This window comes from Solirubrobacter deserti (assembly GCF_027587175.1).
Lineage (GTDB): Bacteria > Actinomycetota > Thermoleophilia > Solirubrobacterales > Solirubrobacteraceae > Solirubrobacter > Solirubrobacter deserti.
Window position 1 is genome coordinate 56,384 of the sequence record NZ_JAPCID010000013.1, and the last position, 57,671, is coordinate 114,054.

The window sequence follows — 57,671 nt, forward strand, 5'->3', positions numbered from 1 at the left end:
GGAGCGCGTCGAGTCGGCGTCGCTGAAGACGAAGGTGCAGGGCCGCGCCAGCCGCCTGATGCCCGACAGCGCGAAGGCGGCGATGCACCGCCAGATGGCCGAGCCGGGCTCGGGCAGAGAGTGACGCTGCCGCCAGGGCCGGACCCGCCTGCCCTGGCGCAGGCCGTCGCGTACCACCGCGACCCGCTCGGCGTGCTGCTGCGCGCGCGGGCGCGCTACGGCCCGCGCTTCACGCTGCGGGTGACCAAGCCGATCGTGCTCGTGTCCGACCCAGCAGTGATGGCGGACGCGAACGCCGGCGCCGCGAGGAGGGCCGTGCTCCCGCTCGCCTCGCCGCGCTCGCTGTTCGGTGCCGACGGCGCCGAGCACACCGCCGAGCGGGCGCGCTGGGAGAACCGCTTCCACCAGATCTCCGACGACGCGATCGCCGAGATCGCCGAGCGCCACATCGCGGCGTGGCCGCGCGGGCGCCCGTTCCGGCTGCTCGAACGGATGCGCGACATCGCCTCCGACGTCTTCGGCCGGCTGATCCTGCGCGCCGACGACCCCGACGCGTACGTCGCCGCGGTGCGCCGGATGCTGCGCACACCGGGCAACCCGCCGCTGCCCGTCCCGGCGGCGCTGGACCCGGTCTTCCAGTGGCGCGCGGCGCCGTTGCGCGCGCTACTCGGCGAGGGCGCCGACCGCATGATCGTCGTCTGCGCCGCCGGGCAGGAGCCGCCCGCGATCGCGCTGGCCAACGTCGGCTACGAGTGGGCGCGGCGCGGGGGAGAGCTCACGCCGCGCTTCGTCGACGAGACGCTGCGGCTGCGGCCTTCCGCCTCCGCGGCGCTGCGCGAGATCGACGGCGAGACGCGTGCGCTCTCCTCCTTGCTCGCGCACCACGACCCGAAGGCCTTCCCCGACCCGCACGTCTTCCGCACCGACCGCGACTACGACCACCCGCTGTACATGCCGTTCGGCGGCGGCGTCCGGCGCTGCGTCGGCGAGCCGCTCGCCCGCGCCCAGCTGCGCGCGATCCCGCCGCTGCTCCCGCGCTTGAAGGCCGTCCACCCGCGTCCGGAGCGCATGGTCGTCCGCGGCACGGTCCTCGTCCCGCACCGTTCCGCGCTCGTCACCGCAACTTAAAGAAACATTAACGGGTCTGACCCCTTTAGGTTCGTTGAGGGACCTTGAGGGTTGCGCGCGGGCGGGCGTTGTTGACGTAGCCCTTCGGGTTCCAGAGGCTCGCTTCGTCCTCTGGCTGGGTCGCGGCGGAGGAGTCCCAGGCGCGGACGACGAGCTCGTGCTCGCCGGGCCCGAGCGAGAGCGGGGCGCGCCAGTGGCGCCAGGCCCACGGGCCGAGGTCCTCGAGCAGCTCCGCCTGCCGCCAGCTCGCGCCGCCGTCGGACGACACGTCCACGCGGGTGATGAAGCGCTCGCCGCCCGCGAACGCGTAGCCGCGCACCTCGGTGGGCGTGACGGACAGGATGTCGGCGTTGAGCGCGACGAGCCCGAGCGGCATCCCGGCGCCCGGCGCGGGCGTGCCGTCCTCCGGCAGCAGGCGGTACACGACCTCCTGGAAGTAGCCGCGCCACGGCGTCGTGCGCAGCTCGATCCGCTCCAGCCACTTCACGCTGCGCGCGCCGATGTAGCCCGGCACGACCACCCGCAGCGGCGCGCCGTGGACCGGCTCCAGCGGCTCGCCGTTCATCGCCCAGGCGAGCAGCACCTCCGGTCGGCACGCCTTGTCGAGCGGGATCGACCCGCCGAAGCGCTGCGGCGGCTTGGCCTCGGGGGAGAGGTCGGCGCCCTCGAACCCGACGTGGCGCGCTTCGGCGCGCGGGCGGGCGAGCGCGAGCACGTCCGCGAGCCGCGCGCCGGTCCACGTGGCGGTGCCGGTCGCGCCCGGGCCCCACGGCGCCTCGCCCGGGATGTCGCGGATCGCGATCAGCCCGGCCCGCCGGTTGCCCGCGCACTGCAGCGTCGCGGCGACCTGATGTTGGGGCAGCGCCTCGCGGAGCGTTGCGAGCGAGAGGTCCAGCGGGCGCTCGACCGCGCCGCCGACCCGCAACCGCCAGTCGCCTGCCTCCGGCACCGCGCCGTGGTTGCGCACGTAGAAGACGTCGGTGGACGTGACTGGGCTCGCGGCGAGCGCCTCCGGCTTGGTCTCCGCGTTGAACGGGTCGGTCCCGTGGACGATCACGTCGCGCTTGCCGAACATCACATCCGCAGCTCCACCTCGACGTCGTCGCCGGCGACGATACCCTCGCGGCGGCGCACCTCGCCCTTGATCGGGAGCAGGAACGAGGCGCGCCGCGTGTCCGCATAGAGCGACGTCGACCACCTCGTGGCGCCGATCCTCGCCTCTACGCGGGCCATCCCGAACGGGCTCGGCGCGGCCGCGACACGCGCGCGGACCTCGTCCGCCACGTCCTCCGGCAGCGTGACGAAGTGCCACCCCGCTTCGCCCGGGTGCAGCCACACCTCCGCGCGGATCGTGTGCGTCATCAGCGCAGACCGTATCGTTGCGCCGTGCTCGTCCGCATCGTGACCGCCTTGGCGCTGCCGCTCGCGCTGATCGTGCTGCTGCGCGCGGCGCCCGGGCTGGACGCGCGCTGGGAGGACCAGCCCGCGCACTTCTGGATCGTGCTGATCGCCGGCGTGCTCAACGCGGGCCTGGCCCTGGCCGTCAGCGAGGCCGGCCGGCGACGAAGGGACGCGCGCCTGCTGCTGATCGGGCTCGCGTTCCTGGCCAGCGCCGGATTCCTCGGCCTGCACGCGCTGGCGACGCCGGGCGTGCTGCTGGAGCGCGGGAACGCGGGGTTCGTGCTGGCGACGCCGGTCGGGCTCGTCGTGGCCGGCCTGCTCGCGGCGGCGTCGGCGGTCGAGTATCCGCTGCGGACGGCGCTGGCGATCGTGCGCCACGCCCGCGCGCTGGTGGCGGCCGTCCTCGCGCTGCTCTTCGCCTGGGCGGTGCTCTCCCTCGCCGAGCTGCCGCCGCTGCGCGCCACCGTGGCGCCCGCGGACGCGGAGGCGACGCTCGGCGTGTTCGCGCTGCTCGGCGTCGCCGCGTACGGGTTCGCCGCGGTCCAGTACTTCCGGATCGCCGCTCGCCGCGACTCCAAGCTGGCCTTCGCGATCGCCTTCGCCTTCGCGCTGCTGGCCGAGTCGCTGATCATCGTCCTCGCTTCGCTGTCCACCAGCTGGCAGCTGAGCTGGTGGGAGTGGCACATCCTGATGGCGGTCAGCTTCTTCGCCATCGCCGCCGCCGCCCAGCGTGAGTGGTTCGAGGAGCGCTTCAGCGCGCTCTACCTCGACGAGACGCTCGCGGGGCGGCGCGAGGTGACGGTCCTGTTCGCGGACCTGTCCGGCTTCACCCCGTTCAGCGAGGCCAACGGACCCGAGGCCGTGCACGCGATGCTCACGGCCTACTTCGGCGAGCTCGCGCCGATGATCGTCGACGAGTTCGACGGCGAGGTGCAGGACTTCGTGGGCGACCAGATCTTCGCCATCTTCAACAAGCGCGGCGATCAGCCCGACCACGCGCTGCGCGGCGCGCGCGCCGCCCTCGAGCTGCAACGCCGATCGGCGGCGATCCGGCAACCGGACTGGCCGATCTTCCGCTGCGGCGTCAACACGGGGCCGGTGCTCGCGGGCGTCGTGGGCGACCGCGGGCACCGCATCCACGGCGTCTTCGGCGACACCGTCAACCTCGGCTCGCGCCTGGAGGGTCAGGCGCCGCCGGGCGCGATCGTGATCGCCGGGACCACCCGCGACCACCTGCCCGACGCGGCCGACGTCGAGCCACTCCCGCCGCTCACGGTCAAGGGCAAGGCCGCGCCGGTCGAGGCGTTCATCCTCCGCGGGCTCTAGCCGTCTGCCGGTCGTTGTGGCGCTTGAGCGCGTCGACCAACTCGTCCTTGCTCATCTTCGAGCGGCCCGGGATGTCCGCCTCGCGCGCGTCCCGCTCGAGCTCCGCCTTCGTCTTGTTGGCGTTCACCCCGCCGGCGGTCTCGCGCGGCGCGTCGCGTGCCGCCTTGCCGCCGCGCGCCGCCTGCGGGTCCGACGGGCCCTTCTCGTCCTTGAGCTCCCAGTGGTCGCCCTGCTTCTCGGCGATGTGCTTGACGGCCGACCACGCCGTGCGATGCGCGCGCTCCTCGTTGCCGTCGTAGGTCTCTTCGGCGCTGTCGAGCGTTTCGCTGTACGCCCGCTGCACCTTCTCCGGCGAGCGCTGAAGCGTGCTCGGAAGGTCGTCTTTCTTGAGCGGCATGGTTCGTTCCTACCCGCACTGGGGAGCGCGAATGGATGCGAGCTGTCGTCTTTCACGCCGTGGGGGACATCCGTGTCGAGGATGTGCCGGACCCGCGGATCCAGGAGCCCGAGGACGCGATCGTCCGCCTCACGGCGAGCGCGATCTGCGGCACCGACCTGCACTTCGTCCGCGGCACGATGGCGGGGATGAAGCCGGGCACGATCCTCGGTCACGAGGGTGTCGGGGTGGTGGAGGAGGTCGGCCCGCTCGTGCGCAACTTCGCGCCGGGCGACCGGGTCGTGGTCTGCTCAACGATCGGGTGCGGCAACTGCTCGTACTGCCGCGCGGGCTACTTCGCGCAGTGCGACCGCGCCAACCCGAACGGCCCGCAGGCCGGCACCGCGTTCTTCGGCGGACCGGAGAACACCGGCCCGTTCGACGGCCTGCAAGCCGAGAAGGCCCGAATCCCGTTCGCGCACACGACGCTCGTCAAGCTGCCCGACGCGGTGACCGACGAGCAGGCGATCCTGATCTCCGACATCTTCCCGACCGGCTATTTCGGCGCCGAACTGGCCGAGGTCGGCGACGGCGACACGGTCGTCGTGTACGGCGCCGGGCCGGTCGGCGTCTTCGCCGTGCTGAGCGCGAAGCTGCACGGGGCCGGGCGCGTGATCGCCGTCGACCAGCATCCCGACCGGCTCGCGATGGCGCGCCGCGCGGGCGCCGAGACGGTCGACTTCTCGGTCGAGGACCCGATCGACACGATCCGCGACCTGACCGCCGGCATCGGCCCGGACCGGGTGATCGATGCCGTCGGCGTGGAGGCCGAGTTCCCGCACGAGGGCCCCGCCACCGGCCGCAGCGAGACCTCGCCCGAGAAGTTCGCGCAGGAGACACAAAAGGTCGCGCCCGAGCAGGACGACGAGTTCGCGCCCGGCGGCGCCCCGTCGATGGCGCTGCGCTGGGCCGTCCGCTCGGTCGCCAAGGCCGGCACCATCGGGATCATCGGCGTCTACCCGCCGCAGGCGCAGCACTTCCCGATCGGCGAAGCCATGAACAAGAACCTCACGATCAAGATGGGCAACTGCAACCACCGTCGCTACGTGCCCGATCTCGTCGACCTCGTCCAGTCCGGCGCCGTGGATCCCACCGAGGCGATCACCCAGCTCGAAGGCGTCGGCGGCGCCATCGACGCCTACAAGGCGTTCGACGACCGCCGTCCCGGCTGGCTCAAGGTCGAGCTGGAGCCGACGGCGTAACCGGCCTGACGGCGGACCCGTACCCGGCGCGGCGCGCGGGCAGGGCTCGAGCATGGACGTGAACCCCATCGAGCTCCAGAAGCACCTCAAGGGCGTGGACTATCCCGCCAGCAAGGACGACGTCGTCTCCACGGCCGAGTCCAACGGCGCGCCGGACGACATCCTCGACGCGCTGCGCTCCATGAACAAGGACTCCTTCGACGGCCCGACGGCCGTCACCGAAGCGCTCAGCTAGGTCCGGTTCCGCCGGGGCGGCTCGCGCCCCGGCGGCTGCGCCGGCGTCGGATGAATCGGCGCGTCGGGGATCTTCAGTTCGAGCCGGTCGCGCACCGTGACGCGCTCGCCGTGGTGGACGAGCTCCAGCGGCTCGCCCTCGAGCAGCTCGTAGGCCGCCGTCTCGGCGATGCGCACGCGGATTAGCCGCCCGCGGTGCTGGACGCGGAAGCTGATGCCCGTCAGGCGGGAAGGGCGGCGCGGCGCGAACGTCAGCTCGTCGCCGTGGTCGCGCAGGCCGCCGAAGCCGGCGACCACGACCAGCCACGCGCCCGCCAGCGCGGCCAGGTGCACGCCCTCGCCGGTGTTGCCCGAATGGTCCTCGAGGTCGATCAGCGCGCACTCCTGCAGATAGGCGTACGCGAGGTCCAGGTGGCCGACCTCCGCCGCGACGATCCCCTGGATCGGCGCCGAGAGCGACGAGTCGCGGACGTTGATGCGCTCGTAGTACTCGAAGTCGCGCGCCTTCTGCTCGGGGCTGAAGTGGTCGCCGCAGACGTACAGCGCGTGCACGAGATCGGCCTGCTTGAGCACCTGCGCGCCGTACAGGCGCACGTAGTGGTTGTGGTGCATGAGCGTGCGGTCGTGCTCGTCGAACGTCCACGGGCGCAGGTGCGTGAAGCCCTCGCTCTGCTGCGTGATCTGCAGCTCGGCGTCGTAGGGCACGCGCATCGCCTCTGCCGCCTTGCGCCAGCCGGCGAGCTCGTCGTCGTCGACGCCGAGCGCGGCGGCGCGCGGGCGGTGCCGCACGGCGGCGTCGGCGGCCGCGCGCAGGTTCCGGGCCGCCATCAGGTTCGTGTAGGTGTTGTTCTCGACCAGCGCCGTGTACTCGTCGGGCCCGGTCACGTTGCCGATGCGGAAGCTCCCGTCGCGGTCGTAGCGGCCGAGCGAGTGCCACAGCCGGGCCGTGCCGACGAGCAGGTCCAGCCCGGCCTCGCGCTCGAACGCCTCGTCGCCGGTGGCGGCGACGTAGCGGCGGACGGCGTCGGCCACGTCCGCGTTGATGTGGAACGCCGCCGTCCCCGCGGGCCAGTAGCCCGAGCACTCGTCGCCGGCGATCGTGCGCCACGGGAACGAGACGCCGTCCAGGTCGAGCTCTGCCGCCCGCTCGCGCGCGTGGTCGAGCGTGCTGTGGCGCCACAGCAGCGCGTCACGCGCGGTCTCGGGCGCGATCCGCGTGAGCACGGGCAGCGTGTAGCTGTCCATGTCCCACATCGTGTGGCCCGAGTAGCCGCCGGTGCCGGTCAGGCCCTTGGCCGGGATCGGCCGCCGCTCGGCCCGCGCACTCGCCTGGATGATGTGGAAGGCGGCGAAGCGCAGCGCCTGCTGGAGCTCGGGGTCGCCGTCGAGCTCGACGTCGGCGAGCTCCCACGCGCGGTCCAGGAACGCGCGCTGCGCGGCGGCGAGCTCGTCGAAGCGCGCCTGCGTGAGCGCCGCCTCGACCTGGTCGCGCAGCGCGCTCGGGCTGCGGGTGGCGGACCACCCGTAGGCGAGGTGCTTGTCGATGCGCAGCTGCTCGTTCGGCTGCAGGCGGGCGCTGAAGGTCACGCGGGCGAGGTCGGGCTCGGCGTCCGTGGCGACGTCCGCCTTGCCGTCGACCGTGTGGTGCATCGCCGCGGCCAGGCACACGCCGCTGCAGCGGGTGCGGTGCACCAGCAGCGCGCGGACGCCCTCTGCGCGGTGGATCTCGCCCTGCAGCGCCGGATCGCCGGTGGCGAGCTCGGACTGGACGACGATCCGCGCCGGCCCGTCGATGGGCTCGACCTCGTAGCGGATCGCCGCGATCGCGCGCTGGGTGAGCGACACGAGCCGCGTCGAGCGCACCCGCACCGTCCGGCCCGCGGGCGAGCGCCACTCGACTTCGCGCCGCAGAACCCCGTCCCCGCAGGTCCAGCACGCGCTCGTGCCGCAGCACGGTGCCGTCGCGCACGTCGAACGGCTCGTCGTCGACCAGGAGCCGGATGAGCTTGCCGTCGGTGGCGTCCACCAGCCGCTGATCGGCCTCGGGATAGCCGTAGGTGGGCTCGGCATAGTCGTGCTCTTCGGCCTCGAAGCAGCCGTTGAGGTAGCCGCCGGACGTGCCGCACGGCTCGCCCTCGTCGAGGTTGCCGCGCAGCCCCATGTGGCCGTTGGAGAGGGCGAAGACGGACTCCGCATGGGCGAGCGCATCCGGCTGCAGCGCGCGCTCGGGGACGGACCAGGGATCGACGTCGAAGCTCACCGTCCAGGTCTTCCCTCGTCGCCCATGCGCCCCGCGCTACCCCATCACCTCCACCTGCAACGCTGTACCGACGCATGCCTGACCGGATCACGTTCTCGCCCAAGGTCTTCATCCCGCTCACGCAGCTCTGCCGCGACGGGTGTTGGTACTGCACGTTCGCGCAGCCGCCGAAGAACCTGGCGGCGCCGTACATGTCGCCCGAGCAGGTGGTCGAAGTGGCGCTGCGCGGCGCGCAGGCAGGGTGCCACGAGGCGCTGTTCACGCTCGGGGAGGCGCCGGAGGCCCAGTACGCGGTCGCGCGCGAGTGGCTGGAGGGGAACGGCTACGCGAGCACGGTCGAGTATCTGGCGGCGATGTGCCGGCTCGTCGTGGAGGAGACCGGGCTGCTGCCCCACGCCAACGCGGGCGCGATCTCCCGCGAGGAGCTGGAGCTGCTGCAGGGCGTGAGCGTCTCGCAGGGGATGATGCTCGAGTCCTTGCGCGAGGACCTGCCGTGCCACCGCGGCGCGCCGGACAAGCACCCCGCGCGCCGGCTCGCGACGCTCGAGTGGGCGGGCGAGCTGAAAATCCCGTTCACCACGGGCATCCTCGTCGGGATCGGCGAGAACCGAGACGACCGCATCGATGCCCTGCAGGCCATTGCGGCCAGCCACGCGCGCCACGGCCACGTGCAGGAGGTGATCGTCCAGAACTTCCTGCCCAAGCCGGGGACCGCGATGCGCGATCACCCGCCGTGCCCGGAGGCCGACCACCTGGACGCGATCCGGCTCGCGCGCGAGATCCTCCCGCTCGACGTGCACGTGCAGGCCCCACCGAACCTGGCTTCGGACCTGGGCGCGCTGCTGGACGCGGGCATCGACGACTGGGGCGGCGTGTCCCCGGTTACCCAGGACTTCGTCAACCCGGAGCGCCCGTGGCCGTCGCTCACCCGTCTGCGTGAGGCCACCGAAGCCGCGGGCAAGCAGCTCGCTCCGCGGCTCGCCGTCTATCCCGAGTTCATCGACTGGGTGCACCCCGACCTGCGGTTCGCGACGATCGACCGCGCCGACGCCGAGGGCCTCGGCCGCGACGACCCCGGCGCCGTGCTCCCGCAGCGCTTCGAGGACGTCGCGAACGTCGCCGACGGCGCCGAGGTCCAGCTCACCGGCCGCCGCTCGACCGCCTGGTACAGCGGCGCCGACGCCCAGCCGCGCGAGCTGCCGCTCACCGGCGAGCCGCGCGGCGCGATCCGCGAGGTGCTCGACGGCGCGCGCATGGGGCACGAGCTCGGCGTCGAGGAGATCGCGACGCTGTTCAGCGCGCGCGGGACCGACGTCGGCGCGGTGGCGCAGTACGCCGACGAGCTGCGGCGCGACGCCGTGGGGGACACCGTCACGTTCGTCCGCACCCGCAACATCAACTACACGAACCTCTGCACCTTCAAGTGCAAGTTCTGCGCGTTCGCCAAGGGCCCGCTGTCGCTGAACCTGCGCGGCAAGCCGTACCTGCTGACGATGGAGGAGATCGCCGGCCGCGCGCGCGAGGCGTGGGACGCGGGCGCCACCGAGGTCTGCCTGCAGGGCGGCATCCACCCGACCTTCGACGGCGACTACTACTGGCAGGTCGCGCGCGCTGTCCGCGCCGAGGTGCCCGAGATCCACGTGCACGGCTTCACCGCGCTGGAGGTCACCGAGGGCGCCCGCCGGCTGCGCGAGCCGCTCGAGGACTATCTGCGCCGGATGAAGGACGCGGGCCTGGCCTCGCTGCCCGGCACCGCCGCGGAGATCCTCGACGACCCGATCCGCGAGATCCTGTGCCCGGACAAGATCGACACCGGCGAGTGGCTCGAAGCGCACCGCATCGCCCACTCCGTGGGCCTGCGCTCGAACGTCACGATCATGTTCGGCGCCGTCGAGTCACCTGTGAGCTGGGCCCGCCACATCGTCCGCACGCGCGAGCTGCAGAAGGAGACGGGCGGCTTCACGGAGTTCGTCCCGCTGCCGTTCGTGCACATGGCGTCGCCGATCTACCTCAAGCGCAACGCCCGCCGCGGCCCGACGTTCCGCGAGACGCTGCTCATGCACGCCGTCGGCCGCATCGCCTATCACGGCTGGATCGACAACATCCAGGCGTCGTGGGTGAAGATCGGCATGGGCGGCCTGCGGCAGCTGCTCCAGGCGGGCGTCAACGACGCGGGCGGGACGCTCATGAACGAGAACATCTCGCGCGCGGCGGGCGCTTCGCACGGCCAGTCGCTGGACGAGCTCGCGTTGGCGGAGCTGACCGGCGCGCTCGGCCGCCCGCTCGAGCAGCGGACGACGCTGTACGGCCGTGTGGAGGTCGCCGTCCAAACGGGGTAGCGGTCCTCCATGCGCATCAAGAATGCGTTCCGGGTGGCGGACGTGACCGCGGCGCGCGAGATCGTCCGCGCGCACGCGCTCGGGACGTTCGTCACCCCCGACCTGCAGATCACGCGCATGCCGTGCCTGCTGGAGGAGGAGCTCACGATCGTGAGCCACGTCGCGCACGCCGACCCGTTCTGCGCGGCGCTCGGCGGTCCCCTGCTCGCGATCTTCAGCGGCCCGCAGGGCTACATCTCCGCGAGCTGGTACGAGCAGGACACGATCCCGACCTGGAACAACGTGACGGTCTATGTGCGCGGCACGGCGGAATGCTTCGACGACGCGCTGCCCACCCTCCGGCGCACGGTCGACCACTTCGAGGCCGCGGTGCAGCGGCCGTGGTCGCTCGATCGGCTGGAGGACGGCGGGCGCGCGATGGCGGACAAGGTGACCGCGTTCCGGCTGCGGCCCGAGGCGTGGTGGGCGGAGGCTAAGCTCTCGCAGGACAAGCCGGCCGACGAGCGGGCGCGGCTGATCGCGGCGCTCCAGGCGCCCGGCCCGTATCAGGACGCGGCGCTGGCCGAAGCGATGCGTCAGGCCTGAAGCGGCCGCCCGCGGGTCTCCGCGCCGAACGACGCGACGGCCGCGGCGAGCAGGAACGCCGTGCCGAAGATCGCCAGCGCGCCGCCGAGTGAGCCCGCGATGATCGTCGCGCCCAGCAGCGTGACCGCGGTCGCCGCGATCCGGGCCATCGCGCTCGCCCAGCCCATGCCGGTCGTGCGCACCAGCGTCGGGTAGGACTCGGGCGTGAACGCGTACAGCGCGGCCCACGCGCCGAGCGCGAAGAAGCTCATCAGGCACGCAGCGGCCACGATCGCGAAGGTCGAGTCGACGACCGCGAACAGCAGCGTGAAGACGCCGCTTGCGGCCAGGAACACGACCAGCGTCGGTCGCCGGCCCCAGCGCTCCACCAGCCAGGCGGCGGTCAGGTAGCCCGGGACCTGGGCCAGCGCGAGGATCACGGAGTACTCGTAGGAGCGCACGAAGGAGAAGCCGCGCTCGACGAAGATCGTCGGCAGGTAGACGAACAGCCCGTAGTAGGCGAGGCCGATCAGCAGCCAGCAGCCCCAGTGCACGAAGGTGGCGCGGCGCAGCGCGGGCACGAACAGCGCGCTCACGCCCACCGAAGCCGTCGGCGCCGGCGCCTCCAGCGGCGGCACCTCGAACGCCACACCGTTCTCGCGCGCGACCCGCGCCAGCACGTCCCGCGCCTCCTCCGGCCGCCCGGCCGCGACCAGGTAGCGCGGCGACTCGGGCACGCGCGAGCGGATCCACAGCACGAGGAAGGCGGCGATCCCGGAGAGCGCGAGCAGCGGCCGCCAGCCGTGGTCAGGCACGAGCAGGTAGGCGGCGATCGCGACCGCCAGCGTGCCGATCGCCCAGAAGCTCTCGAGCAGCACGAGGTAGCGCCCGCGGTTGCGTCGCGGCAGGAACTCGCTCATCAGCGAGAAGTCGAGCGGGAGTGCGCCGCCGAGCCCGAATCCGGCCGCCAGCCGTGCCGCGATCAGCCACTCCGCCGAAGGCGCGAACGCCGACGCCGTCCCGAACACCGCGAACACCAGCACGGTGAGCTGGAAGCCGCGGCGGCGGCCGATCCGGTCCGCGATCGTCCCCCAGAACGTCGCGCCCAGCAGCATCCCGACGAACGCGGCAGCGGCGACGTAGCCCGCCTCGGTCGCGTCGAGCCCGAAGTCCTCGCGGACGCCGGGCAGCGCGAAGCCGATCGCGAGCAGCTCCGCGGCGTCCGCCGCCCACGTCACCCCGCACGCGAGCAGCAGACGGCGCTGGAAGCGGCCGAAGCCGATCCGGTCCACGACCTCTTCGACTCCGGCCGACCCCAAGGGCGGCGAACTACAGCAGACCGGTCAAGAGCAGGTCGGCGGCATGAGCGGTCTTCTAAACGCAGCACGGGCCTTGCCTCCCAAGGCGAGATGTTCGGAGGGTGGACATGCGTACTGAGCCGTTCTCACCCCCGAAACCGGCGTGAACCGTTGCGCAGATATCGTCATCGGGCCCCGATGGACGAGTCCTCGCCGCCCTCAGAGCTCCAGCTCGGAGATTCCTTCGCCCGCATCCTCACGGAGACGACCCAGTCGCTGGTCTGCGTGATGGACCGCGAGGGCCGGATCCTGCTCTTCAACGAGGCGTGCGAGCGCGCCACGGGCTACTCCCGTAACGAGGTGCTGGGCCGTCTCGCGCAGGACTTCGTGATCCCGTCCGAGGAGCGCGAGGCGTTCAGCGACTTCCTCGCCTTCGTCTGGCGCACGGGGACGTCGAGCCCGCAGGTCGGCCACTGGCGGACCAAGGACGGCGGCCGGCGGCTGATCGCGTGGTCGAACCAGGTGATGGACGGCACGGGCCTGATCACCACCGGCATCGATCTCACCGACCGCGAGTCCAACCGCGACAGCGCGCTCGAGGGCGACCCGGAGGCCAAGCTGATCGAGGTCAGCCGCGTCGCCAACGAGCACAAGGCGCTGCGCCGCGTGGCCACGCTGGTCGCGTCCGAGGCCACGCCGGAGCGGATCTTCGTCAGCGTGAGCGCGGAGGTCGCGCGCGTGCTGCAGGTCAACGCCACCGCGGTCGTGCGCTACGTCGGCGACGGCACGGCCGAGATGGTCGGCCGTCACAACCGCGACAGCGCGGACGTGCTGCCGCTCGGCACCAAGCTCCCGCTCGACGACGGTTCCGCGCTCGCGCAGGTCGCGCGCACGTCCGCGCCCGCGCGCATCGACGATTGGGGCGGCAGCAGCGCCGCGGAGCGTTTCCGCTACGGCTACCGCTCGACGGCCGCGGCCCCGATCGTCGTGAGCGGTGTGCTGTGGGGCGCCGTCGCGATCGCCAGCGAGCAGGTGCTCCCGCCCGACACCGAGAACCGCCTCGGCGACTTCGCCGAGCTCGTCTCGCTCGCCGTCGCGTCCGCCCAGGCGCGCAGCGACCTGATCGCCTCCCGCGCCCGCCTGGTCAAGGCCGGCGACGACCAGCGGCGCAAGCTGGAGCGCAACCTGCACGACGGTGCGCAGTCGCGGCTGGTGAGCGTCGCCCTCCAGCTGCGCACGGCGCGCGCGGTGCTGGAGCGGCGTCCCGAGATGGTGCCCGGCCTGCTCGAGGAGGCCGCGAAGGAGCTCGACGCCGGCCTGGCCGAGCTGCGCGAGATCGCCCGCGGCCTGCACCCGGCCCTGCTCGTCGATCACGGCCTCGCCCGCGCGCTCGAGGCGCTCGTCGAGCGGTTGGAGCTGCCCGTCACGCTCGACGTCCCGGACGAGCGCCTGCCCGAGACGATCGAAGCCACCGCGTACTACATCGCGTCCGAGGCGCTGACCAACGTCGCCAAGCACGCGCACGCGTCCACCGCCTCCGTCACGATCGTCCAGGACGGCGGCGTCGTCCGCTGCTCGATCTCCGACGACGGGCGCGGCGGCGCCGACCCCGCCGGTGGCACCGGACTGCTCGGCCTGCGCGACCGCGCGGAGGCGCTCGGCGGCACGCTGAGCTTCGTCAGCCCGCCGGGACGAGGCACGACGATCGTGGCGGCCTTGCCGCTATCGTCGGCCACCCTGTGACCTCGGCCATGGAGGAGCTGAAGGTGGCGACCGCCGCGCACCACGAGCGGCTCGAGCGCCGCGTGGACGTTGCGCGCCACCTGCGGTCGCGCACGGCCTACCGCGCTTTGCTGGAGCGCTTCTACGGCTTCCACCGGCCGATCGAGGAGACGCTGGCGCCGTTCGCCGGCCCGTTCACGCCGCGCCATCCGCTGCTCGCGCGCGACATCGCCGCGCTCGGCGGCGATGTCGCGAAGCTGCCAACTGCGACCCGGCTGCCGCGCGTCGGCTCGCTGCACGACGCGCTCGGCGTGCTCTATGTGCTCGAGGGCTCCGCGCTCGGCGGCGCCGTGATCGGCCGCATGGTCGACCAGCGGCTCGGGCTGCGCAGCGCGTTCTTCGCCCGCCGCGGGATCGCGCCGCGCTGGCGCGCGTTCGGCGCGCATGTCGAGCGCCACGCGCCGGTCCCACCCACGGCCGCGATCGCGACCTTCGAGGACATGGAGGCCTGGTTGTGTCGGTGACCGACCAGCACGTGCTGCTCGAGCCCGGGACGCCGGTCAACCTCGAGAACTGTCACCGGGAGCCCATCCGCACGCCGGGCGGCATCCAGAGCCACGGCGCACTGCTCGCGGCCGACGAACACACCCTGGAAGTCGTGCAGGCCTCCAGCAACGCCGCCCAGCACTTCGGGCGCCCCGTGCTCGGCGCCTTGCTCGCCGACCTGCTCGGAGCCGACGTCATCGAGCCGCTGCGCGCCCGCGCCGAGGAGGCGACCCCGAACCTGCGCCCGCTGCGCGTCCGCGGGCTCGACGTGTACGCCTACCGCGCCGCCGACAACGTGCTCGTGGTCGAGATCGAACCCGTCGGGCCGGGAGCCGCGAGCCTCACGCGCTACCAGGAAGACGTCGCGCGGGCGCTCACGCTCCTGCAGCACGCGCCCGCGGTCGACGAGCTGCTGTGGAGCGCCGCCCGGATCGTGCGTGACCTGACGGGCTCGGACCGCGTCTGGGTCTACCGCTTCGAGGCCGACGACCACGGCGTGATCGTGGCCGAGGAGAAGCGCGAGGGGCTCGACGCGTTCCTGCACCTGCACTATCCCGCCGGCGACATCCCGCCGCAGGCGCGCGCGCTGTTCCTGCAGAACCGGCTGCGCTTCATCCACGACGTGCAGACGCCGGCCACGCCGCTCGAGCCGCTGGTGAACCCCCTCACGGGCGAGTGGCTGGACCTGTCCGGCGGCGTGCTGCGCGCGGTCTCGCCGATCCACATCCGTTATCTGAAGAACATGGGCGCGACGGCGTCGATGTCGATCGCGCTGTCGGTCGGCGGGCGCCTGTGGGGTCTGATCTCCGGCCACCACTACAGCGGCCCGCTGTTCGTCCCGCACGAGGTGCGCGCGACCTGCGAGCTGATCGGGATCGTGTGCTCGATGCAGCTGGACGCGCTCGAGCAGCTGGAGGTCAGCCGCCGCCAGACCGCGCTCGGCACGCACCGCTCGGCCGTGCTTGACCGCGTGGCGGCGTCCTCGAGCATCCTCGACGGGCTCGAGCAGGCGGGCGAGGAGCTGCTGGCGGTGTGCGACGCCGAAGGCGCCGCGATCCGCATCGACGGCGACCTGCGGCTCGTGGGCGAGACGCCGGAGGACGTGGCCGGGATCCTGGACGGGCTGGAAGGCGCCGACGTGTTCGCCACCGACAGCTTCGAGGGCCCGATGCCCGGCGTGCTCGCCGCGCCGCTGGCCGTCGCGCGCGGCAACCACGTCGTCTGGTTCCGCAGCGAGTACGTCCACGAGATCGAGTGGGCGCACGCGCCCAAGAGCCTCGCGGTCAAGGATCCGGACCGGCTGAACCCCGACGGCTCGTTCCGCACCTGGGCCGAGTCCGTCGAGGGCCGGAGCCGGCCGTGGACGACGGCCGAGATCGAGTCGGTCGCCGAGCTGCGCAGCGCGCTCGGCACCTTCCTGATCACGCGCGCCGAGCAGCTGGCCGCGCTGAACGCCGAGCTCGCGCGCTCCAACGAGGAGCTCGACGCGTTCGCGTACGTCGCCGCGCACGACCTCAAGGAGCCGCTGCGCGGGATCTCGAACTTCACGACGTTCCTGGTCGAGGACTACGAGGACGCGCTCGACGCGGAGGCGCGCGAGCGGCTCGCGACCATCCATCGCCTGTCGCAGCGGATGGCCTCGCTGCTGGATTCCCTGCTCGAGTACTCGCGGATCGGCCGCGCCGACCTCGACGTGACCGACTTCACGGTCGGCGACGTGCTCGAGGACGCGCTCGACCTGCTCGCGACCAAGCCCGCGATCACGGTGAGCGGCGCAGACATGCCGCTGCGCGGAGACCGCATCCGCGTGCGCCAGGCGCTCGTGAACCTGCTCGGCAACGCGGTCAAGTACAGCCCGGATGAGCCGCGGATCAGCGTCACCGCGCGGGACGGCGTCGTGTGCGTGAGCGACAACGGGATCGGCATCGCGCCCGAGCACCACGACTCGATCTTCCACGTCTTCCGCCGCCTGCACGCGCGTGACGCCTACGGCGGCGGCACCGGCGCGGGGCTGACGATCGCCCGCCGGATCGCCGAGCGCCACGGCGGCCGGCTGTGGCTCGAGCGCTCGGTTCCGGGGGAGGGCTCGAGCTTCTGCTTTACCCTCGAGGGAGACTGATGGAAGCCCGCGCCCTGCAACCGCTCGCCGTCATCGAGGACAGCGACGAGGACTTCGAGGCGCTCTCCCGCGTGCTGCGCGAGACGACCGCGTACGACGGCGTCAAGCGCTACGTCAGCGGTGAGGAAGCGCTCGCCGGCCTGCTCGAAGGGCGGGACCGCCGCCCGGCGCTGATTCTCCTCGACCTCAATCTGCCCGGCATCCGCGGTATCGACGTGCTGGCCGCGCTCAAGCGCGACCGGCGCGTGCGCGCGGTGCCCGTGATCGTGCTGTCCGGGTCCTCGCGCGAGGAGGACGTCGACGCCGCCTACGACGCCGGCGCGAACGCGTACCTGAGCAAGCCGCTGGACTACACGGAGCTGCGCCGGATCGTGCTCAGCCTGCACGAGTTCTGGCGCGTCGCCTCATTGCCAGGGCAAGGGGAATGACGCCGGCGCCGGCAACGGTGCTCGTCGTCGACGACAGCCCCGAGAACCGCTACGCGATCCGCCGCTACCTCGCTCGCCCCGAGTTCGACGTGTGGGAGGCCGAGACCGGCACGCAGGGCCTCGAGCTGGCCGCGCGCGACCCGGACCTGATCGTGCTCGACGTCCACCTGCCCGACATCAACGGCTTCGACGTCTGCCGCCGGCTCAAGGAGGACGAGAGCACCCGCCACATCCCGGTGCTGCAGCGCTCGCAGTCGCACGTGGACGACGCCGCGCGCGTGTACGGGCTCGAGAGCGGCGCCGACGCCTACCTGACCGAGCCGGTCGACCCGTCCGTGCTGGTCGCCACCGCCCGCGCGCTGCTGCGCGTGCGCCGGGCGGAGAACCGGCTGCGGCTGCTCAGCGAGATCGGCGTCGCGCTCTCGCAGGCGCTCACCCGCGTCGAGGTCGTGCGGGCCGTCGCCGACGCGTTGCGCGCGCACCTCGGCGCGCGCGACGCGACGCTGTGGCTCTGGGACGAGAGCCGGCGCTGGTTGCAGCTCGCGCACACGACGCTGCCGCAGGTGGAGCCGCGGCTGGCGGCGCTGCCGTTCGACGCCGAGATGCCGATCGCGCACGCCGCGCGCACCGGGGAGGCGTCCTTCGGCGACGAGCAGGCGTTGGCGCGGACGAACCCCGAGCTGGTCGAGGTCTTCCGCGGCAACGGCGGGGGCAGCTGGGCGGCGGTGCCGCTCGTCGCCTACGGCAACCGCCTGGGCGCGCTGGCCGTCGCCTTCGGCGGCGAGGAGCCGCTGCCGGACGCGGACCGCAACCTGCTCGCGGCGCTGGCCCAGCAGTGCGCGCAGGCGCTCGAGCGCGCCGGCCTGTACGAGCACCAGCACCACATCGCGACCACGCTGCAGGACGGGCTGCTGCCGCGTTCGCTGCCCGAGATCCCGGGCGCGGAGCTCGCGGCGCGCTACAACGCCGGCGCGCGCGCGATGGACGTCGGCGGCGACTTCTACGACGTCTTCCCGCGCGGCGAGGACTGGCTGATGGTGATCGGCGACGTCTGCGGCCGCGGCGCCGAGGCCGCCGCGCTGACGGGGCTCGCCCGGCACACCATCCGCGCGCAGGCCCAGCACCGCGAGAGCCCTTCGGACATCCTGTTCGCCCTGCACGACGCGATCGTCGCCGAGGTCGGGCGGGAGGCGTCGCGCTTCGTCACCGCGGGCTGCGTGCTGCTGCGCCCGGACGGCACCGTCACGGCCGCGTTCGCCGGGCACCCGCCGGGCCTGATCGCGCGCGCCTCGGGGGAGGTGGACGAGCTGCCGACCACGGGGCCGCTGCTCGGCCTGCTCGAGCACCTGCGGATCACCGACGTCGAGGCGCAGCTGCACCCCGGTGACGCGCTGGTGCTCTACACCGACGGCGTGACCGAGGCCCGTCGCGGTCGCGACCTGTTCGGCGAGGAGCGCCTGGCGGCGCTGCTGGCCGAAGCCGGGCCGCGCGGACTGAGCGCGGGGGAGATCGCCGACTCGATCGGCGCCGCGGCCACCGCGCACGCCGGCACCACCGAGGACGACACCGCGATCCTCGTCCTGCGCCACCAGTAGACTCGCCGCCGCTGTGGCGACCGTCGAGGAGCTCCGGACCCGGCTGCGCGTCTACCGGTGGGGGCAGGGCCGCGCCGCCAAGGCGCTCGCCACCCGCTTCGCGCTGCAGCCGATCGACGCCGTGACGAGCGGGCTGTGGCGCGGCCGCGGCTGGCTCGCGGCGGCCTCTCCCGCAGGGTTGGAGCTGCTGCGGCGCCCATGGGTGATGGGCCGCGCGCGCGACGTGCGCTTCCCGTGGCGAGAGCTGACGGCCGTCGAGACGGGTGGTTCGGGCATGTCGCTGCGGCTCACGTTCGGCGAGCGCGAGGTGCGCCTGGCGGCGCTCGGCCCGCCGGACGAGTACGCGCGCTTCGTCGACGCCGCGCGCCGCCACCTGCCCGGGCACGAGGCACCGTCCATGGCCGCCGAGGACGTGCGCGCGGCCGCGCGGGCCGCACTCGGCCGCTGGCGCACGCTCGAGCTCGACGCGAGCATCGTCGCGCTGCCCGAGCAGCTCGAGCCGGACGAGAAGGTAGAGCTGATCGCGTCGGCCGTGCGCGACTTCAGCGGCCTGCTGGTCCTCACCGACCGCCGCCTGCTGCTGCTGAACCGTGAGCCGCGCCGGCCGCCGCGCGAGTGGTCGGCGCACCGCTCGTGGATCAAGGCCGTGCACGTCGTCGAGGGCGGGCTCGAGCTGGATCTCGGGGTCGAGACGGTGGCGCTGACCGTTGTGCGGCCCGACGAGCGGATCGAGGAGCTGGCCGAGCGGCTGCAGCGGACCGCTCCATGAGCATTGAGTGTACGGTGGGATCCGCATGCACGTCACGGCCGGACACATTCAGGACTGGATCCAGACGCACGACGCGCTCGTGTGCACGCTTCCATGGTTTCCGGCTGTACAGGACTGGTCGGCGATCGACCACGTGCGTGTTCATCTCGACGACGCCGACCTGTGGGACCACCTGGCCCGCACGCCGGTCGGCACCCACGAGCACGCGTTCTTCGCCTGGGCGGCCGGCGAGCCGGGCGTGATCGCGCCGCTGCGCGCGATCGTCCGCGACGTCGACGTGCTCACCTGGGGCGTCCGCGGCTGGCGCTACTTCTGCGGCACCTGGCGTGAGCGCGGAGGGTGGACGCTCGCGCCGTCGGACTTCGGCGCCTACGCGGGCGGCGATCACCTGACGCTGCGGTCCGGAAGAAGACCCGCGCGGTCACAGACCGGCGGCGTCGCGCGTCTATAGAGGTGTAGCCCCCTCCGTGTGCCCCCGCCGTTCCGCCGTCTGACCAGCGGCGCTGCCCGGCGCCTTCAACGCAGGCGGAGACCGCCGCCGGCCGGGGGAGCGACCCGACGCTCCCCCGGCACGGCCGCGACATACTCAGTCCATGCGGATCGCGATGCGCGTGCTGGTCGGGTTGTCGTTACCGGCGCTCGCCTTCGGCTGGCTCACGAGCGCGCGGCTGCTGGAGCCGCCTGCCGTGGAGCCGCTCACCGCCGCTGGGGCCTTCGCCCTCGCGGGGCTGCTCGGCGCCGTCGTCGCCGGCGTCGCCGCCACGTTTCGCGCGCTGCTCACCGGGCGTCCCGTCGGGCTGTTGGGGCTGTCGGCGACGGGCGTGGCCGGGCTGGTGCTGTACGTCGAGGCGGTGCGGCACGTCGAGGGCAACCTCGCCGTCGACGTGTGGCCGTACGTGCTGTTCGCGTGGGCCGAGTACTTCGGCGGAGCGCTGGCGCTCGTCGTGCTCGTTCGCGCGCTCGCGGGCCTGTGGTCGATGCCCGAGCTGCCCATGCTGCCCCGGCGCGCCACGATCGTCGCCCTGCTGCTGATCAGCGCGCTTCCCGCCGCGCACGAGGCGCACCGGCCCTGGACCTGGATTTGAGCTTCGGCGCCGGCATGCCGATGCAAAGGCATGCTGGCCCGCTTGCTCGCGCTCGTCGTCGTCCTCGGCCTGAGCGCGCCCGCCGCGGCGCGCGCCTACGAGTCGCCCGTCGCCTACACCGCCGTCTCTCACAATCCCGCCGACGCGCTCGCCGAGCTCCCGCTCGAGGACTCGACCTACGACCCCGCGACCAAGTGCTCGGCGCGCCGGAAGCCCGGCATGACCGCGTTCGTGGCGTGGCTCACGCGCCACGCCGAAGGCGCATTCTGGGGCACCTACCGCTGCGAGAAGTGGGGCAAGCGCTCGGCCTCGCTGCACGCCGAGGGGCGCGCCGTCGACTGGGCGCTGGACGTCGACGTCCCCCTCCAGCGCCGCGCCGCCGAGAAGCTGATCGCGCTCTTTCTCGCCCCGGACCGCCTCGGCCAGCCGCAGGCGCTCGCGCGCCGCATGGGCGTCGAGGAGATCATCTGGGACTGCAGCTACTGGGGCGCCGGCATGGCCTCGTTCCGCCCGTACTCGCCGTGCCTGTCCAAGCGCGGCAAGCTGCGCACGCACGTCAACAAGACGGTCGCTCACCGCGACCACCTGCACCTCGGCCTGACCAAGGCCGGCGCGGCCAAGAAGACCTCCTTCTGGACGCAGCGCTAGCGCGGCGCGAACGCGCTCAGCCCGACACGCCACGCCTCGTCGAGGTCGGCGTGCGGCGGGAAGCGGCCGGCCAGCTCGAGCGTGACCATGCCGTGGGCGAACGCCCAGGCCGCGCGGGCGCGGTCCGGGTCGCCGCCCACCGCGGCGACGAGCGGCGCCGCCGTGCGGGCCTCCAGCCCGTCCGGCAGCTCGGCGCGGGGGAGCGGGCCGTCCGTCATCAGGCGGTAGAGGGCGGGCTCGCGCAGGGCGAACGCGCGGTACACGCGCCCGAGCTCCACGAGGTCGGTGCCGACGCGCTCGAGCGCCTCCGCCTGCTCGGCGAAGCCCTGCGCGATCAGCCCGACCTCGATCGCGCGCTTGCCCGCGAAGTGCTTGTACAGCGACGGCGCCTTGATCGAGAGCGCCTGCGCGATCCGGGCGACGGTCAGCGCGGCCTCGCCCTCGGCCGCGAGCAGCGCCCGGGCCGCGGCGAGGATCTCACGCTGGCGCGGGGTGTCAGCCACCGCGCTGGAACCCGTCCTTGACGCGCAGGCCGTAGCCGAGGGCGCGGTCGACGGCGACGTGGGCCGCCCACGCGAGGCCGAGCACGAACCAGCCGAGCGCGATCACGCCCGTCGCGGCCACGGCCATCAGCGTCACGGGACCCCAGTACATGTGCAGCACGTTGTACAGCGGCACGGCGCGCGGGTTCAGCCGCCCCTGGCTCATGCCGCCGAAGAGGGCGACGTCCGGCGCGAGCATCCCGATCACGGCCGGGAGCCACAGCCCGTGCTTGACCGCCTCGAACACGAGGAAGGCGAGCAGGGCGAGCGCCCACACCGCGTCCAGCGCGCGGCGGCCGGCGGGCTTCGAGTCGATGGTCATCGCAGTCATTTCTGGCTCCCTGGCTAATAGTGTTAGACATTAGTGTAGCTAACGTCGTTAGCCAGTCAAGGGCGGCAAATCGGGTACGCCGATCCGTATGCGGGTCGCGCTGGTCATCCTCGCCGCGGCGCTCGCCGCCCTCGCGGCGGCGGTCGTCTACACGCGCGCCGAGGACGACGCACAGGCGCCCGCGCCCCGCGCGAGCGCCACCCCGGGCTACGAGCAACGCGCCCAGCTCGCCGAGCGCATCAGCCGCAGCCGGACCCAGCTCGCCGGCGTGGGCGTGTACCTGGGGCGCACGGAGCTCGGCGCCTCCTGCGTGCGCGTCTCGCTGATCAACCCCACGCCGCCCAACACCGCCTACGTCGAGCGGCGCTTTCCCGGCGCCTGCGTCGACGGGCCACCCGCCCAGCCGGAGAAGACGTGCCGCGAAACCGCGCGCGGCCTCACCCTCGACGGCGACGTCAACGTGCCGGAGCTGATCGACCTGCCCGTGCCCGAAGCGTCACAGCGCGTGCTCGCGAGCGAGCTCGTCTACACCACGGCCTGCCTGGGCGACGAGGAGACCGAGCCGTGGGCGCCCGCGGGCGCGCCGGATACGTTGCTGCGCGTGGTCGCCCAGTGCCCGCGCCCGGGGGAGCGGGTGCGAGCGGGGACCGAGGTGGCGCTGCAGGCGGCCGTCGTGCTGCCCGGCGACTTCCGCCACCAGGTCGGCGCGCTCGACGAGGCCGCAACCGGCACCGCGTCGCCGTGCGGCGACGGCCGCAACCCGCGCGGCTGACCGGCTCCCACACGGGGCGGCGCGCGTCCTGCGCGCCGCCCCGTCGTCTGACCCCTAGCTCCGCTTGGACCGCTTCTTCGCCAGCGGCTTCTTGACCGTGAGGGTGCGCGCGCTCTTGACCGTCTGCCCCGTCGGCAGCTTCACCGTCGTGTGGATCTTGAGCTTGAGCGTGCCCTTCTTGGCCAGCGTCTTGCGCGCGGCCTTGTTCAGGCGCAGCTTGACCGTCCTGCTCTGACCCACCGGGATCGAGAACTTGGCGGTGCCGAGCGTCGCCTTCTTCGCGGCGGCGGAGTTCGCGGCGCGGGTGCCGCCCGCGCGGCGCGAGCAGCCGCTGGTGTTGCACGCCTCCAGCGTGCCCGAGCAGGTGCCGGGCGTCTGCGTCGGCGAGCCGTTGCAGCGCATCGGGAACGGCAGCTCGCCGCCGTCGCTCGGCCGGCACGACCTGCCCGAGCAGCCCTGGCTGGTGCCGCCGCGGTCGTTCTCGAGCGAAGCGGTGCCGAATTCGACGATCTCGGGTGGCGGGGGAGGCGCCAGCACGGTGATCGCGATCGTCGCGACGTTCGAGCGCACGCCCGTGTCCGGGTCGTAGGAGACGTACTGGACGGCGTCCGCGCCGTCGTGGCCGTCGGAGACGAAGGTCGTGCCCTGCACGCCGCCCTTGGACGGGTGCTGGACGATCTCGATCGTGCCGCGGTCGCAGCTGAAGGGCAGCGCCACGCTCCCGCGCCGCTGCACCTGCACGGCGCCGTCGGCGCAGGCCGGCGGGTTGCCGACCGTCACCCGCGCGAACGCCTCGGGCGAGTCGGCCCGCCCGTCGGAAGCCCGGAAGCCGGTGGTCTGCACGCCCGCGGTCGTGCCGGCCTTGACCTTCAACCGCGTCCCGGCGAGCTCGCCGGTGCCGCTGGTGACCCGCACCGTGACGGGATCGCCGTCGGGGTCGGCGCAGCGCAGCGTCAGCTGCACCGTCTCGCCCGGACGCGCCGAGGCATCCGCGTCGGTGCAGATCGGCGCGCGGTTCTCGGCGCCCGGCGGCCGCGACGTGCGCAGCAGGCGCGCGATCGCGTAGTGGTTGCCGCTGATCGTGCCCGACGTGTAGAGGTCACGGCCGGTCGGGTCCAGCATCAGGTTGCCGGGCCCGCGCTGCGGCCGGGCTCCACCGCCGGTCGTCTCCGGGCAGGACGCGGTCCCGCCCCACACGAGCGTGCAGCGCGGCGCCGACAGCCCACCCGTGACCTTGTCCGCGGTCAGCGAGACCACGCCGCCCGGCGGGCCGGTGACGTACACGTCGCCGCCGTCGTGCGAGGTGATGATCTCGGTCGCCTTGTCGACGACGTCGGTCTTGACCGCGCAGTCGGAGCGCACGTTGCCGACGCACATGGAGGCGTCGAACGACCACGTCCGGTCCGCGACCCGCGGCAGCGCCGTCACGCGCTCGCCGCGCTGGGCGGCCACGTACAGCGCCCGCCCGTCCGGCGCGAAGCGCACCGGTCCCCAGCCGTCCAGCCATGGCGGCGGCGCGTCACAGACGAACTCGCTGCCGACGCGGCGGCACTCGGTCGCGGGCCGGCAGCGTCCCTCGTCGCGCACGCAGCCGCCGTCCTGCGAAAGGGTCCCGGTCGCCTCGTCCCAGCCGAGCAGCGCGAGGTGATCCCTGGACCGCACGGCGAGCGTCCTGCCGTCCGGCGAGAAGGCCATCCACGGCTCGCTCTCGAGCGCGACCGTGAGCGGCTCGCACGGCTTGTTCTCGGCGGGATGCGCGTAGCAGCGCACGGCCGGCTCGAGCTTGCCGTTGTGCAGCGGGTAGACCCGGATCTCGCCGAAGCTGCGCTTGACCCCGGCCGGGACCGTGATCAGGAACCGGCCGTCCGGGGAGAGGATCGGCGCGTCGCTGCGCATGCGGGTGTCGCAGCCGGGCGCGCCCATGCCGACGCACCCGGTGAGCGTCGGCTCGGCGTTCGCGTCCAGCGCGAGCGAGAGGAGACCCGGATACGGGTTGCCCTCCTGGTCCCAGGTGCCGCCGGACACGATCAGCTGCTTGCCGTCAGGCGTGAGGAACAGGTCCTGCGGCTGGAGGTCGAGCTCGCCCAGCGACGCGCAACCGCGCGCCGGACCTTCCATCGTGCCCCAGCACCGGGCGTCGCCGAGGGCGCCCGTCGCGGGGTCACGGGTGAGGCGCACGATGGCCTTCTGGTCGGCGACCCACAGGAAGCGACCGTCGGTGCTGAGCGCCTTCTCGCCGCGCGGCGCGACGAGCTTGGGCTCGCGCTGGTCGCACGAGTCGCCCGCGCCGTAGTCGCGCGAGATGCAGCCGAGGTAGGCCAGCTGGCCCGGCCGGCGCGGATCGTCGTCGTCGGCGATCGTGACCACGCCGCGCACCGTCTCGGGCTGCGCGCCGTCGACGCCGCTGAGCTCGAGCTCGATCGTCTCGTCCGCCTCGTCGCGCGTGTCGCTGTAGAGCTCGAGGTCGACGAACGCCTCGCTGGTGTTCGGCGCGATCGAGACCGGGACGTCGACCGGGTCGTAGTCCTCGCCCGCCGTCGCGGTGCCGCCGACGGACCGCAGCCGGCCCTCGACGGTCATGCCGGTCGAGCCCTCGAGCTCGACCTTGACCCGGGTCGTCTCGGTGCCGTCGTCGCCCTCGCGCGCGGTCCACGGCCGCAGCGACACCGCCGGGACGACGCCGGGCTCGAACACCGTCAGGCGCTTGGCGGCCTTGTGGTCCTCGGTGTCGAAGTCGGGCTCGTTGAGCGCGACGACCTCGGCGGTGAGGTCGCCGCGGCCGACGGCCGTGCCGGTCAGCTTGACGGTCAGCGTCTTCTCGCCACGAACGGGGATCTCGCCGACCTCCCAGCGCGGCGTGTCGACGCTCACGCCGGCGGGCGGCGCGATCGCGACGACGACACCGGTCGCCGGCTTCGGGTAGGTGTTGCGCACGACGATCTCGGCCGTCCGCTGCTCGCCGAGCGGCAGGTTGGCCGAAGCGGTGCTGAGCGTCAGCTCCACGTCGCGCTGCGTGATGAACTGCAGGCACGCGTCGCCGAGACCGTCCTTGTCGGCGTCCTCCTGACCGGGGTCGGCCACCGCGGTGCAGACGTCCTTGTCGTCGTAGACGCCGTCATCGTCGCCGTCGATCGCGGCCGCGAGCTCGGTCGCGTTCGAGACCGCGCCCTCGTGCACGTCGCTGACGGTGTAGACGTCGTCGTCCCAGCCGCGCAGCCCGTGGCGCGAGTAGCGCAGCCGCGACCAGTCGTCGATGCCGGTGAGGGCCGTGTGGTTCTCGGGCTTCTGGCAGGCCTCAGGCCCGTTCGGATCCGCCGTGACGTCCACGTCGTTGAGGCCCATGGCGACGGTCTCGACCGCAGGGTCGTCATCGACCTGGACCGGGGACTCGGTCACGCCGACCCTGACGACCTTGCACCAGTCGCGGCGCGCGTCGTACTTGGTGACGAGCGTCTCCTTCCACGGCTCGACCGCCCGCTGCGGATACTCGTCGAAGAACGCGAAGCCCTCGTCGAACGCCGCCTCGTCGCGGGCCACCGCCGTCTTGCGCGAGTAGTCCAGCGGGCGCTGGTTGAGCGCGGAACGGGTGATGAACAGGTAGTTCATGATCGACAGGTAGTTCGGCTCGTGGTTCTCGTGCGGCTCCAGGCCGCCGTGCCAGAGGCCGAGCGTGTGCCCGAGCTCGTGCATGAAGGTGGCGGCCTCGTTCTCGGCCACGCACGCGTCGTACTGGCCGTTGCAGCCGAACTCGCCCTTGCCGCCCGCGACGATCATGTCCTGCTGGCTGACCTCGCCGAGCGTCACCAGGAAGGCGTCGTGGCCCGGGTCGGCCACGCCGTCGACGCCACGGACGTGGGCGCGCCCGAAGATCGCGTGCCGGAACGCGAGCTTGCGCGCGGCCAGGCGCGCCTCGCAGTCCTCGGCGCCGCGGTCCTCCTCGGTGCCGAAGAAGCCGCCGCACGGCGTGTCGCCGCGGGTGAGATCGACAATGTCGTCGTAGCGTCCGGCCGCGCGCTCGACCGTCTCGATCGGCTCGCTTCCCGGGACCTGCTCGTCGGTGGCCGTGTGCAGGTTGATCGGACGGGGCGCGAGCTCGAACGCCTCCTTGACCTTCATAAGCCCGGCCATGTGCGGCTTGCGGCCGGCCTGCCAGTCGATCTCGACGAACAGGTCCGGCTTGCCGACCTGCGCGCCGTGGTCGGCCAGGTTGAGCTCGGGGCGGCCGTCGGCGTCGTAGTCGAGGCCGATCGTCTCCCAGCTGTCGCACAGCGCGTCACCGTCGGTGTCGTTGCCGCACAGCGGGGACAGCTCGCCGGTGGCGCCGTGCTCGTCGGTCATCACCGCGCCGTAGGCGGCGTACGGCTTGTCGGTCTCGAGCTCCCAGGTCCCGTCGGCGGCGGGGGAGACGGTGGCGATGTACTCGCCGCCGCGCGGGCGCATCTGCAGCGCGTCCGCCGACGCGAAGCCGTAGACGTCGATCAGCGTCGCGCGCGGATCGGAGCGGTCGAGCCGGCCGGCGATGTGCCGCGGCTTGTCCAGGGTCGCCGGAACGATCTCGAGGGCGCTGGGCGTGGTCGGCCAGCTGTCGAGGTCCGCACGGTCGTTGGCCGTGGCGCCGGGGCCGGCGACGTCCACGTCGAGGCCCTCGTTCCCGCGCATGCGGTTGCCGCGCACGGTGATCCGCGACCCCGCGGCCTCCACGCGCACGCCCGGGCCGGCGTTGTCCTCGATCCGGTTGCAGCGGGTGTCGCGGCAGTTGACGTCGTCGAAGCGCTCCGGCCCGGCGTCGGCCGGCAGGCCGATCACGCCGTCGGCGACGCGTGTGTCGACGCGCACGCCCGGGCCCTCGTTGCCGGTGATGTAGTTGCCGATGATCACCGACGCCTTGGCGCTGTTGATGCGGATGCCGGCGTCGGCGTTGTGGGCGATCAGGTTGCGCCCGTCGATGCCGAGCGCCGCGCCGACGACCGTGTCGCGGCCGCCGGCGAGCGAGACGCCGACGCCGTTGGGGATCGCCTTCGTCGCGGTCGTGTCGAGGCCGATGACGTTCTGGCGGATCGTGGTCTCGCGCGCGTCGCCCTGGACCTGGACGCCGCGGCCGTTGCCGGAGATGACGTTGCCGTCCTCGCGCCCGGAGCCGCCGACGCGCGTGTTCCACGCGTCGCCCATCACGAGCACGCCCGCTCCACCGTTGCCGAAGTCGAGCGCGGACGGCTCGCCGGTGGGCGCGGTGCCGATGCGGTTGTGGCGGATGTGGACGGCGTCGGCGAGGTCGTTGACCACGACGCCCTGGGCGTTGGCGGAGACGGTGTTGTTCTCGACGAGCGTGCCGTCCGCGTGGACGAGCACGCCGGCCGTGCCGTTGCCGAGCGGCTTGCCGTCGGCGCTGACACCGATCCGGTTGCCGCGCACGGCGGCGCGCTCGCCGTCGAGCATCTGCAGGCCGTAGGTGCTGTTGCCCGCGACGACGTTGCCGGGGCCGAAGGTGAGGTCGTCCGGCGCCTCGCCGCCGCCGGTGGGCCGGCCCGTCGCGAAGCCGATCTGGTTCTGCAGCTTCTTGACGCCGTCGACGTCCGTGCCGAAGCGGTTGTCGGCGATCGTCGTGCGCTGGGCCCCGCCCGTGACGTACATGCCCATCTCCGTCGAGCCGGCGATCGTGTTGCCGCTGACGGCCACGTCCGCGGGCGCCTCGTTCTCGCCGTCGGCGACGATCGCGACGCCGAAGCGGTTGCCCGAGCCGGGCACCAGCTGCTTGCCCTCGTAGTCGGTGCCGATGCGGTTGGCGGTGATCGTCGTGCGCGGCGAGCCGCCGTTGACCTCGACCCCGAGGCCGTTGCCGGCGATCAGGTTGAACTGGCCCGCGCCGGCGCCGCCGACCGCCGTGTCCGGCGAGTCGTGCACGAACACGCCGAGGTCGTGGCCGAGCGGCTCGCCGGTCGGCGACTCGGCGAGGCCCGCGGCGCTGAGGCCGATGAAGTTGCCGATGATCTCGGTGCGCTTGGCGCCGAGGACGCTGATGCCCCAGGACTCGTCGTCGTCGCCGAGCACCACGTTGCCGGCGATCACGTTCTGCTGGGTGCCGCGGCCGACCTGGCCGACGGGCTCGGTGAGGAGAATGCCGGTCTCCGTGTTGGGCCGGCGACCGCGCCCGTCGGTGGTCGCTCCGACGTAGTTGCCGAAGATGGTGTTGGCGCTGGCGCCGGCGTCCATGAGCGCGATCCCGACCTCGTTGCCGGAGATCACGTTCTTCTCGGGGCCGACGCCCCCGATCTGCGCCTCGGCGCTGTTGTAGAGCGTCAGGCCGATCTGCCGGTCCTCGACGCTCTTGCGCGGCTGGACCGCGCCATCGCGGGTGAGGCCGAGCCAGTTGCCCTTGATGACCGCGCGGTCGGTGCCGTCGAGGCCGAGCTGGGTGTAGGGGAAGGAGTGGATGATCAGGCCGCGGATGACCGAGCCGTCGGCGTTGCGCAGGTCCAGGCCCCACGGGCGCAGGAAGCGGATGACGCCGTCGTTGTCGGCGCGGGTGGCGCGGGCCTTGGGCTTGTCCAACGGCTCGGCGACGGCGCCGCGCGCGACCAGCGTCGGGCGGATGTCCTCCGCGATCAGGCTGCCGTCGATCTCGACCGTGGGGACGTTGCCCTGGCCGAGCCCGTCGATGGTCACGGGCTGGGTGATCACCGGCAGGGCCGTGGCCGGCTTGAACGTCGCCGGGCCGAGCAGGCTGAACGTGATCGTGTCCGGGCCGGCGTTGGCGTTGGCGGTGTTGATCGCGCCGCGCAGCGTGCACTCGGTCGCGGTGGGGTCGTCGCAGCGTTTGCCGGTGTCGGCGGTCGAGTTGACGACGATGGTCCCGGCCGGGGCGAACGCGGCATGGGCGGAGGTGGGGAGGATCAGCAGGAGCGCGATCAGGGGAACGAGAAGGCGGGACATCCAGTCCGCGACCGTACGGGCGCTCACCGGCCCTGGCGTCCATCGAACGGTGACGGGGCCTCGTCCTTGAGGCTGAATCACAGCTCGATCTCCCCCGTATGGCCAGGTCGCACGAAGCCGCTCTCGTACGCGAGCACGACGACTTGGACGCGGCTCGAGACGCCGAGCTTGGTGATCAGGCGCGTCACGTGGGTCTTGACCGTCGCTTCCGTGAGCCCGGTCTCCCGCGCGAGCGCGGCGTTGGAGTGCCCGCGCGCGAGCCGGCGGACGATGTCGCGCTCGCGGTCGGTGAGCGCGTCGAAGCGGGACAGCAGGTGGTTGCGCGTCTCGCCCAGGTGCGTCTCCACCAGGCGGCGCGCGATCGGCGGCGCGAGCAGCGTGTCGCCCGTGGCCACGACACGGATGGCGTCCGCGAGCCGGTCCGGCGCCGCGTCCTTGAGGAAGAAGCCGGTCGCGCCGGCCCGCAGCGCCCGCAGCACGAGCTGGTCGTCGTCATGGTTGGTGACCACGAGCACGCGAGCGCGCGAGCCGGCGGCGAGCAGCCGGCGCGTGGCCTCGATCCCGTCCAGGACGGGCATCTCGACGTCCATAAGCACGACGTCCGGGTGGCGCTCGAGCGCGACCTCGACGCCCCTCGCGCCGTTGTCGGCCTCGCCGGTGACTTCGAGGTCGGGCTCCGCGTCCAGCAGCGCCTTCAGCCCGCTGCGGACGAGCACGTGGTCGTCGACGAGGACGATCCGGGTCGGACGCCCGCTCACGCGGCGGGGAGGGCCTGGACGCCGCCGACGGCGAGCAGCGCCGCGCGGTCGTCGGGGTCCGTGGCCGGGTCGGCGATGACGTTCAGGACCTGCTCGAGCCCAGCGGGGGCGATCAGGGCGAGCACGCGGCTCGGGCGCGTGGCCACGAGCCTGCGCGGGACGCCGCGCGGGAGCGACACGCTGGCGCCCTGGGTGACCGTCTGCTGCGTCCGGTCGACATTGACGGCGAGCTCGCCGTGCAGGACGTGCAGCACGACGTCCTCGCGGTGGGCGACGTGCGTGGGGATCTCCGTACCCGCGGCCACGGACGCCTCGACCAGCGCGTACTGGCCGTGCGTCGCGAAGCCCGCCACGGGCACGACGAGGTTGATCGGGGTGGGGAGGTTCATCGCCGCCGATGCTCCCGGCGTCCCACGCCCGCTTCATCAGCGGGCGACCCCAACATCTACCCCTAGCGCCGGCGGCGGACCACCCGCAGCAGCGCGTCGGCGACGGCCGGGTCGAAGTGGCTGCCGCGCAGGCGCTCGATCTCCTGGCAGGCGTGCTCGACGGTCCAGGCCTGCTTGTACGGGCGCTCGTGGGTGAGCGCGTCGAAGACGTCGCAGACGGCCGCGATCCGGCCCTCGAGCGCGATTTCCTCGCCCTTGAGGCCGTTGGGGTAGCCCGTGCCGTCCCAGCGCTCGTGGTGGGTGTCGACGATCAGCTCGGCGACCTTCAGGACGGGCGAGGGCGAGCCCTCCAGCAGCAGGGAGCCCTCGACCACGTGGCGGCGCATGACCGCCATCTCCTCGATGGTCAGGCCGCCGGGCTTGCGCAGGATCTCGTCCGGGACGCCGATCTTGCCGATGTCGTGCAGGACCGCGGCGTAGCGGATCGTGTCGGCGCGGGTGGGCGGCAGGCCGAGCTCGAGCGCGACCTCCCCGCACATGCGGCTCATGCGGTCGATGTGCTCGCCCGTGTCGTCGTCGTGCAGTTCGGCCGCGCGCGCGAGCCGGAGCACGACCTCCAGCTGGGTCTCGACGAGGTCCTTGGTGCGCGCGTGCACGGCCGCCTCGAGCTCGTCGCGGTGGCGGCTGACGGCGGCGCGCTCGGACCGCTCGGCGACGGCGCGCACGAGCAGCGCGGTGGCCAGCGTGCACGCGAGCGCGACGAGCGGGACGGCGACGGGGAGAACGAGCCCGGCGCCGAACGCGAGCTGCGCGCCGACCGCGAACAGCGCGGCTCCCGCGGCGGCGAGCGCGCTCCCGCGCACCGGGCCCAGGAGGCGCACGCCGGCCGCGGGCACGCCGGCGAGCAGCACGGCGATCAGGAACGCGAGCCAGCCCGCCACCGGCCGCAGCGGGTTGCCTTCGAGCGCGGTCCAGATCGCGTTGGCCTGGAGCTCGGCGCCCGGCATCAGGCGGTCGCCGGGAGCGGAGGTGGGGTGGACGTCCTGCAACGAGGGCGCGGTCGCGCCGACGACGACGATCCGGCCGCGCAGCGGCTCGCTCACGCGCCGTTCGAGCACGTCCGCGAACGAGTACGTCGGGATCGTGCCCGCCGGGCCGCGGAAGTCGATCAGCGCGCGCTCGGCGGTGGGTGTCGGGCCGAACCGCGCGCCCACCAGCGCCGGGATCGTCGCGAGCCCCGTGTCCTGGCGCGCGTAGCGGCGGATCGCGCCGCCGGGATCGGTCGGGAAGGTGCTGGCCGCCGCGCGAGCGCCGCCCGCCTGCGCGAGGTTCTCGTCACCGCCGAGCACGCGCGTGCGGCCGTGGTCGTCGACTTCCCCCGTCGCGAGGACCACGCGCCCGGCGCGCCCCACCGCCTCGTACAGCGCGAGGTCCTCGTCCGGGTCCTCCGAGGGCTCGGTGAACTGGACGTCGTAGACGATCTGGCGCGCGCCGGCCTCGCGCAGCCGGTCGATCAGCTGCGCGTGGAGCGTGCGCGGGAACGGCCAGCGCGTCTCGAGCTCGGAGAACGAGCGCTCGTCGATGGCCACGACGGCCAGCCCGGCGACGGGTTGCGTGCCGCGCAGCTCGAAGCGCGCGTCGAGCGTCGCGAGCTCGGCGCGTTCCAGCGCGGGTGTGAGGGCCGCGACGAGGACGACCAGCGCGACGAGCGCGCCCGCCGCCCGCGCCAGGCGGATCATCGCGGGCGCGGGGAGAAGAGCCGCTGGCCGGCGCGCACCAGCACCGAGCGGCCCCCGCGCCGCGGCCACACCGACACGGCACCCTCGCGCACGTACACCGTGGTGCCGGCGCACGTGTCCTGCGTGCGCCACCGCGTTCCGCGCACCGTCGCCACGCTGCCGTTGCCGCGCGTGCGGAACGAGCCGCCGCGGTCAGAGCCCCAGAGCGAGCGCTTCCTTTTGCGCTTGCTGCCCTGGGCGGCCGAGGCGCGCTCGGACCGGGTGCAGCTCAGCGGCCCGGCCAGGGCGAGCTCGGTCATCCCGGTGGCGGTCTGCTTGACGCGGAACTTGCCGCCGTCGAAGTCGCCGGACTGCGATCGGCCGTCCACCTGCGCGGTCACGCGCACCTTGCCGGCCTCGGTGTCGAGCACGACGCCGAGCGGGAGCACCGTGCTGCCGGTGAGCCGCACGTAGTCGGTCGAGGGCGGGACCCGGTACTCGACCGTGCCGCTGAGCACGCCGACGGCGACGCTTCTGCCCTGCACCGGACCGTCAGGCGCCGCCGGCGGGGCGGCGGCCCGCGTGACCGTGAGCGGCTCCGAGGAGGCGCTGCCCGCGGAGGTCGTCGCCGTGACGCGTACGGCGTGCTCTCCCGGCCCCAGCGCGGTCAGCGGGAGCCGCGCCGGGACGGCTGCGGTCGCCCCGGCGAGCGGCGCGTCGGCGAACGCGCGCCACGTCCCGTCGGCCTCGCGCCGCTCAGCGCTGACGCGGCCCTCGACGCCGTTGGCGTTCACCGGCGCGGAGACCGCGTCGCCGGTCGCCGTGGGCTCGCCGACGACGGGCGGCACCGTGACGCGGACCAGATACGGCGGGCGGTCGAGTCCCATCCACATGCGTCCGTCCGGCCCCGCGGCGAGCGCCACGCCCTGCGCCGCGGGATCGAGGCCTTCGCTGATCACCGTCGGGGCTTCGCCGGGGACGATCCGCGCGATGGCGCCCCGCGCCGCTCCCCACAGCGCGCCGTCCGGCCCGGCGGCCAGCGCGCCGACCGGCGAGCCGATCGCGTACGGGGTGGGATCGTGCACGGATGCCACCGTCGTGCTCTGCGCGTACCACAGCGACCCGCGCGGGCCGGGGGCGATCGCCGTCGGGGCGGCGCCGACCCAGCGGTAGCTGACGGCCCCGTCGGTCGTCATGCGGCCGAGCCAGGGAGCGGCGGTGAACCACAGCGCCCCGTCCGCGCCCGCGACGATCGCGCGCGGGTTCTCGGTCACGATCGGATGGGTGACCTCGGTCCCGGAGCCGGGCGTGTAGCGCGTGATCGCGTCCGGAGCGGCGTCGACGGTCATCCACAGCGCGCCGTCCGGTCCGCTCGCGAACGCGGTCGGCCGGCCGTACGCGAGCGAGAGCGGCGCGGAACCCAGCCGCGCGAACGACCCCGATCCGCCCGCGAGCGTGAACCACAGGTCGCCCTCGTGGCGCGCGAGCGCGGCCGGGCGCCGGTCGGCCGGGAACCCGCCGAGCCCGCCCGTGGCCGCGTACGAGACCGCGCCCGCGGGCGTCATCCGCACGACGCGCCCGGGATCGGCGGGCAGCGTCGCCCACATCGCCCCGTCGGGCCCGGCGACGATCGCGTCGGGCACGTCGGCGAGCCCTGCGACCGGCTGCACGCGTTGCGCCGCGGCCATCTGCGGCAGTGCGAGGACGGCCCCGGCGCACGCGAGGAGACTGACGACCCATCTCATCCTTGATGCTTTCTAGCCGACCGGCGGTTGCTCCGGGCAACATTGGCCGAATGTCGGCGCATATGGGCACCGGTCTCAGGTCGCGAGCGCGGCTTTGAGCTGCGAGCGGCCCTTGATGCCGAGCTTCGTGTACGCGCGGCCGAGATGGACCTCGACCGTCTTGAGGCTCACGAACAGCGTCTCGGCGATCTCGCGGTTGCGCAGCCCGCGGACGGCGAGCTCGGCGACGCGGCGCTCGGAGGCGGTGAGCGCGTCCACGCCGCTGAAGGCCAGCCGCTGCGGGCGCGCGCCCGCGACGACCAGCTCCTCGTGCACGCGCTCCTCCAGCGCGGTGGCTCCCACACGGTGGGCGAGGTCGCGCGCCTCCCGCAGCGGCGTGCGCGCCTCCGCCCGGCGGCCCTCGCGACGCAGCGCGAAGCCCAGCTCGGCGGCCGCGATGGCCTTCACGAGCGGCAGCGGCGAGCGGTTCGCGGCCTCGACCGCGCGCTGCGGATCCCCGATCGCCAGGTGCAGGACGGCTTCGGCTCCCGCGGCCTCGCGGGCGCGGGCCTTGGCGATCTCGGCCTGCGCGAACGCCACCGCCTCCTCCTCACGCCCGAGCGCCTTCAGCGCCCGGATGCGCAGCGCGTGCGAGTCCTCGCGCAGGCCGATCAACCACCGGCGCGCCGTGTCGGCGGCCTCCTGGCGGGCGAGCGCTTCGAGCGCGGCTTCGGGCTCGCCGTCCTCGAGCAGCACGCGGGCGTGCACGGCGGCGAGGCCGAAGATCGACGCCGTCGGGCCCAGGTCCGGGAGCGACGCCAGCGCCTGGCGCGCGCCCGCGAGGTCGCCGCGGTCGAGCAGGACGCCGGCGAGCGTGGTGCCGATCGCCAGCTCCGGGATCGTCGCGCCCTGCGCGAGCTCCAGCCCGTGGCGGGCGAGGTCCTCCGCGCGCCGCAGGTGGCCGAAGCGCCGTTCCCAGCGGGCCTCCATCCACGCGCTCGCGCCCGACGAGGAGCGCGAGCCGGCGCGGTCGGTCAGGTCGCTGAGGGCGCGCGTCGCCTCCTTGGCCTCGTCGGCGGCCTCCACGGCGTGCAGCGCCTCGATCGCCCACAGCGCCGCGAAGCGCTCCACGCCGAGGCGCGCGAACACGGTCGAGTTCGCGAAGGCGCGCCGCCACGCGGGCAGCACCTCCGAGCGCGGCGCGCCGGCCATCGCCCGCAGGTGGGCGAGATGGCAGAGGACCGTCGGCCGGTTCGTGTGCGCGTGGGCCTCGACCGTCTCGTGGTACTCCTGCGCGTCGTCGTCCCGGTAGGCGAGCGCCTCCACCAGCTGGTCCTCGAGCTCGCCCCGCCGCACCGGCGGCGTGAGGGCCAGCGTCGCCCGCAGCCGGGCGGCCGCGGCGCGCGGCTCGCTGCGCAGGATCAGCGCCGTCGCGGCCAGCTTGGTGGCCTCCACGGCCAGGTCGGGATCGGCCGCCGCGGCGTCGAGCGCGGGCAGCGGGTCCTCGCCCGCGCGGAACTGCGCCAGCCCCAGCGCGAGCTGGACCGACGCGTCCTTGGGCTCCGCGCGGCCCAGCAGCCGCAGCGCCACGTCCGGCGCGCCCTCCGCGAGCGCGCGCCGACCGGCGTTCGCGAGGATCTCAGCCGCCCACGGGTCGGTGGTGGGCTCGGTGGCGAGCAGGTGCGTGGCGACGACGCCGTCCAGCGCGCCGTCCTCGTGCAGCAGCCGGGCCGCCTCGTGGTGCAGCCGCGAGCGCTCCGCGCCCAGATCCGCCTCGACCGTCTCGCGGATCATCGGGTGCACGAAGCGCGCGTCGGCCGCGTCGATCACGTTCGCGTTCGCGAGCGCGCGCAGCTGCAAGGCGGCCTGCGCCTCGTCCAGCCGCGCGAGCGCGGCGACGCGCCGCAGGCTGGTGGCGTCGCCGAGCACGGCCGTGGCGCGCGCGACGGCCAGCGCGGCGGGTGAGAGGCTCCGGAGGCGGGCGGCGATCGTGCGCGGTACCGTCGTGCGGACGCGGTCGGCCTCGTCGGCACGGCCCTCGAACGCCGTGGCGCGCAGCAGCTCCGCCAGCAGGAGCGGGTTGCCGCGCGTGGTCTCGAAGCACGCCTCCACGAACGCGGGCTCCGCGTCCAGCCGCTCGTGCACGAACGCCTTCACCGCGGATGCGGACAGCGCCTGCGGGCGCAGCACGCGGGTCGCAGGCGCGGTCGCCAGCCCGTCGATCAGCGCCTGCTCCGCGCCGGGCTCGGCGGGGCGCGCGCCGATCGCGAGCAGCACCGGGAGGTCCTCCACCCGCCGCGCGAGCGCGTCCAGGAAACGCAGGCTCGGCGCGTCCGCCCAGTGCGCGTCGTCCACCACGATCAGTAGCGGCTGCTCGGAGGCGAGGTTCGCGGCCAGCCAGTAGAGCCCGTACAGGGTGCTGTGCGCGGGGTCCTGCGCCTCCTGCGTGTGCGCGCTGGCGAAGACGGGCTCGGCCAGCCGCGCGGCGCCGGCGAACAGCCGCTCGCGGCGCGTCTCGTCCGCGCCGTGCAGCTCGGCGTCGAACAGCTGGCGCACGATCCCGAACGCGAAGTCGCGCTCCAGTGGGCCGCCGGTCGCGGTCAGCACGCGGAAGCCCTGCTCGCCGCCCTCGCCGCGCAGGACACGCAGAAGCGCCGTCTTGCCCTGGCCCGCGGGCGCCTCCAGCACCGCGACCGACCCGGAGGCGGCGCGGGCAGCGCCGAGCTGCGCGGAGAGCCCGGCCAACTCGGCCCCGCGCTCGAGCAGCGTGTTGGGGCCCGCGTCGATCACTGCCCACTGATTGTGTCAGCGGGTCGCGCGCCACCGAACGGGTGACGCAGAATCACCGTTCGGCGCATGAAGGCATCGTGAGAGGCCTGTAGCGTCGGGGGCCGTCATCAACGTCCGGGAGGGGAAGTGCCATGAAGCGCTTGCTGGGGTTGGTCGTCGCGTTGAGCCTGCTGCCTGTGGGCACCGCGGCCGCGACAGGTGGGCGATCGGACATGCGGATCGTGGACAACCGCCTGTTCACGGTCGTCGACGGCCCGGGGTTCGTGGTCGGGCTCACGCAGTTCGGTCTGTACACGCACATCGACGACCGCCGCTTCGGCATCCCGTCGGCCGGTTACGACATCGTCCGCGACGAGCAGACCCTGCCGACGACGGTGCCCGCGATCCAGTGCGACAACGGCACCTACACCCTCGCGGCCCCGGCCGCGTTCAAGCGCGTGATCCGCAACTCCGCGCCCGGCCCGCGCCCGGCGCCGTACCCCGCTGCGTTCGGCTTCCCGTTCATCTTCACGTTCGTCGGCACGCTCGACGCGGAAGTGGTCAACCAGAACGGCGAGCGCTTCCGGCTGCTGATGTCCGACCTCGCGCACGAGGAGCTGGACCCGGGCCGGTCGTTCACCTCGACCAACCCGATCCACGCCTACATCGTCGACGCGCGCGGCCGCGTGCGCGACCGTGCTTCGCTCGTCGGGCGCGTGAGCGTGGACCTGCGCACCGGCCAGGCCAAGCACAACATCGTCGACGAGGGCACCTGCCACCAGACGGCGACGCGCTTCGGCCAGCCGGGCGTGACCGTCTTCGGTCCGTTCTTCGTGCTCCCGTTCCCGACGACGGTGATCCGCCGCTAGCCGTCGCAAGCCCGACCGAGACCAGCCGCGCTGCGGTCGAGCCGGACGAGCGCGACCGCCGCGCCGAGCCCGGCGAAGACCGCGGCGCCGAGCACGCTGCGGTGGAACGCGTCGGTGCCGTCGACCGCCGCGCCCAGCGCGATCGAGACCAGCAGCGCGAGCCCGAGCGAACCGCCGAGCTCGCGCGCGGTCTCCACCGCCCCGCCCGCCAGCCCGGCCTCGTCCCCGCGGACGCCCGCGAGCGCGGCGAGCGGCGCGGCCATCTCCGCCAAGCCGAGCCCGAGCCCGACCACCACGAAGCTCGGCGCGAGATCGGTCACGTAGGACGCCTGCTCGGGCACGCGTGCGAGCAGCAGCATCCCGGCGCCCATGATCGCCAGCCCGAGCGCGATCGTCCGCGCCGCGCCGATCCGGTTCACGCAGCGCGGCGCGACCGCGGCGGAGACGCCGAGCGACAGGAACGCGATCGGCAGCGTGGCCGCTCCCGAGGCGAGTGGCGACCAGCCCTGCACCTGCTGCTGAAACAGCGTGAGCTGGTAGATCAGCCCCAGGAAACTCGCCCACAGCAGGCCCGTGCTGACGTTCGCCCACACCAACGCCGGCCGCCGCAGCGTCGCGAGCGGGACCAGCGGGGCGGCGGCACGGCCCTCGTGCCCCACGAACCCGGCGAGCAGCGCGACCCCGCCCAGCAGCGGCGCCAGCGACGCCCACGCCAGCCATCCGTGCTCGATCGTCTGGTGCACGCCGAAGGCCACGGCCATCATCCCGAGCGTGAGCGCGAACGCGCCGCCGACGTCGGTGCGCGCCCGCTGCGCCCGCGCCTGGCCGTCCGGGAGCCGCGCCACCAGCGCGAGCAGGACGACCCCGATCGGCACGTTGAGAAAGAACGCCCACGGCCACCCGGGGCCCTGAACGAGCAAGCCGCCGAGCACGGAGCTGAACGCGGCCGCCGACCCGCCGGCCGCGCCGAAGATCCCCATCGCCCGGTTGCGCTCGGGTCCTTCCGCGAACGTGTGGGAGATGATCGCGAGCGCGTTCGGCGCGGCCAGCGCGGCGCCGAGGCCCTGGGCGGCGCGCGCGGCGATCAGCGCCTCGAGCGTTCCCGCCAGGCCGCCGACGAGCGAAGCGGCGGCCAGGACCGCGACGCCGGCCATGAGCACGCGGCGGTGGCCCGCCAGGTCGCCCAGCCGGCCGCCGAGCAGCAGGAAGCCGGCGACGAAGATCCCGTAGATCACCACCACCCACTGCAGGTCGGCCGGGTCGGCGCGCAGGTCGGACTGGATCGACGGCAGCGCCGTGTTGACGATGGCGAGATCGATCACCGTCATCACCACCACGCCGCACATCAGCGCGAGGATTCGGTTGGAGCTCATACCGGGACCGACCGGGCCGGGCCCGGACGTTCATCGCACGGTCGGCGGCAACCCGAAGCGCGGGAAGTGCTCGGCGCCGATGAACGCCGTCACGGCGGCGATCCGGTCCTCGCGCACGTCCAGCACGTCGATCACGTGCGCGGTGAACGCGCCCTCGGCCTCCCAGTAGCAGGCCACGGCCAGCTGCCCGTTCGCGCGCACCGGCACGTGGCGCCAGCGATGCCGGAACGGCCCTTCGAGCAGGAACGCGGTGATCGAGTCGTGCCCCTCGTACCAGGACGGCAGCGGCGGCATCGACCACGTCGCGTCCTCGGTCAGCAGCGCGAGCAGCCCGTCCACGTCGGCGTCGGCCAGCGCGCGCGTGTAGCGCTCCACCAGCTCACGCTGGCCCTGCTCGCCGAGGGCCTGCAGCGTGGCCTGCTGGCTGATCGGCGGCAGGCGCTCCTCGACCAGGGCCCGCGCGCGCTGCAGGGCCGAGTTCACGGACGCGCGCGTCGTCTCCATCGCGTCTGCGATCTCCTGCGCGGAGAAGCCGAGCACGTCGAACATCAGGAGCGCGGCGCGCTGGTTGGGCGGCAGGTGCTGGACGGCGGCCACGAACGCCAGCTCGACGGTCTCGGCGACCGCCGCCCGCTCGTCCGGCGCGTCCGCGAACGGCTCCAGCCACAGCACTTCGTGCCTCGCCTCCTCGTACGGCGTCGCCTCGGTCGAGGCGGGGGAGACCTCGACCGGCAGCACCCGCCGCTCCTTGCGGTCGAGCTCGTTCAGGCACGCGTTGGTCGCGATCGTGTGCAGCCAGGTGCGTAGGGAGGAGCGGCCCTCGAAGCGCTCGCGCCCGCGCCAGGCGCGCAGGCTCACCTCCTGCAGCACGTCCTCGGCGTCGTGCGGGGAGCCGAGCATGCGGTAGCAGTGGGCGCGCAGCTCGGAGCGGAACGGACCGAGCGGATCGTCTTCGCGCACACGGGGAACTCTAGGCCGTCCCGCCCGGTCGGCAGTGAGGGTTTCTCGCGGGGACGGGGTTCTAGTAGGTTCGCTCAACCGCCATGGGCAACTAAGGAGGGGCGGATGAGAGGGTTGGGGAGAGCAGCCGTCGTGTCGGGCGCACTGCTTCTGCTACCGGCGAGCGCTTCGGCGACACCACCGTCCGAGGCGGCAGCGCCGCTTCCGGAGGGCGCCGTGGTCTCGTCGAACCTCGAGTACGTCGGGCGCTCGCCCGAGGCTCGGGGCATCACCGAGGGCAAGTTCGACACGGTCCGGGGCAAGGACATCCTCGTCATCACCGGCCGGTTCGGGTTCAAGACGTACGACGTCGAGGACCCCGCGAAGCCGAAGCTGCTGGACGAGTTCCTCCCGCCGGAGCTGGCGGCGAACGGTTACTGGCAGAACGAGGACATGGAGCTCGACACCAAGCGCAAGCTGATCATCGGCGCGCTCGATCCTCGCCACACCGAGATCGACCAGTCGCAGTGCCCGGCCGGTGGCGGCGTCGCGCTCGCGGGCTGCAAGTCCGGCTTCTACGTCATCTCGTACGCGAACCCGGCGGAGATGCGGCAGATCGGCGACTTCGTCGAGCTGCCCTCGGGGCACACGTCGAGCTGCATCCAGGGCTGCAAGTACATCTGGACCGGCGGCCCGGCCCGCAGCACGCCGCCGGCGCGTCTGCCGTCGGGTGAGATCCGCCCGCGCGTCGTGAACCCCGAGCAGGCGTGGCTCGGGCCGATCCTCGGCCCGCTCGACCCCACGCCGTGGAACTACACGCGTGACGTGGGCGACGGCCGGCCGATCTGGGTCACCGACCTCACGAACCCGTACAGGCCCGAGGTCTCCGACCAGCCGGTCGACATCTGGCGCAACGACGGCTACACGGACTACTCCCACGACGTCGACGAAGACGACGAGGGCATCGCCTGGGTGAGCGGACGCGGCGGCATCCGCGGCTACGCGACCTCCGGCTACCACCGTGACCCATACACGAACCAGTACCGCAGGGCCACGCCGTTCGAGCCCGTGCTCGTGGGCGGCGGCGGCGTCGCCGGCACGGCACAGCCCGTGATGCTCATGCACAACTCCGGCCGCCCGACCGACGGTTCGGTGCGGGCCGCCGGCGTCAAGCGCGGCAACGTCCTCGTCGGCACCGAGGAGGACTTCACGCAGCCGTGCCAGAACAGCGGCAAGATCGTCCTGTCGGACCTGACCGACTCCTGGGGCGGCGAGGGCGCGCAGCAGTCCCGGCTGGACAAGCCGTACCGGATGAAGGCGCTGGACACGTTCCATCCGTTCATCGACTCGCCGGAGACGTCGACGGGCCCGACCGGGTGCTCGGCGCACTACTTCGAGATCGAGGGCCCGCTGCTCGGCGCTGGCTGGTACGCCCAGGGCACGCGCCTCATCGACATCTCCGACGCGCGTGACGTGCGCCAGGTCGGCTACTTCCGCGTCGCGTCCACGACGGCGAACGAAAGCTCGAACACGTGGGATATCGCGTTCCGTAGCGACCGCCGCAAGGGCGACCTCGTGTACGTGTTCGACATGAATCGCGGTGTCGAGGTCCTGCGCCTCAAGAAGGGCGGCGCGTACGCAGCCGCGTCGATGAAGAAGGTCACCGCTCCGAACCTGCCGAGCAACGCGGCGTCGCCGGAGCCCGTCTCGTCGCTGGCGGTCGACGGCACGGGCCTCGTCTGCCCGCTGTTCGAGTACTAGGCGAGCTCCGTCTTGGGTACCGGCGCCCGCTCGGGGCGCCGGTGCTCATCGTTCGACGCGCAGGTAGTCCGTGACCAGGCTGGCCGCGCGGTGCTTGCGGTAGACGCCGTCGCCGCCCCGGCGCGAGTCCGACACGGCGCCCGATGCGCCGGTGTTGCCCTCGATCGTCTCGATCGTGTTCGCGTCCACGCGGCGCACGAACAGGCCGACGTGGTCGAAGCTGAAGCGCACGAGATCGCCGCGTTCCGGGTCGGGCGTCTGGTGCACGTCCGGGTCCAGTCCGAGCTGGCGGACGGACGCCCACACGCGGTCCACGCCCTGCGAGCCCGCGTTGCGGTAGCAGTAGGCGACGAAGTCCCCGCACCACGGCTCCGGCCCGGCGCCGCCGTTGGCGACGATGATCTTCGACACCATCGGGCCGGCGTTGTTGCCGCCGATCTCCATCACGCCGACGAGCCCTTCGGCGACCTTGTACGCGCGCTCGCGCAGGTTGCCGAAGTGGACGTCCCGGCGCGCCCGGGCGCGCTCACGCTGCTGAGCGTTGCGCACCTTCGGGTCGGCGACGATCTCCTGCACGCCGACGGTGATCAGGCCGCCCCGGACCTTCTCGACCGTGCCGTCCAGCGCGCCCAGGAACCAGGCCGCGTAGGCCGTCTGCTCGAGCGTGATCGGTCCGAGCTCACCGTCGACCTCGATCGGCGTGTCGCGGTGGGCGCGCAGGCGGGCGTTCAGGTGTTCCTGGTGGAGGCGGACCGCCTCGCCTGTGTCGCCGGTGCGCAGCTCGTGCATGGCGGCGATGGTGCGCCTGGCCGCCCGGACGGGTCAAGTCCAGGGTCAGCTATGCCTGACCGCTGCAGAGTCCCCGGGTTTCGGTGTGTTCGCGGCCTGACAATTCGCGTCAGTCGAGCGCGCGCGGGTCCGGCGGGCCGGACGGGGCTGGGCGGGTGGTGCGCATGTCGCGGTGCACCGTCATCTCCGACGGGCGCGCGAGCAGCTCGAACAGCGCCTGCTGGTAGGCCTTGAACGCGGTGGAGCGCTGGTGCGCGGCCCACGCCTCCTCGTCTGCCCATTCCTGCACGTGCAGGTACTCGTCGGGGTCGTCGAGCGTGGCGGCGAAACGGTAGGCGCGGCAGCCGGGTTCGGCCGCCACCGCGGCCTCGGTGGTGCGCATGAGGGCGCGTAGGTCGTCGCGGCGGCCGGCGATGCCGTGGATGCGGGTGATGGCGAGGACGGGCTCGGGCACGCCGGAAGTCTCTCAATCCGGCCTGACATCCACGTCGTCGAAGGCGAGCTCGCCGTCGAAGATGAACAGGTACCCGCCGCCCGCGCCGGGTTCGGCGCGGCGTCGGTCGCCGTCGTGCTCGGCGACCACGACCCGCGTGCCCGGGCGCACGCGGCCGAAGACGATCGAGCGGCCCTGCGAGCGCAGGATGTCGATCGTGAGCTTCTGCTGGCTCAGATCGCCGCAGGACCCCGCGTAGTCGCCGACGTACGGCCGGAACGCGTTGCCCTCGATGCGTCCGAGCTGCGTGCCGCGCACGGCGCCCGCGATCGAGCATTCGAGCCCGTCCTTGCCGGTGTAGACGCCGACGCCCCAGGCCACGTTGCGCTCGCGGTCGAACTGCTGGGCGACCAGGGTCGGGCCGCCGTCGGGCTGATAGCGCGGGACCGCGGGCGACGGGTCGTTGAGCGGTTCGCCGACGCCGATCAGCCGCGCCGCACCCGCGACCGCTCCCGCCCCGAGCACGGCCGTGACTGCGAGCGCCGCGATGCCACGGCGCCGCCGGCGCCGGCGCGCGCGGACCGCCCGTTCCTCGCCGTGCAGGCGTACCGCGGCCGCGACGAGCTCCTCGCCGAGCTGCTCGTGCGCGCGCCGCGCCGGGTCGCTCATGCCGCGTCCTTCACGAGCGCCGCCTCGCCGACCGCGCGCGCCAGCGCCCGCAGCCCGCGCGATACGCGTGCCCTGGCCGTGGGTTCGCTGACGCCGAGCGTCTCGGCCATCTCCAGGTAGGACTGGTCGTCGAGCACGCGCAGCTCGATCGCCTGACGCTGATCGCTGGGGAGGGCGGCGAACGCGCGCGAGAGCGGCAGGTCCAGCGCGCTCAGCCCGGCCAGCGACTCGATCCGCTCGAACTCGGTGCTGCTGAGGGCCGGGACCGTGATCGCGAGCCGTTCCACCGCGGCGCGCTCGACCTTGCCCGAGCGCCAGAAGTGGGAGAGCTCCGAGCGCGCGATCGCGAACAGCCAGCCCTGCTCCTGCTCGGCGTTGTGGCCGCGGAACTGGTCCTGGCGCTCGAGCGCTTTCGCGAACGTCTCCGACAGCAGGTCGAAGGCCGTGTCCGGGTCCAGGACCCGGCGCACGAGGTAGCTCAGCACCCGCTCGGAGTAGGCGGCGTAGAACGCGGCGAACTCCCGCGGGTCCTCGCGCGCGCGCACCAGCAGGCTGGTCGACCGACCGGAGAGACGAAGACGATGGGGCCGCACCTTCGAGGCCGAGCCTACCCGGTCACAAAACCCTGAGCCACGGGCTCGTTACGCCTCGCCGGAGCGCGCACCGGTCCATTCAACTGAAAGGACACACCATGGACCGACGCGTTCGTCGCGGGCTCGTGCTCGCGCTCGTCTGCGCCCTGTTCGGAGCCGGAGCCGCGCCTGCCCGTGCGCAGGTGCTCACGGATCTGACCGACTGGAATCTGACCGAGTCCGTCAGCGCCTGGGGCGGCGGCACGCAGTTCCACATCAGCCAGTCCGGCGACGGCTGGGCCGCGTTCCGCTGGCTCGACAGCCCGGCCAAGACCACGGTCATCTCGGGCAACACCTGCATGGACCTCTACTACCTCGGCGGCGGCTCGATCGCGGCCGGGAACACGTCCTACCTGAACCTGTTCTCCGGCAGCCCGGGCGCCTGCTTCGTCCTGCGCGGCCGGACCGCGATCGGCTCGGGCGCGATGTACAACCACGACGGGAGGCTGAAGCGATGAAGCGCTTCATCGGCGCGGCGCTGGTCGCCGCTCTCACCGCCGGCACCGTCGCCGCGGCCACCGGGCACGGCGCCGGCGCGAGCGGCGACGCCCTTACGCTCGCGAGCACGCTCGCGAGCGCCCCGGCCCGGATCGTCTCGGAGCCGGTGCCCGCCGAGCGGGCCCGTCTGGTCGCCGATGCGCACGCCGCGGCGGTCCCGCTCCCCGCGGGCGGGACGTTCAGCGGCATCCGCTGGGAGCAGGCCGGTGGCCAGTTCGGGCGCGCGGAGATCGCCGCGGTGCTCGAGTACAACGCCGTCTGCCAGTGGCTGCGTGCCCGGCGCGACGGACGCGAGGTCGGCGTCGCCGAGCGTGTGCTCGCCACGGTCCCGTCGTGGCCGGCCTGGCGCGGCACCGAGGAGGGCGGCGTACTGAAGGAGATCGTCGGCGGCGGTCCGCTGCTCGACGGCGTGCTGGCCGACTGCGACGCCGCGCGGGCGCGCGAGGTGGAGTACGCCTCGTCCCGCGGGCTGCCACCGACCCGGTAGCGCACGTGCAGGGCCCGCCGCTGCCCGGTGTGGCGGCGGGCTCTTGGTGCGGCGCTACGGCGTGTCCGAGGACAGCGTCACGAGCAGCACCTTGCGGTAGTTGCCCGAGGCCTTCTTCTCGATCTCCTGCCGGAGATTGACGGTGGCCTGCGCACGGGCGACCGCGGTGTTCCAGCGCGAGAGCTGCGGCTCGACCGGCGTGCTGAGCGGCGCGAACGGCGACTTGCCGACGCGCGCCTCGAGCGGCAGCGGCAGCAGCTTCCGGCCGGCGGCCAGGCGCCCCTTCTTCGACCCGCTGGCGACCTCACCGTCGGCGAGCGAGAGGCGCGCCGCGGCGTCCGACGTGGTCACCGCGACCCGGAAGGACGTCGAGTACGTCCGCGCCTTCGGGAACGTCGTGAAGCTGGCCGACTTCGGCTGCGTGATGATCAGCTCGAGCACGCTCGGGACGTTGGCCTCGATCCCCGTGCTGCCGTCGGTCTGGGCCAGCGCCGGCGCGGGCGCGATGAGCGCGATGACCGCCGTGGCGGGGACAAGCGAACGCAGCGTCTTCACGACACCGAACATAGCTCGTGATGGTGCGGCGCGACGCCGGAGGGCGATCCGGCCGTGCGAAGTCACCGCGCGAACCCGACCCAGAAACCGGTGCCAGTTAGGTTCGCGGTGTGGAACGCGTCCGTGCATCGGAGGTCGCCGCGGACCTCGAGCCGACCCGACGGCCTGCGGACCCGCCGCCCGACACGCGGCGCGAGCAGCTGAGCCCGGAGGCGATGCTCGCGCTCCAGCAGAGCGCCGGCAACCAGGCCGCGGTTGCCCGCCTCCGCGCCGACCGCGCCCAGATCAGCCGCAACGGCAATCACCACAACAAGTGGGACCAGAAGCGGTCCGATCGCACCGGCCGCCCGCACAAGGCCAAGTGGCTGCGCGAGCAGGACGCGATCAAGGCGCGCGAGAAGAAGGAACGCAACGCCAAGGTCAGGGCCGTCCGGCGCTTCATGGAGCGCCAGGTCGCTCCGTGGGCCACCCAGGCGCGCATCGGCCAGCTGATCAACACCAACTTCGAGGAGATGAAGGCCGACGACAGCCTCAAGGGCGACGCCAAGACGCTCCAGCCGTCACAGCACCGGAGCGCGGACTCGACCGACCCCCAGATCGCGCCCGGCGACACCCAATTCCTCGCGCCCAACAAGAGCGGCGACACCGCCATCCACCGCGGCATCGTCGGCATCGAGATGGTCGAAGGCGTCCCGCACGTCCGCGTCTACAGCGCCCTCTGGGCCGAGGCCCGGCCCGACAAGACGGGCAAGATCACCCACAAGGACGTCCACCAGGACCCGGAGACCGGCGCCATCGCCATCCACACCGGCCGCGACCAGGGCGAGGACAAGGACGCCTCCAAGGCCGAGGCCGCCAGCAAGCACCCGATCATGTGGCTGTCCGCCGAGCCGCTGCGCCAGCTCAAGTGGTTCTACAAGTACCCGATCGAGAAGTTCGCGCGCGGCGCCAAGCCCGTCGTCCGCTCCTTCCTGGTGCCCAACGAGCTCTGGCTCGAGATCTCCGGCGCCGCCGTCAGCGAGGACGAGGCGACCGAGAAGGGCAACGAGGACAAGCCGTTCAACGTCGACACGGCCTACGGCTCCAACCAGTTCGGCGTCCGCGGGCCGTTGTTGGACAAGCTCCGGAGTCTTGCGGCCAAGAACAGCCTGGTCTCCTACGTCGGCGACATGAGCCACTCCAAGCCCGAGTTCGGCGGCAACATCCAGCACGTCGACGCGCTCCACCAGCAGCTCGGCGCCCCGACGAACACGCCGCCGAAGCTCAAGCCGCTCCACAGCCAGCAGGGGTCCGCCGGCAACCCGATCTGGGCTACGGCGCCGATCTGGGTCGACCCCGACATGGGCAAGTTCGCGCGCACGGCGTCCCACGGGACGTTCGCCGACGCGCTGTCCATTCACTACGCGACGTGGGTGGGGAAGGACGCGCTGCTCCCGGATGCGTACTCGAAGGTGCCTAAGCCGCGGCGGCAGGACATGCTCCGGGAGTTCTTGACCAAGAACGGGCACGAGTTGCCGGAGGACTACGCGCTGCCTTAGGGCAGGCAGTCGATCGTTGGTCACGGTCCGGTCGCCCGCTTTAGTTCGACCTGCGACGTCTATTGACCACTTTGCGATGCCGAAGGGGTCCGGTCCGCGTGCTGACAGGCTGGATTGAGGCCAATCGCGAGGCCCCGCTGCACCGTGGGCACGCCTGGCGAGCGAGAGCGGGCGGTTGGTAGACCAGCCGGCATGTGAATGGAACGGCTGAACGCCGAGAGGAGCCACACGTGGCCGCTTCGCTCTATCTCAACCAGACCCCGCCGAACCCGTGGTGGCTCTCACCGGCGCTGTCGGTCGTGAAGGTGGGCCTCACGAACCTGGACGGGGGCACGCCGCTCCTGGACGTGGTCCCGAGTGCCACGGTCTCGCAGCACGCCCGCGGGGAGGCCGGCAACGACGGCACCACCGACGCCACCGATGTGCATGTGCAGCTGTGGGCGCACGTCTTCGCCACCGCGGCCAGCCCGAGCCTCTGGCTTGCGTCGCTGGGCGGCATCGCCGGGGTCTCGATCCCGGCGGGCACGGGGGCGACGATCGAGGACGGGCAGGAGCAGCCGTTCGACGAGCCGTGGGACGCGGGCTCCGGGCTCACGACCGCGGAGCTCGGGCCGTTGCTGAACGACGACGGGCAGTTGCACTGCTGCATGTTCGGCAACGTCTACTCGCCCACCGACGGGCAGGTCGTGACCGACCCGACGACGCTGCAACCCGCGACCAATCGCCACCACGCGCAGCGCAACATGACGATCTCGCCGCTCAACACTCCCGCGGTCCTGAACTTCATGCTCTTCGCCGGCAACCCCGATCCCGAGCGCGAGCAGGACGCCCGGCTGGAGGTCGCCGAGATCACGCCGCGCAAGCTCCCGAACTGGCAGCTCGCCGAGCTCGACCGGCTCGGCCCGTGGATCCGCCGCACCCGCAGGACGCCGGACGGCGGCCTGCCCGGGATCGAGTTCGTCATCGACGGCAAGCCGCAGCCCGTGCGCACCGCGCGCCGCCCGCTGCGGGACCTCGCGATCGCTGTCGACGACGCCGGCGAGGGCCGCGCCGTCAAGCTCGAGCTCGGCGTCGAGGAGGCGCGCAGGCTCCACATCTGCGCCGAGCTCCCGGACCAGGAGTTCGTGCTGCGGATGTTCGACGTCACCCAGTTCGCGGGCGACCGGCAGGTCGGCGGCGTGCGCGTGATGGCGCTGGCGGTGCCCGAGGAGCTGCTCAAGAAGCGAGTGAAGCGGGGATGAGCGTCCGCGGCGCGGCGCTGCTCGTGGCGGTCGCGCTGGCGTCGGTCGGCGCGCCGGGGTCCGCGCGGGCGGCGGTCGGGGCCGACAACCACGGTGATGCCCCGGCGCTGACGCTCTCCGCTCCGGGGACCGTCGCCGACACCCTCGGCTACACGACGCAGGCGGCCGAGCCCGTGAGCGGGTCGACCGGGTGCGAGCTCCCCAGCACGTCGATGTCCAGGACCGCCTGGTGGCGGTTCACCGGCACCGGGGTGCCCGTCACGTTGTCCACGCGGGCGTCGACCTTCAACACCGTGCTCGCCGTCTACGACGCCCCCGGCGCGCCGATCGCCGGCAACCGCGTCGCCTGCAACGACGACGAGTCGGTGTCCATCACGACCTCGGCGCTCACCTTCACCGCGGCGCGCGGCAAGCGCTACCTCGTCCAGGTCGGCTCGCGGGGGACGGCGCCGCGCGGCGCAATCGACCTGCGTGCGTCGGCCGCCAGGCCGCCCAACGACGACCGGATCGCGGCGCAACCGCTCTCGCCGGGAACGCCCGCGCTGGTCGACAACACCGGCGCGAGCCAGGAGACCGGCGAGACCACCACGTGCGCGACGGCGTCCTACGCGGCGACCATGTGGTTCACCTTCCGGGCCGGTGCGGTCGGCGACGCCGTCTTCTCGTCGACCGCCGCCTTCGGCGACACGGTCGTCACCGTGTACCGCGAGACCGACGGCGCCCACCTCGGCTGCAACGCCGGCACGACCGCGTCGCTGCCGCTCCGGCTCACGGCGGGCGACTACCTCGTGCAAGTAGGTACCAAGGGCTCTGACGTCGCCGGCCTCGGCACCGGCCCGATCGCGACCACGGCAAGCTTCACCGCCGATCCCGACGTCGACAACGACGGCGACCCCGCCTCGACCGACTGCGACGACCGCAACGCGTCGATCCGCCACGGCATCGTCGACACCCCCGACGACGGTATCGACCAGAACTGCGACGGCGCCGACACCGTCATCCTCGACCGCGACGGCGACGGCGACCCCCGCTCCGGCGACTGCAACGACGCCAACCCGGCGATCCGCCGCGGTGCGGGCGACGCCCCCGACGACGGCGTCGACCAGAACTGCGACGGCGCCGACGCCGTCAACCTCGACCGCGACGCCGACGGCGAGAGCCGGCCGGGCGACTGCAACGACGGCAACCCAGCGATCCGCCACGGAGCCCGCGACATCCCCGGCAACGCCGTCGACGAGGACTGCAGCGGCAGCCCCGCTCCCTACCCGCGCGTGGACTCGGCCGTCCGTATCTCCTGGCGCTTCAGCCCGTTCCGGATCGCGACGCTGACCATCGTCCGCGCCGTGCCCGGCAGCCGCGTGGAGATCCGCTGCCGCGGCGGCGGCTGCCCGTTCAAACGCGAGACCGTGACCGTCCGCAAGGCCGCCGCCGAGCGGTCCGTGTTGAGCCGCAAGCTCAAGCGCGCGCGCCTGCAGCGCAAAGCGGTCCTCGAGATCCGGATCACGCTGGACGGCCACGTCGGCTTCATGCGCCGTGCGACCGTGAGGACGATGACCAAGGATCCCAAGCTGGCGGAGTTCTGCCTCCCGCCGGGCGCCGCCAGGCCGGCACGATGTGACGTCGCTGGGCGGGCCGGCTCGTGATCGTCGATCTCGCCTCCGCGATGCAGTGGGAGCGAGTTGGACTCTCCCCGGAGGCACGGTCGCCGGTTCTCAGGTCCTGCCCGCGGTGCTGCCGAAGCAGCGCGGCGGGCGAGCACTCACTGCAACTTCTGAAACGGACCGGCTCGTCGATTCCGCTCATGGACGCAGCCGTCGTTCTACGGCTGGTTGCGCTATTGGCGATGCCGGCCGTCGGACACGAGACGTGAGACGCTGACGACGGCTGCTGCCGCGTCGGCCGGAACGCACTCCGTCCGATGTCGACCTACCACGCCTCGCGGATCCAGACTCGCGCTGGAGAATTCGGCGCGACACGCGGATTATGATTGGAGGGCAATTCGGCTCTCCACCTCAAAGCCGGCCGGATGGGGACACCGAAGGGGACACAATCGAGTCACTTGCGCAGCTCGCAGGAGCTATTCACATGCTGCTGCGAGATCGGCCAAGAGTCCGTTTGCTTGTTCAGCTTGGCCTTTGACGCGGATCTCCTCGGCGTAGCGACGCACCGTGCTTGAAACGTCGGAGCAACGAGCCTCTCCAGTCGCGATCGCTTCGAGTTCGATCCGCGCCGCGAGATCTAAGCTCACCACTTCGCGATCGTCAGCCAGCGCGGCTTGGATCGCTTGACGAGCCTGAGCCAGTTCGCCTTCTTTCAGGAGGATCTTCGCCTCCATGTTCAAGAGAACGGCAGTGCGAGCGTTCGGAGCGCGTCGGGCAGCGGCCAGGTAGCGGCGAGCCGTTTCTGGTTCGCGCTCATCGGCCGCCAAGCTCGCCAAGGAAACGAGAGACTCGACATAATCAGGCTCCAGCGCTAGGCACCGTTCATACTCGGCCTTTGCCGTCTGACGATCTCCGAGTGCCTCAGCAATCCGCCCTAGACGATGGTGAAACCCGACGTTTTGAGGGTCGCGTCGGATCGCCTGCGAAATAACCCGTCGTGCCTCTTCAAACTCCTCGAAGTGCTCGAGAACCTGGCTGTACTGGAACGCTAGCCACGGGTCAGGGTCGCGTGCCTGGCGTTCCATGGCGGCTTCTAGGGCTCCCCGTGCTCCGAACCAGTCGCCGATCCGCATGCGGGCCTGCCCCAAATCTCGCAGCACTGACGGCTGCCCGCGTCTCAGCTCATTCGACCGTTCGTAGAACGAGATCGCGCTCGCGAATTCGCGCGCGATGAACTCCACGCGGCCTCGGATTCGCCACGCGTGATGGTCGTTTGGCGACCTCTCGAGGATCGAATCAACGAGAGTCCGGGCCTCGGGCAGCTCTCCTAGATAGGCGAGAGTGCGGGCCAGATACAACTTCGCGGAGCGGTTGTCGTCTGTCGACTCGATCACCAGTTCCAGGTACCGGCGCGCGTCCGCATACCGGCGTTGGTTGTAGAGCTCGACAGCGGTTTCGTAGAGCGTCCCGTACAGGTTCTGTCTGAGTGCGATCGCGGCTGCAAGCTGGCCCGACCAGCAAAGCAGCCGGTACGTCACTAGCAGTGAGTCAACGTAGGTCGCGGAGCCTGGTTCCGCTGCCGCGAGCTGAGCGCGCGAGCGCTCGGCGAGATCCGCGGTTTCCTCAATGAACGAGTCGCTCCGCCGGAATCCTCGCATGTAGAAGTCCCTGACGAGAGGGTGCAGTCGCATATACCCGGCGTCATGGACCTCGATCACGGAGTAAGCAGAGCCCTCCTCGATCGCTCGCTGCAGCGACTCATCGTCGATAGACAGGTGTCCGGCATACTCTTGCGCCGGCAAAGGGCCGTCGACGGCAGCGAGCCTCTCAAGCAGACGCAGGGTGTTTTCCTCGAGATCGAGTTCTCCGACGATGCCAGTGGCAGCGCGGGCGCGAAAGTCCTCCCAGATGGGAACACCCTGCGCCAACTCCGGCGCGACGATCTCCAATGCGAGCGGATGGCCTCCCAGTTCCTCCGTTGCCTGACGAAGGACGTGATCATCCGCTTCCGCGCCCCTTGCGCGGAGCAAACCCACCCCGAAGTTGGCTTCGAGGCCTCGAACTCGATGCAACTCGCTTTCACGCGCCGGAGCGCCTTCAAGGCTCGGTCGTCTCGTCGTGGTGAAGACAGCAAGCTTGCCCGCAGCATCGATTCGGGCGAGTCCGAGTGCCTCGAATACCGCGCGCAAAACTCGGCGTGCCTTTCCATCTTCGTCGAGCCAATGTTGTGCTTCGGTGAAAACCCACACCCCGCCTTCTCGAGCGTAGTCGGTTACCGCAGCTCTGACTCGTTCCTCTGCTTGTTGCTCCGTGAGATCGTCTCCCGGTGCTGGTGTGCCCACTTGCGCGCTGATCAGCAGGTCGAGTTCGACGAATCCGGTCCCGGCGCGCAATTCGACGGTTCGCGTTCTCGTTCCGTCCACCACGATCCGCGATAGAGCCTCTCGAACGAGTGCTCGCTTTCCGACACCGTTGATGCCGTGAAGCCAGATCATTCCGTGGCTTGGGCTGTAGAGGGCTGATTCGATCGCCCCGATCTCGGCGTTGCGATTGATGAACGCGCGAAGAGTCGGGACTCGGGGTGGAGCGCCGACAACGAGCTCTGCGGCCTCCTCGGGCGATCCCACACGCCGCGCTTGAAGGAATGGCCGAAAGGGCAGCGGCAGCGGCGTCTCGTCGAGCGTCACGATCCGGATCGCGATGGCGCGGTCCTCGAGATGTCGAATGAACGCCATGTGGAACTCAAAGCGCACCCAGTCCGACGCGGCGGAGTTCTCGCTCCAGAGAAGCACGAAGTCGGTTGCGTTCTCGATCCCGGCAGCGATCTCCTCGAGCAAGATGTCGCCGACGCCGATCTCGTACATATCGATCCACGCGCTATCTGGTAACGCCGCCTGAAGCGCCAGCGCGAAAGGCTTGTCCGCGCTCGAATGCGAAATGAAGTACCGGCGGGACACGGGATCTAGCGGAGCCACGAACGCGTAATGATTGCGCGAGGGGTCGACGTATCGTCCGCCGAAACGCAAGGCCAAGGCTCGCACACCCCTGCACCTACGGTGCTCGGACGCGCCGCCGCGCGCCGCGTCGCTACCAGTCCCATTCCGGCTGCTGCGGCTCAGAGTTGTCGCCGTGCGACAGCGAGACGTGCCACTCGGCCCGTGCCAGAAGCTCGTCGAACGTGAGCACCTCTGGCTGCAGAAGATGACGTCGGTACAGCTCAAACGAGCGGTACTTGTCCGTGTTGACGCCGCCGCTCGGGCCGACCAGCTCGCGGAGGTGCCCGACGATTAAGAACGAGCGGGGCCGCACAAGGAAAGCCTGGTCTCCAGATTCGGCACCGCTCTCGTCCTTCGCGACCAGTCGTTCACCGAGGTCGTTGAGCGCCCGGTCCACGGTCGTTTGCGCTTGTGCGGCGCCGCCGGCCAACTCGGTAGACGGTCCCCAACACGCCGACCTGTACGGCTTCGACTGCAGGAGCGGCGTCTTGTGATGCTTGATCTCGGCAAACACCAAGGAGCTGATCTGCCCGTTGGTCCGGAGCAGCGCGTCCACGCGCTTGCCTGCCGCGTCGAGCCTGAAGCCCGCGACGGTTTGCTCTAGACGCCCGTCATCCCAGGAAGTCAGGAGCTGTCCAGAGAGGCTGATCCCGAGAATCCAGGGATTGTTCTCAAGGAATTTCTGCCAGACGCCCTCGGGCCCACCGCACTCACGGCTAGCCTCCGCGAAAGCGTCGTCATCGTCCAGCAGGTGCCGGAACTCCGAGACCGCGGCTTGCCGATGGGCTAGAGCGAGAACGTCCGAGGCAGAGGCGTCTGTCTCAATCAGGGTTCGTACGCGTTCAGGATCCTGGCTGTAGAGCTGCTCGAGCGCCTCGGAATCCGTGAAGAGCTGGCGGATCAGATCGTCATCGAGACGGACCGTCTTCGACCCGTCCGCAGGTATGTAGTCGAGCGACCTGACGAGCTCGATTAGCCGCGCTGACTGCTCGCGGTTGAGGTTCAAGAGAACATCCATACGCTCCGCGGTTGGGTCCGCCGGAACCTTTTGAATCTGGATCTCGCGGATCTGCCCGGCCTCTCGGGCGACCTGAAGCTTGATCTGCTTCCGACCACCGGGTGTGGTGCTGATCACCATGTCCTCCCAATCGATGCCCGGCGTGTCGCGGTCGAGAGTCGTCGGCAACTCGTCGAAGACCTTCGACACGAATCGAGCTGGCTGGCCGTAGTCCGTTGACGCTCGGAGATCGAGGCGAAACGTCCTACTGACGTAGGTGCGCTCCGGAAGGCGTCCTCGCGCAAACGTGACTTCGTTGGCCGGTGGGTCGTCAAGCAAAGGATTAAGCGAATGAGAACGAGAGCTCGGCTATTGAGCGCTTCGCGATCCTAATCGCAATCCGCCAACTGCTCGCTTGGCTGTCCACAGTCTGCCTGGTTATCGGTCGAAGCGTCGAATTGACGCGCGCGGTGGCCACCGTGTCCTGCTCAGCGGCTTAACAAGTAGAGGCCCTGTGCGAACACTGGGATGCGAACGCTTGCAAGCCGTCGAACCCGCCCCGTGGGTGAAGCCGCAACGCGCCCCACGGTGGGGTTGCCGATGTCACCACGGTGACGTGCGGGGCGGATCGTTTGCCCACAAGCTCCGGTCGGCGGCTTGAGGAGATAGTGCTCTCTATCGGCAAGCTCGCGGCCGACCAGGCCAAGTACTACCTCGACCAAGCCGAGGCGCGCGTTGACGTCGTGCAGAGCGTCGGCGGCGGCATCGAGGACTACTACGTCGGACCGAGCGAGGCGCGGGGTCGATGGATCGGCGTGGCCGCGCACGAGCTCGAGCTCCGGGACGACGTCGGTGCCGACGCGCTGCGGCGGGTGCTGGACGGTCTCGACCCTCGGGACGGCACGGCGTTGCGAACGTCGACGAGCCGCGCAACCGTCGCCGGCTTCGATCTGACGTTCTCGGCGCCGAAGAGCGTCAGCGTCTTGTTTGGCGTTGGAGACGAGCAGACGCGTGCGCGCGTGCGTGAGGCTCACGACCTCGCGGTGCGCGAGGCGGTCGGCCACATGGAGAAGGCGGCTGCCGCCGTCAGGCGCGGGCACGGTGGCGTGATCGTCGAGGAGGCGTCGGGCCTCGTCGCTGCGGCGTTCCGCCACCGGACGTCTCGCGCCGGCGATCCGCAGCTGCACACGCATGTCCTGGTCGCGAACCTCGGCCGCGGGGTGGACGGGCGCTGGTCGGCGCTCGATGGCCGGCGGCTATACGCCGAGGCACGGACCGCCAGCTTCCTCTACCAAGCGGTTCTTCGCGGCGAGCTGACGCGCAGGCTCGGAGTCGAATGGACACCGGTGCGGCGCGGGATCGCCGAGGTGCTCGGCGTGCCGCGTGCAGTGCAGAAGGCTTTCAGTCGTCGGCGAGCGGAGATCGAGGCGGCGTTGGAGGAGCGCGGGACGTCCGGTGCTCGCGCGGCCGAGGCCGCGGCGCTCGCAACCCGCAGAGTCAAGGACCCGCGCGTCAACGCCGACATGCTCGTCGACGAGTGGCGATCTCGCGCTGCCGAGCTCGGCTTCGGGCGACAGGAGATCGAGCGGATCGTTGGTCGCGCGCGCGAGCGACGGGTCGGTGAAGAGGACTGGGCGCGCGCCGAGCGGCACCTGGCCGGGCCGAATGGGCTGACGCGTCGAACGGCGACGTTCGGGCGTGGGGACGTCCTGCAGCAGCTATGTGAGGCACTGCCGCGCGGCTCACGTGTGGACGCGCAAATGCTGGAGCGCCGCAGTGAGCAGTTCCTGGAGATGCACGCCGTTCCGCTACTTCCGGATGACGAGGCGCGAACGAGCGGCGAGGGGTTTCGGCGGCGCGATGGGCGGCTGATGCCGGCCGGGGCCGAGCGGTTGCGCTACTCGACGCCTGAGCACCTCGCGTTGGAGCGCCGCGTCGTCGAGGACGCGGTGCGCGCTCGCGAGATGGCGGTGGGCGTCGCGAGTGACGTGACCGTCGAGCGAGTGCTGGCCGCGCGGCCGACGCTTTCGAAGGAGCAGCGGCGCGTCATAGAGTCGCTGTGTCTCGATGGACACGGGGTGGCGGTCGTCGCTGGACGAGCGGGGACCGGGAAGACGTTCACGCTCGGCGTGGCGCGCGAAGCGTGGCACGCGGCCGGCCACCCGGTGCTTGGTGTCGCGATCGCTCGGCGAGCAGCCGACGAGCTGCGACAGGGCGCGGGGATCAGCAGCACGAGCATTGCGGCACTGCTTGGCGACCTCGAGAAGAGCGACCGGCTGCCGGAGCGATGCGTGCTGGTGGTCGACGAGGCGGGCATGGTGCCGACACGGGACCTGGCCGCGCTGCTCGAACACGTTCAGCGTGCGTCGGGCAAGCTCGTGCTTGTCGGCGACGATCGCCAGCTGCCGTCCATTGAGGCCGGCGGCGCATTCCGCGGGCTGATCCAGCGGGGATTGGCTGTGGAGCTCGGCGAAAACGTCCGCCAGGTGAACCGGTGGGAGCGCGAGGCGCTCGACCATCTGCGAGCCGGACGCGCCGAGGCCGCTCTCGGGCTCTACGGCGGCCACGGGGCGCTGACGGTCGAGCCGACGGCAGGCGACGCCCGCGAACGGCTCGTGCGCGACTGGATGGGGGCGAGTGGCGACAACGTGATGATCGCGCAGCGGCGCGCCGATGTTGCTGACCTGAACGCGCGCGCTCGCGTGCGGCTGCAGGAGGCAAGGCGAGTTGGTGGCGCCGAGCTGGACCTGGCCGGCGGTGCGTTCGCGGTCGGTGACCGGGTCGTCGTCAAGCGCAACGACCCGCGGCTCGGCGTGACGAACGGCCAGCGTGGGGAGGTGGTGGCGCTCGACGCGGCGAGCGACGCGCTGACGGTTGCATGCGGTGGCCGGCGAGTCGAGCTGGACCGGGAGTTCCTGACCTCGACGACTCGGGACGGAGAGCCGTCGCTGCTCCACGGCTACGCGATGACCGGGCATGTCGCGCAGGGCGCGACGGTCGATCACTGCTTCGTTCTGGCGAGTGAGGGCATGAGCCGTGAGTGGGCCTACGTCGCGCTGAGCCGCGGACGGAAGAGCAACCGGCTGTACGTCGCTGCTCAGCCGGACGACGCTCGCGCGGAGTTCGCGCCGGTCTCTCCAGAGCCGCGCGATCCCGTCGAGCGCCTCGTCGCGGCGCTCAGCGACAGCGAGGCGCCCGTGCTTGCGATCGACAGTAGGCGAACCGAGTCCAGCGAGGTGCGGGTCGCTGCCCAACGGGAG

Annotated in this window: 46 protein-coding genes and 1 pseudogene (2 of these 47 running past the window's edge); 25 read left to right on the forward strand and 22 right to left on the reverse strand. The window is 72.4% G+C overall.

Annotated features, from left to right (window positions below):
- Positions 1–124, forward strand: the end of a protein-coding gene (locus tag OJ962_RS11105; protein WP_202954129.1) for an SDR family NAD(P)-dependent oxidoreductase. It extends 659 nt beyond the left edge of the window; the window shows 124 of its 783 coding nt (coding positions 660–783); the start codon falls outside the window, past its left edge; the stop codon is at positions 122–124.
- Positions 121–1,128: a cytochrome P450 gene (locus OJ962_RS11110; protein WP_202954130.1), complete on the forward strand. Its 1,008-nt coding sequence runs from the start codon at positions 121–123 to the stop codon at positions 1,126–1,128. Before OJ962_RS11105 ends, OJ962_RS11110 begins: the two co-directional genes overlap by 4 nt.
- A 25-nt stretch (positions 1,129–1,153) precedes the next feature.
- Here the strand turns inward: OJ962_RS11110 and OJ962_RS11115 are convergent, their stop codons facing one another.
- The gene (locus OJ962_RS11115) at positions 1,154–2,203 is read right to left on the reverse strand and encodes a sulfite oxidase (protein WP_202954131.1); all 1,050 of its coding nucleotides are present in this window, start codon (positions 2,201–2,203) and stop codon (positions 1,154–1,156) included.
- Positions 2,203–2,490, reverse strand: a complete 288-nt coding sequence (locus OJ962_RS11120) for a DUF1905 domain-containing protein (protein ID WP_202954132.1) — start codon at positions 2,488–2,490, stop codon at positions 2,203–2,205. Before OJ962_RS11120 ends, OJ962_RS11115 begins: the two co-directional genes overlap by 1 nt.
- Before the next feature lie 24 nt (positions 2,491–2,514).
- Between OJ962_RS11120 and OJ962_RS11125 the strand changes: the two genes are divergently transcribed.
- Positions 2,515–3,855, forward strand: a complete 1,341-nt coding sequence (locus tag OJ962_RS11125) for an adenylate/guanylate cyclase domain-containing protein (RefSeq protein WP_202954133.1) — start codon at positions 2,515–2,517, stop codon at positions 3,853–3,855.
- On the opposite strand, the gene OJ962_RS11130 is transcribed toward OJ962_RS11125, so the two are convergent.
- Positions 3,836–4,252, reverse strand: a complete 417-nt coding sequence (locus tag OJ962_RS11130; protein ID WP_202954134.1) for a ChaB family protein — start codon at positions 4,250–4,252, stop codon at positions 3,836–3,838. The genes OJ962_RS11125 and OJ962_RS11130 overlap by 20 nt on opposite strands.
- Positions 4,253–4,287: 35 nt before the next feature.
- Between OJ962_RS11130 and OJ962_RS11135 the strand changes: the two genes are divergently transcribed.
- Both OJ962_RS11135 and OJ962_RS11140 read left to right on the forward strand, forming a co-directional pair.
- On the forward strand, positions 4,288–5,493 hold the full coding sequence (locus tag OJ962_RS11135) for a zinc-dependent alcohol dehydrogenase (RefSeq protein ID WP_202954135.1): 1,206 nt from the start codon (positions 4,288–4,290) through the stop codon (positions 5,491–5,493).
- A gap of 52 nt (positions 5,494–5,545) precedes the next feature.
- Positions 5,546–5,728 carry a DUF2795 domain-containing protein gene (locus OJ962_RS11140; protein ID WP_202954136.1) on the forward strand — a complete coding sequence of 61 codons (183 nt, stop codon included), beginning with the start codon at positions 5,546–5,548 and terminating at the stop codon, positions 5,726–5,728.
- Here OJ962_RS11140 and OJ962_RS11145 read toward each other — a convergent pair.
- Positions 5,725–7,987 (reverse strand): annotated as a pseudogene (locus tag OJ962_RS11145) (glycoside hydrolase family 65 protein). The gene OJ962_RS11140 and the pseudogene OJ962_RS11145 overlap by 4 nt on opposite strands.
- 74 nt (positions 7,988–8,061) lie before the next feature.
- On the opposite strand from OJ962_RS11145, the gene cofH reads away from it, so the two are divergent.
- Together cofH and OJ962_RS11160 are read left to right on the forward strand one after the other, a co-directional pair.
- Positions 8,062–10,326 carry a 5-amino-6-(D-ribitylamino)uracil--L-tyrosine 4-hydroxyphenyl transferase CofH gene (cofH, locus tag OJ962_RS11155; RefSeq protein ID WP_202954138.1) on the forward strand — a complete coding sequence of 755 codons (2,265 nt, stop codon included), beginning with the start codon at positions 8,062–8,064 and terminating at the stop codon, positions 10,324–10,326.
- Positions 10,327–10,335: 9 nt separating this feature from the next.
- The gene (locus OJ962_RS11160) at positions 10,336–10,911 is read left to right on the forward strand and encodes an FMN-binding negative transcriptional regulator (RefSeq protein WP_202954139.1); all 576 of its coding nucleotides are present in this window, start codon (positions 10,336–10,338) and stop codon (positions 10,909–10,911) included.
- Here the strand turns inward: OJ962_RS11160 and OJ962_RS11165 are convergent.
- On the reverse strand, positions 10,902–12,209 hold the full coding sequence (locus OJ962_RS11165; protein ID WP_202954140.1) for an MFS transporter: 1,308 nt from the start codon (positions 12,207–12,209) through the stop codon (positions 10,902–10,904). The two genes, OJ962_RS11160 and OJ962_RS11165, sit on opposite strands and share 10 nt — an antisense overlap.
- A 177-nt stretch (positions 12,210–12,386) precedes the next feature.
- On the opposite strand from OJ962_RS11165, the gene OJ962_RS11170 reads away from it, so the two are divergent.
- The 9 genes from OJ962_RS11170 (at position 12,387) to OJ962_RS11210 (ending at position 21,100) form a co-directional block, all read left to right on the forward strand.
- Positions 12,387–13,931, forward strand: coding sequence for a PAS domain S-box protein (locus tag OJ962_RS11170; RefSeq protein WP_202954141.1), 1,545 nt, complete (start codon positions 12,387–12,389; stop codon positions 13,929–13,931).
- Positions 13,928–14,434, forward strand: coding sequence for a biliverdin-producing heme oxygenase (locus tag OJ962_RS11175; protein WP_202954142.1), 507 nt, complete (start codon positions 13,928–13,930; stop codon positions 14,432–14,434). The genes OJ962_RS11170 and OJ962_RS11175 overlap by 4 nt, the downstream gene beginning before the upstream one ends.
- A complete protein-coding gene (locus OJ962_RS11180) occupies positions 14,431–16,575 on the forward strand; it encodes an ATP-binding protein (RefSeq protein WP_202954143.1) in 2,145 nt (714 codons plus the stop codon). Before OJ962_RS11175 ends, OJ962_RS11180 begins: the two co-directional genes overlap by 4 nt.
- Complete coding sequence (locus OJ962_RS11185) at positions 16,575–17,003, forward strand: response regulator (protein ID WP_202954144.1); 429 nt, start codon at positions 16,575–16,577, stop codon at positions 17,001–17,003. The genes OJ962_RS11180 and OJ962_RS11185 overlap by 1 nt, the downstream gene beginning before the upstream one ends.
- Positions 17,000–18,598 (forward strand): fused response regulator/phosphatase, encoded by a 1,599-nt coding sequence (locus OJ962_RS11190; RefSeq protein WP_202954145.1) that lies wholly within the window; start codon positions 17,000–17,002, stop codon positions 18,596–18,598. The genes OJ962_RS11185 and OJ962_RS11190 overlap by 4 nt, the downstream gene beginning before the upstream one ends.
- Positions 18,599–18,611: 13 nt before the next feature.
- Complete coding sequence (locus tag OJ962_RS11195) at positions 18,612–19,367, forward strand: PH domain-containing protein (RefSeq protein WP_202954146.1); 756 nt, start codon at positions 18,612–18,614, stop codon at positions 19,365–19,367.
- Between the two features lie 25 nt (positions 19,368–19,392).
- Positions 19,393–19,818, forward strand: coding sequence for a hypothetical protein (locus OJ962_RS11200; RefSeq protein WP_202954147.1), 426 nt, complete (start codon positions 19,393–19,395; stop codon positions 19,816–19,818).
- Between the two features lie 142 nt (positions 19,819–19,960).
- On the forward strand, positions 19,961–20,452 hold the full coding sequence (locus tag OJ962_RS11205) for a hypothetical protein (protein WP_202954148.1): 492 nt from the start codon (positions 19,961–19,963) through the stop codon (positions 20,450–20,452).
- 30 nt (positions 20,453–20,482) lie between these two features.
- Positions 20,483–21,100: a hypothetical protein gene (locus OJ962_RS11210; RefSeq protein ID WP_202954149.1), complete on the forward strand. Its 618-nt coding sequence runs from the start codon at positions 20,483–20,485 to the stop codon at positions 21,098–21,100.
- On the opposite strand, the gene OJ962_RS11215 is transcribed toward OJ962_RS11210, so the two are convergent.
- Positions 21,097–21,603, reverse strand: a complete 507-nt coding sequence (locus OJ962_RS11215) for a TetR-like C-terminal domain-containing protein (RefSeq protein ID WP_202954150.1) — start codon at positions 21,601–21,603, stop codon at positions 21,097–21,099. The two genes, OJ962_RS11210 and OJ962_RS11215, sit on opposite strands and share 4 nt — an antisense overlap.
- Positions 21,596–21,964 carry a DUF4260 family protein gene (locus OJ962_RS11220; RefSeq protein WP_270006344.1) on the reverse strand — a complete coding sequence of 123 codons (369 nt, stop codon included), beginning with the start codon at positions 21,962–21,964 and terminating at the stop codon, positions 21,596–21,598. The genes OJ962_RS11215 and OJ962_RS11220 overlap by 8 nt, the downstream gene beginning before the upstream one ends.
- 97 nt (positions 21,965–22,061) lie before the next feature.
- Between OJ962_RS11220 and OJ962_RS11225 the strand changes: the two genes are divergently transcribed.
- Positions 22,062–22,745 carry a PASTA domain-containing protein gene (locus tag OJ962_RS11225; protein WP_202954152.1) on the forward strand — a complete coding sequence of 228 codons (684 nt, stop codon included), beginning with the start codon at positions 22,062–22,064 and terminating at the stop codon, positions 22,743–22,745.
- 54 nt (positions 22,746–22,799) lie between these two features.
- Here the strand turns inward: OJ962_RS11225 and OJ962_RS11230 are convergent, their stop codons facing one another.
- The 6 genes from OJ962_RS11230 to OJ962_RS11255 all read right to left on the reverse strand — a co-directional run bounded on the left by OJ962_RS11230 (position 22,800) and on the right by OJ962_RS11255 (position 37,054).
- On the reverse strand, positions 22,800–29,675 hold the full coding sequence (locus OJ962_RS11230; RefSeq protein ID WP_202954153.1) for a right-handed parallel beta-helix repeat-containing protein: 6,876 nt from the start codon (positions 29,673–29,675) through the stop codon (positions 22,800–22,802).
- A gap of 77 nt (positions 29,676–29,752) precedes the next feature.
- Entirely contained in the window at positions 29,753–30,433 is a 681-nt protein-coding gene (locus tag OJ962_RS11235; protein WP_202954154.1) for a response regulator, read from the reverse strand.
- Positions 30,430–30,822, reverse strand: a complete 393-nt coding sequence (locus OJ962_RS11240; RefSeq protein WP_202954155.1) for a cupin domain-containing protein — start codon at positions 30,820–30,822, stop codon at positions 30,430–30,432. Before OJ962_RS11240 ends, OJ962_RS11235 begins: the two co-directional genes overlap by 4 nt.
- Positions 30,823–30,884: 62 nt before the next feature.
- The gene (locus OJ962_RS11245) at positions 30,885–32,561 is read right to left on the reverse strand and encodes a CHASE2 domain-containing protein (RefSeq protein ID WP_238931536.1); all 1,677 of its coding nucleotides are present in this window, start codon (positions 32,559–32,561) and stop codon (positions 30,885–30,887) included.
- On the reverse strand, positions 32,558–34,285 hold the full coding sequence (locus OJ962_RS11250) for a Vgb family protein (RefSeq protein ID WP_202954157.1): 1,728 nt from the start codon (positions 34,283–34,285) through the stop codon (positions 32,558–32,560). Before OJ962_RS11250 ends, OJ962_RS11245 begins: the two co-directional genes overlap by 4 nt.
- Positions 34,286–34,360: 75 nt before the next feature.
- Positions 34,361–37,054: a helix-turn-helix transcriptional regulator gene (locus OJ962_RS11255; RefSeq protein ID WP_202954158.1), complete on the reverse strand. Its 2,694-nt coding sequence runs from the start codon at positions 37,052–37,054 to the stop codon at positions 34,361–34,363.
- A 131-nt stretch (positions 37,055–37,185) separates the two neighbouring features.
- Here OJ962_RS11255 and OJ962_RS11260 point away from each other — a divergent pair, with 131 nt between their 5' ends.
- Positions 37,186–37,902 carry a hypothetical protein gene (locus OJ962_RS11260; RefSeq protein ID WP_202954159.1) on the forward strand — a complete coding sequence of 239 codons (717 nt, stop codon included), beginning with the start codon at positions 37,186–37,188 and terminating at the stop codon, positions 37,900–37,902.
- On the opposite strand, the gene OJ962_RS11265 is transcribed toward OJ962_RS11260, so the two are convergent.
- Positions 37,899–39,275 (reverse strand): MFS transporter, encoded by a 1,377-nt coding sequence (locus tag OJ962_RS11265; RefSeq protein ID WP_202954160.1) that lies wholly within the window; start codon positions 39,273–39,275, stop codon positions 37,899–37,901. The genes OJ962_RS11260 and OJ962_RS11265 overlap by 4 nt on opposite strands.
- A gap of 30 nt (positions 39,276–39,305) precedes the next feature.
- Entirely contained in the window at positions 39,306–40,235 is a 930-nt protein-coding gene (locus tag OJ962_RS11270) for a sigma-70 family RNA polymerase sigma factor (protein ID WP_202954161.1), read from the reverse strand.
- Positions 40,236–40,451: 216 nt separating this feature from the next.
- On the opposite strand from OJ962_RS11270, the gene OJ962_RS11275 reads away from it, so the two are divergent.
- On the forward strand, positions 40,452–41,975 hold the full coding sequence (locus OJ962_RS11275; protein WP_270006345.1) for an LVIVD repeat-containing protein: 1,524 nt from the start codon (positions 40,452–40,454) through the stop codon (positions 41,973–41,975).
- A 45-nt stretch (positions 41,976–42,020) separates the two neighbouring features.
- On the opposite strand, the gene OJ962_RS11280 is transcribed toward OJ962_RS11275, so the two are convergent.
- The 4 genes from OJ962_RS11280 to OJ962_RS11295 all read right to left on the reverse strand — a co-directional run bounded on the left by OJ962_RS11280 (position 42,021) and on the right by OJ962_RS11295 (position 44,411).
- Positions 42,021–42,764, reverse strand: coding sequence for a CHAP domain-containing protein (locus OJ962_RS11280; protein WP_202954163.1), 744 nt, complete (start codon positions 42,762–42,764; stop codon positions 42,021–42,023).
- Positions 42,765–42,873: 109 nt separating this feature from the next.
- Positions 42,874–43,218 (reverse strand): putative quinol monooxygenase, encoded by a 345-nt coding sequence (locus OJ962_RS11285; protein WP_202954164.1) that lies wholly within the window; start codon positions 43,216–43,218, stop codon positions 42,874–42,876.
- 12 nt (positions 43,219–43,230) lie between these two features.
- On the reverse strand, positions 43,231–43,866 hold the full coding sequence (locus OJ962_RS11290; RefSeq protein ID WP_202954165.1) for a hypothetical protein: 636 nt from the start codon (positions 43,864–43,866) through the stop codon (positions 43,231–43,233).
- Entirely contained in the window at positions 43,863–44,411 is a 549-nt protein-coding gene (locus tag OJ962_RS11295; RefSeq protein ID WP_270006346.1) for an RNA polymerase sigma factor, read from the reverse strand. The genes OJ962_RS11290 and OJ962_RS11295 overlap by 4 nt, the downstream gene beginning before the upstream one ends.
- 146 nt (positions 44,412–44,557) lie before the next feature.
- Here OJ962_RS11295 and OJ962_RS11300 point away from each other — a divergent pair, with 146 nt between their 5' ends.
- Positions 44,558–44,956, forward strand: coding sequence for a hypothetical protein (locus OJ962_RS11300; RefSeq protein ID WP_202954167.1), 399 nt, complete (start codon positions 44,558–44,560; stop codon positions 44,954–44,956).
- On the forward strand, positions 44,953–45,483 hold the full coding sequence (locus OJ962_RS11305) for a hypothetical protein (RefSeq protein ID WP_202954168.1): 531 nt from the start codon (positions 44,953–44,955) through the stop codon (positions 45,481–45,483). Before OJ962_RS11300 ends, OJ962_RS11305 begins: the two co-directional genes overlap by 4 nt.
- 54 nt (positions 45,484–45,537) lie before the next feature.
- Here OJ962_RS11305 and OJ962_RS11310 read toward each other — a convergent pair whose 3' ends face one another.
- Positions 45,538–46,038: a hypothetical protein gene (locus OJ962_RS11310; protein ID WP_202954169.1), complete on the reverse strand. Its 501-nt coding sequence runs from the start codon at positions 46,036–46,038 to the stop codon at positions 45,538–45,540.
- 110 nt (positions 46,039–46,148) lie between these two features.
- Here OJ962_RS11310 and OJ962_RS11315 point away from each other — a divergent pair, with 110 nt between their 5' ends.
- The 3 genes from OJ962_RS11315 to OJ962_RS11325 all read left to right on the forward strand — a co-directional run bounded on the left by OJ962_RS11315 (position 46,149) and on the right by OJ962_RS11325 (position 50,460).
- Complete coding sequence (locus OJ962_RS11315; RefSeq protein WP_202954170.1) at positions 46,149–47,576, forward strand: hypothetical protein; 1,428 nt, start codon at positions 46,149–46,151, stop codon at positions 47,574–47,576.
- 230 nt (positions 47,577–47,806) lie between these two features.
- Positions 47,807–48,817, forward strand: a complete 1,011-nt coding sequence (locus OJ962_RS11320; RefSeq protein ID WP_202954171.1) for a hypothetical protein — start codon at positions 47,807–47,809, stop codon at positions 48,815–48,817.
- Positions 48,814–50,460 (forward strand): putative metal-binding motif-containing protein, encoded by a 1,647-nt coding sequence (locus tag OJ962_RS11325; RefSeq protein ID WP_202954172.1) that lies wholly within the window; start codon positions 48,814–48,816, stop codon positions 50,458–50,460. Before OJ962_RS11320 ends, OJ962_RS11325 begins: the two co-directional genes overlap by 4 nt.
- Before the next feature lie 434 nt (positions 50,461–50,894).
- Here the strand turns inward: OJ962_RS11325 and OJ962_RS11330 are convergent, their stop codons facing one another.
- Both OJ962_RS11330 and OJ962_RS11335 read right to left on the reverse strand, forming a co-directional pair.
- Entirely contained in the window at positions 50,895–53,375 is a 2,481-nt protein-coding gene (locus tag OJ962_RS11330; protein ID WP_202954173.1) for a toll/interleukin-1 receptor domain-containing protein, read from the reverse strand.
- A 130-nt stretch (positions 53,376–53,505) separates the two neighbouring features.
- The gene (locus OJ962_RS11335) at positions 53,506–54,621 is read right to left on the reverse strand and encodes a Shedu immune nuclease family protein (protein WP_202954174.1); all 1,116 of its coding nucleotides are present in this window, start codon (positions 54,619–54,621) and stop codon (positions 53,506–53,508) included.
- A gap of 458 nt (positions 54,622–55,079) precedes the next feature.
- Between OJ962_RS11335 and mobF the strand changes: the two genes are divergently transcribed.
- Positions 55,080–57,671 carry the 5' portion of a MobF family relaxase gene (gene mobF / locus OJ962_RS11340; protein WP_202954175.1) on the forward strand. The gene runs 282 nt beyond the window's last position, so 2,592 of the gene's 2,874 nt are visible here — the first part of the coding sequence; the start codon lies at positions 55,080–55,082; its stop codon lies beyond the right edge, outside the window.

Coding starts and splice junctions, on each gene's coding strand:
- OJ962_RS11230 (WP_202954153.1), bottom strand. CDS start 29,675: ATGTCCCGCCTTCTCGTTCCCCTGATCGCGCTCCTGCTGATCCTCCCC.
- OJ962_RS11305 (WP_202954168.1), top strand. CDS start 44,953: ATGAAGCGCTTCATCGGCGCGGCGCTGGTCGCCGCTCTCACCGCCGGC.
- OJ962_RS11120 (WP_202954132.1), bottom strand. CDS start 2,490: ATGACGCACACGATCCGCGCGGAGGTGTGGCTGCACCCGGGCGAAGCG.
- OJ962_RS11210 (WP_202954149.1), top strand. CDS start 20,483: ATGCTGGCCCGCTTGCTCGCGCTCGTCGTCGTCCTCGGCCTGAGCGCG.
- OJ962_RS11200 (WP_202954147.1), top strand. CDS start 19,393: ATGCACGTCACGGCCGGACACATTCAGGACTGGATCCAGACGCACGAC.
- OJ962_RS11160 (WP_202954139.1), top strand. CDS start 10,336: ATGCGCATCAAGAATGCGTTCCGGGTGGCGGACGTGACCGCGGCGCGC.
- OJ962_RS11140 (WP_202954136.1), top strand. CDS start 5,546: ATGGACGTGAACCCCATCGAGCTCCAGAAGCACCTCAAGGGCGTGGAC.
- OJ962_RS11170 (WP_202954141.1), top strand. CDS start 12,387: ATGGACGAGTCCTCGCCGCCCTCAGAGCTCCAGCTCGGAGATTCCTTC.
- OJ962_RS11185 (WP_202954144.1), top strand. CDS start 16,575: ATGGAAGCCCGCGCCCTGCAACCGCTCGCCGTCATCGAGGACAGCGAC.
- OJ962_RS11245 (WP_238931536.1), bottom strand. CDS start 32,561: ATGATCCGCCTGGCGCGGGCGGCGGGCGCGCTCGTCGCGCTGGTCGTC.
- OJ962_RS11240 (WP_202954155.1), bottom strand. CDS start 30,822: ATGAACCTCCCCACCCCGATCAACCTCGTCGTGCCCGTGGCGGGCTTC.
- OJ962_RS11220 (WP_270006344.1), bottom strand. CDS start 21,964: ATGACCATCGACTCGAAGCCCGCCGGCCGCCGCGCGCTGGACGCGGTG.
- OJ962_RS11225 (WP_202954152.1), top strand. CDS start 22,062: ATGCGGGTCGCGCTGGTCATCCTCGCCGCGGCGCTCGCCGCCCTCGCG.
- OJ962_RS11290 (WP_202954165.1), bottom strand. CDS start 43,866: ATGAGCGACCCGGCGCGGCGCGCGCACGAGCAGCTCGGCGAGGAGCTC.
- OJ962_RS11135 (WP_202954135.1), top strand. CDS start 4,288: ATGCGAGCTGTCGTCTTTCACGCCGTGGGGGACATCCGTGTCGAGGAT.
- OJ962_RS11205 (WP_202954148.1), top strand. CDS start 19,961: ATGCGGATCGCGATGCGCGTGCTGGTCGGGTTGTCGTTACCGGCGCTC.
- OJ962_RS11190 (WP_202954145.1), top strand. CDS start 17,000: ATGACGCCGGCGCCGGCAACGGTGCTCGTCGTCGACGACAGCCCCGAG.
- OJ962_RS11265 (WP_202954160.1), bottom strand. CDS start 39,275: ATGAGCTCCAACCGAATCCTCGCGCTGATGTGCGGCGTGGTGGTGATG.
- cofH (WP_202954138.1), top strand. CDS start 8,062: ATGCCTGACCGGATCACGTTCTCGCCCAAGGTCTTCATCCCGCTCACG.
- OJ962_RS11280 (WP_202954163.1), bottom strand. CDS start 42,764: ATGCACGAGCTGCGCACCGGCGACACAGGCGAGGCGGTCCGCCTCCAC.
- OJ962_RS11250 (WP_202954157.1), bottom strand. CDS start 34,285: ATGAGATGGGTCGTCAGTCTCCTCGCGTGCGCCGGGGCCGTCCTCGCA.
- OJ962_RS11325 (WP_202954172.1), top strand. CDS start 48,814: ATGAGCGTCCGCGGCGCGGCGCTGCTCGTGGCGGTCGCGCTGGCGTCG.
- OJ962_RS11130 (WP_202954134.1), bottom strand. CDS start 4,252: ATGCCGCTCAAGAAAGACGACCTTCCGAGCACGCTTCAGCGCTCGCCG.
- OJ962_RS11300 (WP_202954167.1), top strand. CDS start 44,558: ATGGACCGACGCGTTCGTCGCGGGCTCGTGCTCGCGCTCGTCTGCGCC.
- OJ962_RS11260 (WP_202954159.1), top strand. CDS start 37,186: ATGAAGCGCTTGCTGGGGTTGGTCGTCGCGTTGAGCCTGCTGCCTGTG.
- OJ962_RS11115 (WP_202954131.1), bottom strand. CDS start 2,203: ATGTTCGGCAAGCGCGACGTGATCGTCCACGGGACCGACCCGTTCAAC.